Genomic DNA, 57,671 nt, shown 5'->3' on the forward strand with positions numbered 1-57,671 from the left:
CTCGACGCGGTGGATGAGCCCAACACCGCCGCTGGTGGCTGGAGCAGTGTGTTTCGGCTGGAGCTGGAAGGTCATGGCTACTACCTCAAACGCCAGAGCAACTACCTGACGCGTACATGGCATTCGCCCTTTGGCGAGCCGAGTTTTGCCCGCGAGTTTCGCAACATCAGTCTTTATCAGAAACTGGGTGTTCCGGCGCTGCAGGCGGCGTTCTTCGGTGAGCGCAAGGTCGAGGGCGAAGTCCGGGCGATTTTGCTGACCCGTGCACTGGACGGTTGGGATGATCTGGATTCACTGTTGCAGCGCTGGTCCGACCTGAGCGCGGCGCAGCATTCGGCGATTCTCAAAGCCTGTGGGCAACTGGCGCGACGCCTGCACGAGGTGCGTCAACTCCACGGTTGCTTCTATCCCAAGCACATTTTTCTCCAGGCCACCGGTGACGGCTATCAGGCTCAGTTGATCGATCTGGAAAAAACCCGCCCGCTGTTGTTCGGCCAACGAGATCGGGTCAAGGACCTGGAACCGTTGCTGCGTCGGGCGCCGGAATGGAGCGAAAGTCAGCTGCGCGAGTTGTTGGCGGTTTATCTGGATCAGCCATTGAACAGTTCGCTGGTGGACCGATGGGTATCGCGCCTGAGTGCGCGGCGCAGTCACAAGGAGACGCGCTGATGCGCTTGTCCGAGCTGAAAAACGCCGGCCGCAGCCCGAGCCTGCCGCTGAACATTCCACTGGCCGATGCCGCGGGACCTGCCGAGTTACAGCTGTTGAGCCTGCTGCGGGTGTTGCCGGGGCAGCGTTATGTTGGCGCCGGGGGCTGGCGCGGCCGGCCGGTGCTGGCCAAGTTGCTGGTCGGCGGCAAAGCGGCGCGGCATTTTCAGCGTGAACTGGACGGCGTGCGTTTGCTCGCAGCTCAAGGATTGACCACTCCGCTGCTATTGGCTGATGGTCTGAAGGACGGCGAGGGCGGCTGGCTGCTGTTCGATTTCCTTGAGGGCGCCCAGAGCCTGGGGGATGCCTGGAAACAGGTCGAACACTTGCCCGTGCTGGCGGATGAACAATCCGCGGTGCTGGCCGAGGCGTTGGGCGCGATTGGGCAATTGCACAGCAAAGGCCTGTGGCAGGAAGACCTGCATCTGGACAACCTGCTGCGCCATGGCGGTCAGCTTTATTTGATCGATGGCGCCGGGATCTGTGTCGAGACGGCTGGCAAGCCACTGTCGCAGCACAAAGTCCTGGAAAACCTCGGGGTGTTTTTTGCCCAGTTGCCCAAATCGCTGGAACCCTTCACCGAAGAGTTGCTGGTGTATTACCTGCTGGGCAACGGCGAGCATGCCTTGCCTATGGAAGCGCTGCAGAAGCAGATCGACAAGATCCGTCGCTGGCGTTTGAAGGACTTCCTGATCAAAGTTGGCCGCGAGTGCACGTTGTTCAGTGTCCAGCGCGGAGCGTTCGGCTTGCGAGCGATTCGCCGCGAGGAAGAGGCAGCGATGCTGCCGGTGCTGGAGCAGGCCGACGCCTTGCTCGATCAGGGCCATCTGTACAAGACCGGCGGCTCGGCGAGCGTCGGCAAGGTCGACGTGGCCGGGCGCACGCTGGTGGTCAAGCGCTACAACATCAAAGGCTTTGCCCACTGGCTCAAACGTTTCTGGCGCCCGAGCCGCGCCTGGCACTCATGGCGTGAAGGCAATCGCCTGGCGTTTCTGGGCATCGCCACGCCCAAGCCATTGGCCTTGCTGGAGAAGCGTTTTCTGTGGTTGCGCAGCCGGGCGTACCTGGTGACCGAGTATTTGCCGGGGCCAGACATCATCGAGCGCTTTGCGCCGTACGTGGAAAGCGGCGAAGCGCCGCAAGCCGAGTTGCAGGCCCTGGATCATCTGTTCGCCGAGCTGATTCGCGAGCGGATCAGTCATGGCGATTTCAAGGGCCACAACCTGTTCTGGCAGCAGGATCGCTGGGCGCTGATCGATCTGGATTCAATGCGTCAGCATGACTCCGTCAGTAGCTTTGCTCCCGCGTATGCGCGGGACCGGGCGCGATTCATGCGCAATTGGCCAGAGAGCAGTGCGTTGTATCAGGTGATTGATCAGCGTTTGCCCAAAGATATCTCTAGCGCTGCCTGAATCGGGTCTTCGACCCTTTCGCGAGCAAGCCCGCTCCCACAATTGATCTGCGCCGAGCACACTTTTTGTGTTCACAGAAGATTAATTGTGGGAGCGGGCTTACTCGCGAAGAGGCAGGAACTGTCAGCCAAGTGGCCCGGTGGCAGAGGCGGACAAGTTTTTATGAATCGTCCTACATGATCTACAGATGCCGTGAACTGTGCCCTGAATAGCCACGATGCTAGTTTGCCTGACGTTCTCGGAGGGCAGATTTTGACGATAAAAATGGCTGTGTTGCTGAGCACTTTCTCACTGGTGCTATCCGGCTGTGGAACCGCTGTCACGGTGTTGCAGAATGACGAAGATGCGGTTCGCAGCCTCAGAAAGCAAAAGACGTACTGTCAGTCCATCCCTCGCATTTACAGTGGTCTGGCTTACGACTTTTGCGTATTGAACGCGCCGCCCGATCCAACGGGCTTTCTTGTGCCGTTCGTACTGCTGGATCTGACCCTTTCAGGTGTCTTTGACACGGTTTTCTTGCCCTATACGGTTTACCGGCAGGCTACGGACGGCAATATCAGCATTTACTGGCGGCCGGGTCGCGGGTAACTCTTTTGTATTCCGGCGTGTGAGTACTACACCTAACGCACTTGGCTCGAAAACAAAGGGTGAATAGCTCGTGTCGACCCCGATTTTGCCCTCTCAACAGTTTTTTCTTTTTGAAATCGAAAACGAAAGCGAAAGCGAAGCTGAAACTAATGTTGAGGCGAAAAAGCTTTTACCTCCGTTCGGTAGGTACAGTGATTTCATAATATATGTGGATGAGAGCGGCGATCATGGGATGCAAACATTAGATCAAAACTATCCAATGTTTGTGCTGGCATTTTGTGTGTTTCATAAAAGGCATTATTGCGAAAAGGTTATTCCTGCCCTTCAGAAGTTTAAATTTAATCATATGGGGCACGACCTGATCGGTCTGCATGAATTGGAAATTCGAAAAGAAAAAGGAGCGTTCTCTAGTCTATTCACGTCGAGGCAACACAAACATGCCTTTCTCGATGAGTTGACGGGCATCATTGAAGCCAGCAATTTCGTCCTGATCAGCTGTGTTATCGACAAAGCTGCCCTTCGCGAAAAACAAGGTCCTGTCCACAACCCTTATCACGTCGCACTCGGCTTCTGTCTGGAAACGCTTTATGAGTATTTACAGGAAAAGAATCAACAGAGCGTTTTAACTCATGTGATTTTCGAGCGTCGAGGGAAACGGGAGGATAACGAGCTTGAACTGGAGTTTCGTCGCATGTGCGATGGCGCGAACCGATTGGGCATTCAGTTGCCGTTCGATATCGTCTTTGCAACCAAGCAAGTGAATTCTATGGGGTTACAGCTAGCGGATCTTGTTGCAAGACCCATTGGTATGAGCGTTTTACGGTCAGGGCAAGAAAATCGTGCCTTTGACGTACTCAAGCGCAAGTTCTACTGTAGTGGTGGGCGTAACAATGTGGGGGAGGGTTTCGAGAACTGGGGTTTAAAGATTTTCCATCTCTCAGAAAGCGAAAAACCCCGGTGAAACTCACCGAGGCCACAACGCCGACCGGGATCCCCCAGTCCATTTGCGCAGGAGTCTATGTCGAGGTCCTTCATCTGTCAACGCGCCAGCTTGCCACTTCACGCTAGAGGCTTGCCGCCGCTTTTAAGCTATAATCCCGCCCTTTAGCTGTCTCTCGCCCCTTGCGAGGGCACATTAATTTTTGAGGCGCGTTGCGCCTGCATGCAGACTAAAGAGGCTAGACCCCTGTGGCATTGACGATTCTTGGCCTGTCCGGCGCCCTTAGCCATGATCCTTCCGCAGCCTTGTATATCGACGGCAAGCTGGTCGCGGCGGCTGAAGAAGAGCGCTTTGTGCGCGATAAACATGCAAAGAACCGCATGCCCTACGAATCAGCGAAGTTCTGCCTCGAGCAGGCGGGCATCAAGCCGTCCGACGTTGATGTGGTGGCGATTCCGTTCGCGCCGATCAGCCTGTTCGGCAAGGCTCGCTGGCACTACGCCAAGCGTTACTGGTACGCCCCGGACCGCGCCCTCGACGCGATCCTGATGGGTAACCGTCGCTACAAGCGCTATCGCAACAAGATTGTCTGGTGCCTCGAGCAACTGGGCTTCGATCCGAAAAAAATCAAGATCGAGCCGGTCGAGCACCACCTGGCCCATGCCTCCAGTGCCTACCATTGCTCCGGTTTCAAAGAGAAAACCGCGATCCTGGGGATCGACGGCAAAGGTGAATACGCCACGACCTTCTTCGGTTACGGCGAAAACGGCAAGATCCACAAGATCAAGGAATTCTTCGATCCGGACTCCCTCGGTGGCCTGTACGGCGCGATTACCGAGTTCCTCGGTTTCGAGATGCTCGACGGTGAGTTCAAGGTCATGGGCATGGCGCCGTACGGCGACGCCAGCAAATACGATTTCTCACGTCTGGCCTCGTTCGAGAACGGCGAGCTGGTGATCAACACCGACTACGCCAACGTCATCGGCCTGCGTCGTTATAAAGAGAAGGGCAAGGGTTTCTACTTCTCGCCGAAGCTGATCGAGTGGCTGGGGCCCAAGCGCGAAGGCGACATCGCCGACGAACCGTACATCCACTACGCCGCGAGCATGCAAGCGCTGTTCGAGAAACTGGCGTTGCAGATGATCGACCATTACCTGGGCGATGTGCTCAAGGAAACCGGCAAGCTGGCCTTCGCCGGCGGCTGTGCGCTGAACGTCAAGTTGAACCAGAAAATCATTGCCCGCGACGACATCAAAGAGCTGTTCGTTCAGCCTGCGTCCGGCGATGCCGGTACCGCGGTCGGCGCTGCGGCTTACGTGTCCCACGCCCGTGGCGTACCGGTCGAGAAGATGGAACACGTCTACCTCGGCCCGTCCTACAGCAACGAAGACGTGCTCGCGGCCTGTGCCCGTCATCCGAGCAAGCCTGCGTGGCGCAAGCTTGAGAACATGCCGGAAAGCATCGCCAAGATCATGGTCGACGGCAACCCGGTGGCCTGGTTCCAGGGCCGCATGGAATTCGGTCCGCGCGCCTTGGGCGGTCGTTCGATCATCGGTTGCCCGAGCGCGACCGGTGTGGCTGACCGCATCAACCATCAGATCAAGTTCCGCGAGCGCTGGAGACCTTTCTGCCCGTCGATGCTCGACACCGTCGCGCCGCAGATGATCAAGATCGATCACCCGGCGCCGTTCATGACCTTCACCTTTGAAGTGGCTGAAGAGTGGAAAACCCGCGTGCCGGAAGTCGTCCATGAAGACGGCACGTCCCGGGCCCAGGTGCTCAAGCGCGAATACAACCCGCGCTACTACGACATGATGAAGGCGCTGGAAGTATTGACCGGTAACGGCGTGTCGCTGAACACCTCGCTCAACCGTCGTGGCGAGCCGATGATCTGCTCGCCGACCGACGCCTTGAACATGTTCTTCGGTTCCGACCTGCAGTACCTGATCATGGAAGACATTCTGGTGGTCAAAGAAGGCGCGGACGCTTATGACACGCTCGGCTGAACGCCATGTGCTGCAGTTTTGTCACGGCTATGACGGGCCGTTTCTGGACTGCGCCCGGCAGTATGCCAGCCTGTTCGTGGGGACCGGTTATCGAGTGACCACGGTGTTTCTGACCGGGGCCGCGGATAGTCAGGTCGCCGCGAGCTGCGCGTCCGATGAAGTGCTGTTCATGGAGTACAGCTCCAAGGCCATTCGTGGCCTGAAGCTGGGCGCCATCGGCGATCTGCGCAAGATCGCCGCGTCGCGCAATTTCAGTTTCTGCATTGCTCACCGTTTCAAACCGATCTACATCGCCTTGCTCGGCACTTCGTTGCCGGTCATTGGCGTGCATCACGCGTTTGGCGATTACCAGCGCGGCAGCCGCAAACTGTTCGCACATATTTTTCGCAAGCGCTTGAGCCTGCTCGGGGTCTCCGATGCGGTGCGTGATGACATGCGCCGTTGCTTGCCGAAATGGCCGGTCGGGCGAATTCAGACGCTCTATAACCGTATCGATGTACCGGCGTTGCAGACCAGTCAGGTATCGGTCCGCGAGGCCCGGGAAACCCTCGGTCTGTCGATGGATGCCTGGATTGTCGGCAACGTCGGGCGCCTGCATCCGGATAAGGATCAGGCCACATTGCTGCACGGTTTTGCCACGGCACTGCCGGGGTTACCGGCCAATAGTCAGTTGGTGATCCTTGGCAGCGGTCGGCTGGAGCAGGACCTCAAGGCTCTGGCCCGCGAACTGGGGATCGGCGATCGCGTGCTGTTCCTCGGCCAGGTGCCCGAGGCGCGTCGCTACTTCCGCGCTTTCGATGTGTTTGCCCTGAGTTCCGATCACGAACCGTTCGGCATGGTGTTGCTGGAGGCCATGGCTGCCGGTGTGCCGTTGCTCGCCACCGCGTGCGGTGGGGCCAGGGAAGTGGTCGAAGGCGTGGGCATTCTGTTTCCACTGGGCGATGCCGAGCACCTGGCTCAAGGGCTGCACCATCTGGCCGCGATGGATGAGCAACAACGTCGCCAGTGTGCCGAACTGATGTTCGACCGCTTGCGTGAGCGCTTCTCCGATCGCGCGGTGCGCGACGCTTTCTGGCATTTGCCGTACGTCACCGAACTGGCACCGAGGGGCTGATGCTCAACCGATTCCAAAGCTGGCGCGAGCGTGGCTGGGCGCAGGTCGACGCCTCGACTTATGCACAGGCCTGGCAACGTTTTGGCGGCAGCGTCGCGACTCATCCTCTGGTGGTCGAGCGTCTGGCGCAGTTGGCCGACATCCCGGTGCGCTATCTGGCCTGGGAGCAGAATGGCGAAGTGAAAGCTGCCATCCCGACCTGGGGGCGCGACTTGGCGCTGTCCAAGGATGTGCTCAAGCGCAGTGGTAAAAAGGGCCTGTTCGACCTCGGCAATGCCGAATTGATCTTGCCGGCCGCCGCTGATGCCCAGGCACCGTTGCGCCATCGCGGCCGTTACTTGTCGGCGCTGAACGAAGGCCGTTTTACCGGTATGAAGTTGCAGGCCGAACAACTGGCGCTGGCCCGGACGCCTGAAGAATTGTCGAAGAAGTTTCGCTACAACCAGCGCCGCGAATTGCGACTGCTGGAAGAAGCGGGCGGTGTGGCGCGGCCGGTTGACGAATTTTCCAGCAGCGAACTGGCGGCTATCTATTGCGACCTGTTCCAGCGCCGCTGGGGTTTCCCGGCCACCGGTGCCGAGCGCATGGGCGAGGTGATCGAGCTGTTGCGCGAGTTGCTGATCGGCTCGGTGATTTTCCTCAACGACGCACCGATCGCGACTCAACTGGTATACCGCGTCGAGGCACCGGAGTGGATCAGCGTCGAGTACGTCAACGGTGGTGTCGATCCCGAGACCCGCGATTTCAGCCCCGGCAGTGTGCTGAGTTTCCTCAATACCCAAAGCGCCTGGGAACACGCACGCGCATTGGATAAGCCCCTGCGGTTTTCCTTTGGTCGGACTGACCGTGAGTACAAGGATCGCTGGTGCAATTCTGTGCCGGTCTTCACCGTATGAGCCAGCCCATGAGCCGCAAACAGCAACTGCTCAAGCGCCATCGGCGCAACAAACGCATCGGCCTGTTGATTGCGCTGGTGCTATTGATCGTCATCGGCGTGCTGGTGGCCTGGTGGCTGCCGCTAGTGTTGGCGGTGCTGGGCTGGATCGCCCATGAGGCGTGGTTCGCCGACCATCTGTTTTATTCGCCCAAAGACGATTACCAATACAGCTTCCCACCGTACACACCGCAGCCCAAAATTCACTTGGACGGTGAGCGGCTACGGCTGGACGAGGGCGTCATGCTGGTCGATGACGCTACATTGGTGCTGGCGTTGCGGGTGAAAAGCACGTGGCTGGGGCGCTTTATCGATCCGGTGGTCGAATTGTCGGGTGGCGATAATCCTGACCGACAAACCTTTGAGCGCGGTGTAAACGGCCTGCGTTACCTCAATCTCAGCGGTCAGGCGCAGGTGCTGTCGCAGGGCGAGTTGCGTTTGCGCGGGCGTTATTGCCGATTATTTGGCGAGCCTGTGCTCTGGGCGTTCGAACAGCCCGATTACCGCCGTCAGCGAGTGATGGTGATTGCACCCCACGCCGACGACGCCGAGTTGGCCGCCTACGGTTTGTACTGCCAGGCCGACGAAGCCTGGATCGTCACCCTGACCGCGGGTGAGATCGAAGCCGAACACTATCGGCATATGGGGCTGAACAAGGCCGAGGCGGCTCGTCTCAAGGGCCGTTTGCGAGCGTGGGACAGCATCGCTGTGCCGCGCTGGGCCGGTGTGCCAGAAGCTCATTGCGTACAACTGGGGTATTTCTGTTTGCAACTGGCGGCGATGCAGGCCGCGCCAGCTCAGTCGGTGGGGTCGCGGGAAGCGGATTTGAGCGACACCCGGTTGTTTCGTCAACTGAATCCATTTGTCCTGCCGGGCGACGTCGACGGTGCGCCGACCTGGAATAATTTGCTGGCCGATCTGCGTGAACTGCTGCTGCGAGCCCGTCCGGAAGTGATCGTGCTGCCGCACCCGACCCTCGACCCGCACCCCGATCACATTTGTGCCCAGGAAGCAGTGCTCGAAGCATTGAGAGGTTTGGAATGGCAGCCGACCACGGTGCTTGGCTATGCCAATCATCTGCACGACAATGATCGTTGGCCAATGGGCGACGCGGGACATGGCATCGCTCTGCCGCCGGCCTTCGATTCGGCAAGGCCGATGCAACCCTGCTGCCTGCCAATTTCTTTGGGGCATCAGCGCGACAAAGCGATGGCGTTGGGCATGATGCACGACCTGCAGCCACCGCTTGCGTTCAAGCGGCGCCTGCGGCGGTTGCTGCAGTGGCTCTTGGCCAGTAGAGTGCCGTCCATCTATGGAGAGAACGATTTCTTTCGCAAGGCGGTCAGACGCCATGAATTGTTCTGGGTTCTGAAGCATGATGAAACATCTATGAAGCAGAAGTGAAGCACCACGCGGCCTAGCATGGCCACGTATTTAAGCAGCAGTGAGAATTTCTGTGATCAATCCATGCCCGCGTATTCTATTCTTGATCCCGTATTTCGGTCATTGGCCGTTCTGGATGCCGTTTTTCCTCGAGAGTTGCCGACGCAACGCCGATATCAACTGGTTGCTGTTCAGTGACTGCGGTACGCCGGAGAATCTGCCGCCCAACGTAACTGTCGAGGCCATGAGCTTCAGTGAGTACTGCGCGTTGGTGTCGCGGCGGCTGAATATCGACTTTGCGCCTGAGGCCGCATACAAGCTTTGCGACATCAAGCCGGCTCTGGGGCATATTCATGTTGACCGCCTGCAAGGCTATGATTTCTGGGCGTTCGGCGATATTGATCTGGTGTATGGTGACCTGCGAAGTTATTTCACTGCTGATCGGCTGGCCAGTTATGACCTGTTCTCCACCCATGAGAGGCGGGTGGCGGGGCACCTCTGCCTGATGCGCAACACCGCGCGCAAGCGTGAGTTGTTCATGCAGATGAAAGACTGGCAAACGCGGTTTGCCGATCAGGCGCATCACGCGCTGGATGAGGGAGCCTTCAGTCGAATCTTCCTCTGGCGCAAGAATTTCCCCGAGCCTTTATTCACCCTGGTGGGCAAGTTCAACCCGTGGCGCCGACGCAGCGAATTCACCGAGGCGTTCAGCACCCCGGGTGGCTGCATCAAGTGGCATGACGGCACGGATGACTTTCCGCATCACTGGTATTGGCGCAATGGCTGTTTGAGTAACGATCGCGATGGCGATCGCCGGTTTCCGTATTTTCACTTCGTCTGCTGGAAACGCAACGAATGGTCACGGTTGCCCCCACCCGATCCGGCCGAAATCAGGCGCATCGCCGCCGAACCGGCCTGGGTCATCGATGCGACTGGTTTTCACCGGGGAGAGTTATGAGTCAACGGTCAAAGGTTCTGCAATTGCAGCCTGACTACAACGTCAAAGCCCATGATTTTGCTGACCTTGCAGAGCAGATCGTCAAGGCCCTGCCGAGCGATCGCTATGAAGTGACCGCGGCGTTCCTGCGTGGCAAGCCCGGGCCTGGCGAGGCGGTGAGCCGCGCCGACCGTTCGGTGTATTTCGAGTTTTCCGACAAGTCCCTGAAGGGCATGCGCCTGCGGGTGATGTGGCAGTTGTACAAGTTCTGCCGCGCGGAAAAGTTCGACGTGGTGATTTGTAACCGCTTCAAGCCAGTAAACATGATGCTGACGCTCAACCGCTGGTTGAAAGTGCCGCTGTGCATCGGTATCTCCCATGGTTTTGGCGAGTACGACCGGTTTTACCGGCGCCGCCAGACCCAACGCCTGATCGATCGCCATTGGCGCTTCGTCGGTGTGTCGCCGGCGGTCAAACAGTACTTGCTCGAGTGTGACTGCGGCTTTACCGACCAGAACACCTACGCGATCACCAACGCCATCGACATCGAACAGGCTGAAGGTTTGCAACACAGTCGTGAGCGGGCCCGCGAGTTGTTGGGCATCGACCCGTCGGTGCGCTTGATCGGTGCATTGGGCCGGTTGGTGCCGGTCAAGGGGCATACCTATCTGTTGCAGGCCTTTGCCGCCCTCAAGGACAAATACCCGAACACCCAACTGGCAATCATCGGGGCGGGGCGTGAAGAGTCGCGTCTGGCCGGCGAAATCGAACGCTTGGGGCTGACCGGCCGCGCGCATTTGCTGGGTTTCAAGGAAAACGCCTTGCAGTATGTGCGTGCGTTCGACATCTGGACCATGCCATCCCTGGCCGAAGGCCTGGGTTTGGCATTGCTCGAAGGCATGAGCGGGCACTTGCCGGTGATCGCCTCGAATGTACCGGCCATGTTGCCGCTGATTCAGGGCGCGGGCGGTCTGGCGATTACCCCGGCGGACGTGCCGACGCTGGTCGCGGCGCTGGATAACTACCTTGGGCTGTCGGACGACGAGCTCAAGGCCAAGGGCGAACAGGCCTTCCGTTATCTCCAGGAGCAACACGACATCGAGGTGTTCCGTCAGGAATACCTGAACCTGATCGACTCCGGCTTGAGTCAAGCCCGCAAGGAACAACCATGAGCGACGCGCAACCCCTCGTTACGGTCATCATCGCGTCGTACAACCACGGCCGCTATATCGAGGAAAGCATTCTCAGCGTCCTCAACCAAACCTATAAAAATATCGAGCTGCTGGTCGTCGATGACGGTTCCAGCGATGACAGCGTCGAACGGATCAATGCCTTGCAGGCACAGCACGGCTTCGATTTCCGGGTCCAGCAGAACCAGGGGCTGACCAACACCCTCAACGGTGCCATCGCGCGCTCAAAGGGCAGCCTGATCGTGCCGTTCGGTTCCGACGACATCATGCTGGCAGAGCGTATCGCCACCCAGGTGGCGTACATGGATGGCAAGCCCGAGGTCGGGATCTGCGCCGGCAACATTGAACTGATCGACGCCGACGGCAACCTCTACCCGGAGAAGCGTCAGCGTCGCGATGTGCCGTTCCGTCGTCTGGATTTCGATGACATGTTCCTGGAGCGCAAGCCCTATCCGCCGGCACCGACCCTGATGATCCGTCGCGAAGCACTGGACAAGGTGGGCGGCTTCGATCCGAACATTCGGCTGGAGGACTTGCTGATCGAGTTGAAGGTGACCCGCGCCGGTTACTTCATCGATGGCCTGAATGTGCTGATGGCGCGCTATCGCAAGCACGCCACCAACTCCTACAAGAATCACCGCTTCATGGTCGACAACATCCTGCGCTCCTACGCGCTGTTCAGCGATCATCCGCTGTACGACGAGGTGCGTTACAGGTTCCTCAGTTCGATGTTTCTGAAAACCGCCAATCGCGACCGCAAGCTGGCGCGGGAGCTGCTGGCGCAGATACCGTTAAAGGCCTGGAACAAGAAGACCTGGCGTGGTCTGGGGCGGCTGTATTTTTCGCCGCTGGAAAAAGACTGATTCAGCCTTGACGCGATCTTTGTAGCAGCTGGCGCAGCCTGCGCCCGGCTGCGTAGCAGTCGTAAATTCAGACGATGCGGTGGTTCAGGAAGGTCCGCATATTCAGGTTTTACGACTGCTTCGCAGCCGGACGCAGGCTGCGCCAGCTGCTACATAGAGTGCACTATCAAGCTTTAGCTCGGCCATTAATGAGTCCGTGCCGGGTGCCCCCCGGCCAGCACTTGCCTGTGCAGATTATCGACGGCGGATTTCGACGCCGTCACGGCGTAGCCCTGAAGTAGCGCGTCAAAGTGGTCTTCGAACAGCCAGCGTCGATCCTCGGTGTAACGCTGCATATGGCGCAGATTGCGCTGACGCAGGGACAGGCTCAGGGATGAAGGATAGATGCGCATATCCGCCAGATCGATCAGGCCGAACTCACCATCATCCAGTACCAATACGTTGCCCAGGTGCAGGGAGCGGAAATAGACGCCTTGCTCATGCAGCTGCGCCATGAACTTGCCGAAACGTTCTACCAGCGCCTGTCGCACCGCAGGGGCGGTGATGGCTTGAAGAACCTGACGCAAGGTGCTGCCCGGTAGCGGCGAATAGTGCACGGCACTGCTGCCGTCTTCGAGTCGGTACAGATCCAGGGTTTGCGGGGTGGGAATACCCATGTTGCGCAATTGCTCGCTGTTGGCGGCAAAGCGTTCGGAGTAGGGGTTGAAACTGCCCGAGGTATACCAGCGGCGACGACGGAACAGCTTGAGGAAGCTACCATCGACCAGGCGTAGGACTTTAGGCCCCAGCCCGTCTTCTTCTATCACTTGAGCATTGGCGGTCAGCTGTTGCTGGGCCGTTGGCGTCAACGTCTTGATCGGCATCGCCAACAGGCGTCTGGCACGCTGGTTGATGCTCAGCGCGGCGATCAGCGCCAGCGGTATCCACAGTAGGAACCAGTGCTCCTTGGGCCGGGAGATGATCCCGCCGCCTTCGGTCAGGCCTGCGCCGATACCGAATACCAACCAGGTCGAGGCGATGATGAACAGCGGTTGCAGGCGACAATGCCAGCTGTTCAGCAAGCCCCGTGCCTGGAAGAACAGCCACGGCAGCAAACCGAAAATACCGACGTAATAGAGCACGCCCAAGGCGAAGTTGTGGGGCTCTTGCAAGGTGTAACCGATACCGGGATCGAGGGTCAGGCTGGCGTTGTAGCCATGGCCGATCCACGGGTGCTCGGCAATTCTGTTCAGGACCAACTGCCAGATTTCGAAGCGGTAGGAGTCGCCGCGCAGGATGATCATCTGCGATAACAACACGGAAATTGCTGCGCCGCTGAACATCAGAGCGCCCAACAATACGAAAGAGCGGCGGTTCCAGCAGATGAAACTCAGCCAGAAAGCAGCCAGTGTCAATGCAACCAACGGGGTTCTGGAGCCGGTGGCAATCACCGCGGCGAACATGATCGCCATCGCCGGAATGCTCAGCCAGAGCACCTGGCGACGCTTGCAGGTCATGCTCAGGCTCAGCCAGTAGGCACAAAAGAACCCGAACACATGGGAGCTGAGGAGCGGATTGTCGAATGCGCCGCCACCGATCAACCGCATGCCCGGCTCGTAGAGGCGGGCAAACATGAACAGGTTGTAGACCGAAGCGATCAATCCGACCATCGCGGCACTGAATAACAAAGGCTGGACGATGTCGCTACGGTAGCGCACCAGCAGGTAGCAGCCAGTGAATAACATCAACGTGTGCAAGGCGGGTTTGAACTGGCCAGCGACGTTGTGCCCCATCGGCGGCCCCCAGCTCAGGCTGAGCAAGGCCCAGGCGGCGAACAGCAGCACCGCGACGAAGATCGGCTCGCGCAGCAACTCTTTGAATTCACGGGGACGCAGGCAAAGGACGATAAACGATGGAATGCTGAACAGGCCATAAAAAAGCTTGTGGTGCAGACTGCGGCCCGGCAGAAAGAACAGCGCACACAGAAGCAGAAAATAGCCGAGTGGAAGAATCCAGAGGCAAATGAAATCGAAGACTCGATTGGACGTGCTGTTGAAACCACTGAGTTGCATGCTGAGAGATTCAATCCTGAAGTTGATCGGCTATTCGTGGTGATGGCTATTTGATACTGAATATGACGCTTAACAATAACAGCCTTTATGCGATTGCCAGAACCCTGAAGAAGCTGTGCTAAAGTCAGCGTCCTTTTTATCGACATTCGCGTGATATGACCGACTCCAGTCTCTCCGCAAGCCCATCGAGCTTGAAAATCTACTTCCGCCTGCTCGGCTATGTCCGGCCGTACATCAGTCTGTTTCTGATCAGCATTGTCGGTTTTCTGATTTTCGCTTCGACTCAGCCAATGCTCGGCTACATCCTCAAATACTTCGTCGACGGCTTGTCCAACCCCGAAGCGGTGCTGTTTCCAAGCGTGCCGTACCTGCGTGACCTGCAACTGCTGCAGGCGGTGCCCTTGCTGATCATCCTGATTGCAGCGTGGCAGGGGTTGGGATCTTATCTGGGCAACTACTTTCTGGCCAAGGTTTCCCTCGGGCTGGTCCACGACTTGCGCGTGCAGTTGTTCAATAACTTGCTGGTCTTGCCCAACCGCTACTTCGACAAGCATAACTCGGGTCATCTGATTTCGCGCATCACCTTCAACGTGACCATGGTCACGGGGGCGGCCACAGATGCGATCAAGGTCGTAATCCGTGAAGGCATGACGGTGATCTTTCTGTTCGCTTCGCTGCTGTACATGAACTGGCGCCTGACGCTGGTCATGGTTGCGATCCTGCCGTTGATCGCCTTGATGGTGCGCACCGCCAGCAAGAAATTCCGCAAACAGAGCAAGAAGATCCAGGCCGCCATGGGCGACGTGACCCACGTGGCTTCGGAAACCATCCAGGGTTATCGCGTGGTGCGCAGCTTCGGCGGCGAAGTCTACGAGCAGAAGCGCTTCTTTAACGCCAGCCAGGGCAATACCGACAAGCAATTGCGCATGACCCGTACCGGCGCCATCTATACGCCGCTGCTGCAACTGGTGATCTACAGCGCCATGGCGGTGCTGATGTTCCTGGTGCTGTTTCTGCGCGGTGATGCGTCCGCCGGTGACATGGTGGCGTACATCACCCTGGCGGGCTTGCTGCCCAAGCCGATCCGCCAATTGTCCGAAGTCAGTTCGACCATCCAGAAAGGTGTGGCCGGCGCCGAGAGCATCTTCGAGCAACTGGACGTCGCCCCCGAACTCGATACTGGCACCATCGAGCGCGATGCCGTCAGCGGCAGGCTGGATGTGCGTCACTTGAGCTTCACCTACCCGGGCACCGAGCGTCAGGTACTCGATGACATCAGTTTCACGGTCGAACCGGGGCAAATGGTGGCGCTGGTGGGGCGTTCGGGCAGTGGCAAGTCGACCCTGGCCAACCTGATTCCGCGTTTTTATCACCACGACAAGGGCGAGATCCTGATCGATGGCGTTGAAGTGGAACAGTACAAACTGCTCAACCTGCGCAAGCACATTGCCCAGGTGACCCAGCATGTGACGCTGTTCAGCGACACCGTGGCCAACAACATTGCGTATGGCGATCTGGCTGGCGCACCTCGCGAAGACATCGAGAAAGCGGCAAGAGATGCCTACGCGATGGACTTCATTGTGCAGTTGCCCGAAGGCCTGGACACCCAGGTCGGTGAGAACGGCGTGTTGCTGTCCGGCGGTCAGCGCCAGCGTCTGGCGATTGCCCGGGCCCTGCTGAAGAACGCGCCGTTGCTGATTCTCGACGAAGCCACTTCGGCCCTCGATACCGAATCCGAGCGGCATATTCAAGCCGCGCTGGATCAGGTCATGAAAGGCCGGACCACCCTGGTGATTGCTCACCGGTTGTCGACGATCGAGAAGGCTGACCTGATTCTGGTCATGGATCAAGGCCGGATCGTCGAGCGTGGTACCCATGCCGAACTTCTGGCGCAGAATGGATATTACGCCCGTCTGAATGCCATGGGCCTCGATGCCCCGGCTGAAGACATAGCCTGACCCCTGAATGCGAGGGTGAGCCTGGCTCACCCTCGCGTTCACCGGCCTGCCGCAGGTTATCGCTATTTTTGCTCAATAAATGAACAAAAAGCCCCGCCAATTCATCTGGTTGCAGCCGTCACGCAAGCCAGCGCCAACCCTGTGTTAATATCGCGCCCCTGTTCATTTTGTATGTGGGTTGCTCCATGAAGTTGTCCATGCCGCGATTCGATCAAGCCCCTGTCTTGGTGGTCGGCGATGTCATGCTCGACCGTTACTGGCATGGTGGTACCTCACGGATCTCCCCTGAGGCGCCGGTACCGGTAGTCAAAGTCGAGCAAATCGAGGACCGCCCGGGCGGTGCCGCCAACGTTGCCCTGAACATTGCCGCCCTCGGCGCACCGGCCTCGCTGGTCGGCGTGACTGGCGACGACGAGGCTGCCGACAGCCTGGTCAATAGCCTCAAGGGCGCTGGCGTGCGGGCGTTGTTCCAGCGCATCGCGCACCAGCCGACCATCGTCAAGCTGCGGGTGATGAGCCGCCACCAGCAATTGCTGCGTATCGACTTCGAAGAACCTTTCTCCACCGACGCCCTGGCGCTGGGCGAGCAAGTCGACGAATTGCTCGAAGGCATCAAGGTGCTGGTGCTGTCCGACTACGGCAAAGGCGCGCTGAAAAACCATCAGGTGCTGATCCAGGCCGCCCGTGCCCGTGGCATTCCGGTGCTGGCCGATCCCAAGGGCAAGGATTTCTCGATCTACCGTGGCGCGAGCCTGATCACCCCGAATCTCAGCGAGTTCGAAACCATCGTCGGGGGTTGCGCCGATGAGCACGAGCTGGTGAGCAAGGGCGCGCAGCTGATGCACGACCTCGACCTCGGTGCGTTGCTGGTGACCCGTGGCGAGCACGGCATGACCTTGCTGCGCCCGGATCATCCGGCGCTGCACCTGCCAGCCCGTGCCCGTGAAGTGTTCGACGTGACCGGCGCCGGTGATACGGTGATTTCTACCCTGGCGGCAGCGATCGCTGCTGGCGAAGAACTGCCCCACGCGGTGGCCCTGGCCAATCTGGCGGCGGGCATCGTGGTCGGCAAGCTTGGTACCGCGGCCATCAGCGCCCCGGAATTACGTCGTGCGATTCAGCGTGAAGAAGGTTCCGAACGTGGTGTATTGGGGCTGGAGCAGCTGCTGCTGGCGGTCGACGACGCACGTGCACACAACGAGAAGATTGTGTTCACCAATGGCTGCTTCGACATCCTTCATGCTGGCCATGTGACCTACCTCGAACAGGCGCGCGCCCAGGGCGATCGTCTGATTGTGGCGGTCAACGACGATGCGTCGGTGAGCCGCTTGAAAGGGCCGGGTCGTCCGATCAACAGCGTCGATCGTCGCATGGCGGTACTGGCCGGTCTGGGTGCGGTGGATTGGGTAATCAGCTTCCCTGAAGGCACTCCGGAAAACCTGCTGCGCGAGGTCAAGCCGGACGTATTGGTCAAGGGTGGGGATTACGGGATCGACCAAGTCGTCGGTGCGGACATCGTCAGCGCTTACGGCGGGATCGTGAAAGTGCTGGGGCTGGTGGAAAACAGCTCGACCACGGCGATTGTCGAGAAGATCCGCAATCACTGATTGTGGTGAAGGGGGCTTGTTGTGGCGAGGGGGCTCGCCCCCGTTCGGCTGCGAAGCAGTCGTAAAACCTGCTGGCGCGGTATGTCAGTAAAAACGCGGTGGCCGGATTCGGGGCCGCTTCGCAGCCCAACGGGGGCAAGCCCCCTCGCCACAAGGTTCTATCGTGCGGCCTTGCGCGGCACGATTCTTTTCAGCAGTTGCTTTGCTTTTCCGTGCAAGCGGGCCAAACCGGAATCTTTCCCCGGCGGGCTCAAACCCTGTTGCCGCACCCAATCCTTCCAGCGAATCCGCTCATCCTTCACCAGCCAGCCTTCCTGCCGGGCAAAACTCTCCGCCAGATACAACCCGCGGGTACTCGCTGGATACAGCTGATCCTTTTTCAAGGTATACAGCTCGGCCATTGGCTGGCCGTCCTGCAGTGGCATCAGGTACAAATCGGGACGTTTACGGTCGAGTCGGGCCACCAGTTGATCGCCCTCCAGTCGCTCATCGACATGAAACAGACTCAGGGATTTGGCTTCCTTGGGCACGTCCAGGCGCAAGTCGTAGATCAGTTGCAGCGACGCCGTCGGCAAATGCACGTAGGCCCGCGGGCGTTCGATCAGCGGCATGTTGGCACAGCGCACCGGCCGCGCCGAGCCGGACAAAGGCGTCAGGCGAAACGGCAGGGCTTCGCGGTAATGCAGGGCGGACGAGTAGGGAGCCGGTAGCCAGGTATCGTTGAAGCGCCCGCTGAGCCAGCCTTCCGGGGTTTCCAACAGGCACTCTTCGGCAATTTCCTGGGTCGCCGTGTGCAGCGGCAGGTTCAGCTCATGGGCCGGTACGTAACCGGATATCAGCTTGAGCACCACATCGCCGCGGTCTTGCCGACGCTGACGCACCAACACCCAGTAATCGCGGTTCTGCCAATGCAGGGTCAGGCGCACCGAGACCCCAAGGTTCGCCAGCTCCAGGGCAAACCGCTCGCTGTCGGCCACCGTCACCGGGCGGCGACGTTGCAGGGTCTGGGAGAAGTTCAGCGGCATCCCGACGCTCTGATAACTCAGGCCTTCGGGCGTTGCTTCGACGAATAACGGCAGGGTCTTGAAGTTGCTCGGGTTCTTTCTTATGAGCGTGCGCGGCATGTCGGCTCCTGCTTAAGGCCGCGTGGGCGGCATCAGTTTCTACGAAGGACCTGGGCAACGGTCGCGACGTTGTGGGCGAGGTGCAGCGGATTGATGGTCCCGACAATAGCACTGGCCACACCCGGGTGTTCAAACAACAACTCGAAGCTGGCACGCACCGGGTCCACGCCCGGGCTCAAGCAAGCATGGCCGCTGGCCAGGGCTTTTTTGACCAGGATTGCTTTGCCGTGCGCAGCAGCATAGTCAATGACTGCCTTCTCGTTCTGTTCGTTCAGATTGTAGGTGACCATCGCGCAATCACCTTGTTCCAGAGCCTTCAAGCCGCCATCGACGGTTTTGCCGGAAAAGCCGAAGCCGAGAATCTTGCCTTCACGCTTGAGCTCGGCAAGGGTGGCGTAGACTTCGCTGTCGTTGAGGATTGCCAGGTCGTTGCCATCGGAATGCACCAACACCAGATCGATAACATCCGTTTCCAGGCGTCGCAGGCTGCGTTCCACTGACAGGCGAGTATGGGCGGCGCTGAAATCGTGGCGCGACTGGCCGTCGGCAAACTCTTCGCCGACCTTGCTGACGATCACCCAGTCCTGACGCTGACCACGCAGCAACGGGCCGAGACGCTCTTCGCTGCGGCCATAGGCCGGGGCGGTGTCTATCAGGTTGATGCCCAGGTCGCGAGCGAGCTTGAGCAGCCTGCGTGCGTCGTCATCGCCGGGGATCTGGAAGCCGTTGGGGTATTTCACCCCTTGATCGCGACCAAGCTTCACCGTGCCCAGGCCCAAGGGCGAAACCAACAGGCCGGTGCTGCCCAAAGGGCGATGCAGGTCGTGCAGGGTCGGTTGGCTCATGGCAGCAGTTGCTCCCAGGCAGGGACGCCCATCGGCGGCTTTGGCAATTCTGGCAATGGCACCGTATGGCTCGGCTGGACGCCGTCGCGTTGCAGTGCGGCGAGGACGCGGTCAGCGAAGTCCGGCGCCAGGGCCAGTTTGGTCGGCCAACCCACCAGCAGACGATCCTGTTCGGCGAGGAAGGCATTGTCCGGGCGGGTCAGGCCCGATTGCAGCGGCTCGGCGCGGTCGACCCGCAAGGTCGCCCAGTGCGCGGTACTCAGGTCGATCCACGGCAGCAAGTTGCCGAGTTCTTTCTGGGCGGTGGCGATCTGTGCCGCAGGATCACGGGCCACGCCTTCGGCTTCGGCGATGTCGCCCCCCAGGTACCAGACCCACTGGCCATCGGCGGCCGGGTGGGTGGTCACGGTGATGCGCGGCTTCGGCCCGCCGCCCAGGCAATGGGCGTACAGCGGTTTGAGGCCCGGGCCTTTGACGATGATCATGTGCAGGGGACGGCGCTGCATGGCCGGCTGGCTCAGGCCGAGCGCCGTGAGCAGGTCGGCAGTGCCGGCACCCGCGCTGAGGACGATGCGCTGGGCGCGGATCTCGCGCTCGTCGACTTTCAAACCGACCAGTTCGCCGTTTTCCAGCAGCGGTTCGATGTGCTGACCGGCGAGCAAGCCGTCGCCGGCCAGATCGGCCAGGCGCTGAATCAGGCTCGGCACGTCGACCACCAGTTCCGCCAGGCGATAGACCTTGCCCTTGAAACGCTTGTCTTGCAGGGCTGGGGGCAGTTGTTCGCCCTTGACCTGATCGACCCGCCCGCGCACGGCTTTGCTGGCAAAAAAACTGGTGAGGTTGCCGGCGAGGGTGCCGGGGGACCAGAGATAGTGAGCGTCAGACAGCAGGCGTACGCCGGACAGGTCCAGCTCGCCGTCGCCGGCCAGGGCTTCACGCCAGCGACGCGGCATGTCGGCAATGGCTTCCGAGGCGCCGGACAGGGCACCGTGCAGCGCGTACTTGGCGCCACCGTGGATGATGCCCTGGGACTTGACGCTCTGCCCGCCACCGAGGCTGGCGCTTTCCACCAGCACGGTCGAAAAACCCTGGCGACGCAGACGCGCATTCAGCCAGAGGCCGGCGACACCTGCGCCGACAATCAGAACGTCGGTGGAAATAACGGATGGCATGCAGCGACCTCAGTGTTCAAGACGAGGGCGCAGTATACAGATTCATGCCGGACGCAATCTTTGTAGCAGCTGCCGAAGGCTGCGTTCGAGGACGAAGTCCTCGCCTTCGATCTGTCTCAGGAACGGTGTTGTCAGGTTTTACGACTGCTTCGCAGCCGAACGCAGCCTTCGGCAGCTGCTACAGAGAACCGTGCAACACGATTTACTTGCGTAGGAGCTGCCGAAGGCTGCGATCTTTTCTTTCAATGCCCCGCGGTTTTCGAGAACAGCTGAATAACCACAACGCCCAGCACAATCAGCGCCATCCCCAGCATTGCCGGCACATCCAGCTTCTGCCCGTAGATAAACAACGCCGCGACGCTGACCATCACGATGCCCATCCCGGCCCACACCGCGTAGGCCACACCCACCGGCACGCTGCGCACCACCAGGGTCAGCATCCAGAAGGCGACGCCGTAACCGACGATGACCAGCAGCAGCGGCAGTGGCGTGCTAAAACCTTTGATCGCTTTCATCGAAACGGTAGCGATCACTTCGGCGCAGATGGCGATGGCCAGGTAGTAGTAAGCGGTCATGGGTCAATCCTCGTATGAAGCGTTGCTCTCTGAGGTCGGCATTCTAGAGATTCGCCAGATGCGGTAAAGTCATTACCTATCTGTTCTGAAGATGGGTTGAGCCATGAACATGCAATGGAATCTGGAACAGCTGCGCTTGTTTGTCAGCGTCGCGGAACAGCGTTCGTTTTCCGCGGTGGCGCGGGATCAGCGCAAGGCGCAGTCGGCGGTCAGCAGTTCGATTGCACTGCTGGAAGAGGACCTGGGCGTCAGCCTGTTCGATCGCAGCAGTGGTCGCCAGCCGAAACTCACCGAAGCCGGCACCGCCCTGCTTGAAGAAGCGCGGGAAGTGTTGCGCCAATGTGAACGCCTCAATGGACGGGCGCTGGCGATGATGCGCGGCCAGGAAGCGAGTCTGCGGGTGGCTCAGGACGAGGCGATGCCCTATCAGGCGGTGGTTGAAAGCTTCGAGGCCCTGGCGGAAAAGTTTCCCAGCCTCGAAGTGCAGCTGACCAGCGCCGCCCAGGGTGATGTGGCGCGCAAACTGGTAGAGCGCCGGGCCGACCTGGGCTTGCTGTTTTATCACGAGCAGATTCCCGAAGCCCTCGAGCGGCGGGTTCTGGGCAGCGTCGACATGGTCACGGTGTGCGGCGTGGGGCATCCCTTGGCGAAGCAGGCGCAGGTCGATTGCCAGCAATTGGCGCAACATCGACAGTTGCTGATGTCCACGCAGTCCAGCGTCTATCCCGGCAGTGAGCCGGCCAGCCCGCAGGTCTGGCGCGCCGACAGTTTCTACGTGATGGCCGAATGGGTAATGCGCGGCCTCGGCTGGGCCTGGTTGCCGCGACATGTGGTGCAGTACCCGGCGTATCAAAACCAGATGGTCGAACTGACCAGCGAATGGACCCCGCCGGCATTGATCGTGGAGCTGGTCTGGCGTCGCGACGAGCCCCTCGGCCCGGCGGCCCGTTGGCTGGCGGAACGTTTTGCCGTGCACTTGCAGGCGATCGGCTAAAAAACCGATAAACTCCGCCGCCATGAATAGAACTCTCTACACCGCGCTGTTTTACCTGGGGCTGCCATTGGTAGCGATTCGGCTTTGGCTGCGGGCGCGCAAGGCGCCGGCGTACGCCAAACGCATTGGCGAGCGTTTTTCCCTCGCGCTACCGGCAATGAAGCCGGACGGCCTCTGGGTGCACGCGGTGTCGGTGGGCGAAAGCATCGCCGCGGCACCGATGATCCGTGCCTTGCTGCAACGTTATCCGACGCTGCCGATCACCGTCACCTGCATGACCCCGACCGGCTCCGAGCGCATCCAGGCGTTGTTCGCCAACGAGCCGCGCATCCAGCACTGCTATCTGCCTTATGACCTGCCCTGTGCCGCGGCGCGATTCCTTGATCGGGCCCGGCCGAAACTGGCGGTGATCATGGAGACCGAGCTCTGGCCCAACCATATCCACCAATGCGCCAAACGCGGGATTCCCGTGGCGCTGGCCAATGCGCGGCTGTCCGAGCGTTCGGCCAAAGGCTATGGCCGCTTCCATAAACTGACCCGGCCGATGCTCGCGGAGATGAGCCTGTTCGCGGTGCAGACTGAAGCCGAGGCGCAGCGTTTCCGGGATTTGGGCGCGCGCCCGGAAACGGTCGAAGTGACCGGTTCGATAAAGTTCGACCTGACCATTGACCCGGCCCTGCTCCAGCGTGCCGCCGAGTTGCGTGCGCAGTGGCAGGCGCAGGAACGTCCCGTCTGGATTGCCGCCAGTACTCACGAAGGTGAAGACGAAGTGGTGCTGGCGGCCCATCGTCGGCTGCTGGCCAATCATCCCGATGCCTTGCTGATTCTGGTGCCGCGTCATCCGGAGCGCTTCAGCCCGGTGTTCGAGTTGTGCCGGCAGCAGGGTTTTGCCACGGTGCGGCGTTCGACGGGCGAACCGGTTACCGCAGGCACGTCGGTGCTGCTGGGCGATACCATGGGCGAGTTGCTGTTTCTCTATGCCTTGGCCGACAGCGCTTTCGTCGGTGGCAGTTTGGTGCCCAACGGCGGCCATAACCTGCTGGAGCCGGCGGCCCTGGCCAAACCGGTGCTCAGCGGGCCGCACCTGTTCAACTTCCTCGAGATCGCGGCGCAGTTGCGCAGCGCCGGGGCGTTGGCCGAGGTCGATGATGCCGAAGGTCTGGCGTTGGCGGTGCAGCGGCTGTTTGAACTGCCGCGCGATGCGCAGCGGATGGCAGAGGCAGGGCTGAAGGTGATGCGCACCAATCAGGGCGCGTTGCAGCGGTTGTTGGATGGTTTGGGGCGGTTGATCGAAAAGTCCTGAATTGGTCACTGATCAATTGTGGCGAGGGAGCTTGCTCCCGCTCGGCTGCGAAGCAGTCGTAAACCGTCTGTCCCGGTGTGTCAGGAGAAAGGCGGTTGCAGGTTTTGGGGCCGCTTCGCAGCCCAGCGGGAGCAAGCTCCCTCGCCACAGGCAAGCTCCCTCACCAGAAAGCCTCCTCAATACAGGGTTTACCTTTTATTGTGCAGGATTAGCCCGTAATTGCTCCGCCGCAGCCTTGGCCAGATCCGGTGGCAGGAAGTCCTTGTCCGGGTTGTAGTCGGCTTTGAGATAACGGGTCAGGTCCTGCAGGTCCCCCGGGTTCAAGGTGCCGGCGGCCTGTTTCAAGCGCAGGTTGTCGAGGATGTAGTCGTAGCGGGTGTTGTTGTAGTTGCGCACCGAGGTGTACAGCTGACGCTGGGCATCGAGCACGTCGACGATATTGCGCGTTCCCACCTGATAACCGATTTCGGTCGCTTCCACCGCGCTCTGGTTGGAGATGATCGACTGCCGGCGGGCCTGCACCTGCTCGACGTCGGTGTTGACGGCGCGGTGCAGGTTGCGGGTGTTTTCCACGACTTGACGACGCAGGGCTTCGCGTTGTTGCTCGGACTGAGTCAGCAGCGAGTAAGACTCGCGCACCTGGGAGCTGGTCAGCCCGCCGCTATAGAGCGGGATGCTCAGTTGCAGGCCGACGGTGCGTTGCTCGACATCGCCGCCGTAACGCACGCCGTTCGGGCTTGGGTTGGTAAAACCGAGGGCATCGTTATCGCCTTTCTTGTATTGCGCGACCGCATCCAGGGTGGGTGCATGTCCGGCCTTGCGCTGCTTGAGGGTTTCCTCGGCGGCGCTCACCGCGTAGTTGCTGGCCAGCAAATTCAGGTTTTGTTTGGCGGCGGTATCGACCCAGGCTTTGGCATCGTTCGGTGCCGGCGGCAGGATCGGCAAGGTATGGACGATGCCCTGGATCGAATTGTATTGACGGTTGGTCAGGGTGATCAGCGCTTCGAACGCGTCATCCACCTGACGCTGAGCGAGAATCCGGTTGGCCCGCGCCGTGTCGTAACTGGCTTGGGATTGCAACACGTCGGTCTTGTCCGACAGGCCAACGTCGAAGCGCTCGTTGGACTGGTCGAGTTGACGCTTGAACGCCGCTTCTTCGGCCTTGGTCGAGGCCAGGGTGTCCTGGCTGCGCAGTACGTTGAAGTAGCTTTCGGCACTTTGCAGAATCAGGTTCTGTTCGGTGGCCGAGAGTTGCAAGGCGGCCTGTTCGTTGACGTCTTTGGCGGCCTGCAACTGGAACCAGCGATCGGCGCGGAAAATCGGTTGCGCCAGGGTTGCCTGATACACCGTGCCACTGCGGGTCGACGTCAGTGATGGCTGATCGAGCGAGGTGCGGGTGTTGTTCAGGTCGGCACCGGCGGACAGGTTGGGCAACAGTCCGGCGCGAGCCTGGGGCACGACTTCCTTCTGGGCGCCGTATTGGGCGCGGGCAGCGGCGATATCGGCGTTGTTGTCCACCGCTTCCTGATAGACGCTGACCAGGTCGGTCTTGGTCGATAAGGGCGCTTCTGCTGCCCAGGCCATTCCATTGGACGCACAAGACACGGCAAGGGCCAGTGAGAGTTTGCGCAGCATGAGGCCATCCCTAAAAATTACGCTGATAATTTGAGCGCCAAGGCTACGGCGCGGCGCCCTGCAGCGTCAAGGCGCGGCACGGCGTAGCGAGTGTAGTTGCACGCAGGCACGGCAACAATCCTGCAATTGCGCCATTCATCATGGTGTTTGCTGCGGAGTTGGCGTTCTTTGCCGGTTGTGTCTAGACTGGCCGGGTTCTTGTCGGGGTGCCTTGCTATGAGGCTGAGATCGAATAATTTCGGATCCCGTTGAACCTGATCAGGTTAGCGCCTGCGTAGGGAACAAGATTTCTCGTCACCCGGCGAGTCCTCTTGTGCTTCGTCCGGGATGTTGTTCGACAATCGAACACCCCTCGAGCATCGAGCACAGCACCCGCTGGTTTTCCCAGCGCCCGTGCGTCCATTCGTTTACAGGTTCGCTCCGACAAAAATCCACTGCCTGGATGCTGTCTGGAGAGCCCGTGATGACTACAAAATCAAAAATCGCAACCAACCTGAGTGACTCGGCCAAGGTCGATCAGCAATCGGTTCAGCCGTTTACCCGCTCGCAAAAAATCTATGTCCAGGGCACTCGCCCGGACATCCTCGTGCCGATGCGCGAAATCAGCCTGGACGTGACCCCGACCGACTTCGGCGGTGAAATCAACGCGCCGGTGGTGGTGTATGACACCTCGGGCCCGTACACCGACCCCAACGTCATCATCGACGTGCGCAAAGGCCTGGCCGATGTGCGTTCACCGTGGATCGAATCCCGTGGCGACACCGAGCGTCTGCCCGGCTTGAGCTCCAACTTCGGTCAGGAACGCCTCGCCGATGCCGAGCTGACCAAGTTGCGTTTCGCCCACGTGAACAACCCGCGCCGCGCCAAGGCCGGTGCCAACGTCAGCCAGATGCACTACGCCCGCAAAGGCATCATCACCGCCGAGATGGAATACGTTGCCATCCGCGAAAACATGAAGCTTGAAGTGGCCCGCGCCGCTGGCTTGCTGGATCAGCAACACGCCGGCTACAGCTTCGGCGCCAGCGTGCCGAAAATCATTACGCCGGAATTTGTCCGTGAAGAGATCGCCCGCGGTCGCGCGATCATTCCGGCCAACATCAACCACACCGAACTGGAACCGATGATCATTGGCCGTAACTTCCTGGTGAAGATCAACGGCAACATCGGCAACAGTGCACTGGGTTCGTCCATCGAAGAAGAAGTGGCGAAACTGACCTGGGGCATTCGCTGGGGTTCGGACACGGTCATGGACTTGTCCACCGGCAAGCACATTCACGAAACCCGCGAATGGATCATCCGTAACTCGCCGGTGCCGATCGGTACCGTGCCGATCTACCAGGCCCTGGAAAAAGTCGGTGGCGCTGCCGAAGACCTGACCTGGGAGCTGTTCCGCGACACGCTGATCGAGCAGGCCGAGCAGGGCGTCGACTATTTCACCATCCACGCTGGCGTGTTGTTGCGCTACGTGCCGCTGACCGCCAAACGCGTGACCGGTATCGTTTCCCGTGGCGGTTCGATCATGGCCAAGTGGTGCCTGGCGCACCACAAAGAAAACTTCCTCTACACCCATTTCGAAGACATCTGCGAAATCATGAAGGCCTACGACGTCAGCTTCTCGCTGGGCGATGGCCTGCGTCCGGGCTCGATTGCCGACGCCAATGACGCCGCACAATTCGGTGAGCTGGAAACCCTCGGCGAGCTGACCAAGATCGCTTGGAAGCACGACGTGCAGTGCATGATCGAAGGCCCGGGCCACGTGCCGATGCAGTTGATCAAAGAGAACATGGACAAGCAGCTGGAATGCTGCGACGAGGCGCCGTTCTACACCCTCGGTCCGCTGACCACCGACATCGCCCCTGGTTACGACCACATCACCTCCGGTATCGGTGCGGCGATGATCGGCTGGTTCGGTTGCGCCATGCTTTGCTACGTGACGCCGAAGGAACACCTGGGCCTGCCGAACAAGGATGACGTGAAGACCGGGATCATCACCTACAAGATCGCCGCGCATGCTGCCGACCTTGCCAAGGGGCATCCGGGGGCACAGATTCGTGACAACGCCTTGAGCAAGGCGCGTTTCGAATTCCGTTGGGAAGACCAGTTCAACCTCGGCCTCGACCCGGACACCGCGCGTTCGTACCACGACGAAACCCTGCCGAAGGATTCGGCCAAGGTCGCGCACTTCTGCTCCATGTGCGGGCCGAAATTCTGCTCGATGAAGATCACCCAGGAAGTCCGTGAATACGCGGCTAACCAGCGGATCGAAACCGTCGATGCCGAAGTCGCCCAGGGATTGGCGGAACAGGCCGAGCGGTTCAAGCAGGAAGGCAGTCAGCTGTACAAGAAGGTTTGATCTGATCCGCAGCGCCAGCCCTCGAGACTGGCGCAGCTCTTGTAGGAGCGCGGCTTGCCCGCGAAGGCGGTATATCTGACACGCCGCTTTCGCGGGCAAGCCTCGCTCCTACAGGTGTGATCACAACCAAAACAACAAATGCCCCTCTGAGATAACACCCTTGAGCATCCAACCCAGCACTTACTCCCCGGATTGCGCGGTGCCGATCGACAAACGTGTCTTTGGCGGCCGTGATCTGTTTTCCCTGTGGTTCTCCCTCGGCATCGGCCTGATGGTGTTGCAGACCGGCGCGTTGCTCGCGCCGGGTCTGGGCCTGTCTGGTTCTTTGCTGGCGATTTTCCTGGGCACCTTGGTTGGTGTTCTGCTCCTGGCCGCCGTCGGCGTAATTGGCAGCGACACGGGTCTTTCGTCGATGGCGGCACTCAAACTCAGCCTCGGTAAAAAAGGCGCGAGCCTTCCCGCCGTCCTGAACCTGCTGCAACTGATCGGGTGGGGCTCGTTCGAGATTATCGTCATGCGTGACGCTGCCAGCCTGCTCGGCACCCGTGCATTCAGCGAAGGCAGCCTGTGGTCGAGTCCACTGCTGTGGACGCTGTTCTTCGGTGCACTGGCCACCTTGCTGGCGGTCAGCGGTCCGTTGACTTTCGTGCGCAAGATCCTGCGCAAGTGGGGCATCTGGCTGCTACTGGCCGCGTGCATCTGGCTGACCTGGAACCTGTTCGCCAAGGCCGATCTGGCCGCGTTGTGGGCACAGGCCGGTGATGGTTCGATGCCGTTTGCCGTGGGCTTCGACATTGCGATCGCCATGCCGCTGTCCTGGCTGCCGCTGATTGCCGACTACTCGCGTTTCGGTAAACGCGCGAAGAATGTCTTCGGCGGTACGGCGGTGGGCTTCTTTATCGGTAACTTCTGGTTGATGAGTCTGGGCGTGGCGTACACCCTGGCGTTCGCGCCGAGCGGTGAAGTGAATGCCTTGCTGCTGGCGCTGGCCGGTGCAGGTCTGGGGATTCCGTTGCTGCTGATTCTGTTGGACGAGTCGGAAAATGCCTTTGCCGATATTCACTCGGCGGCGGTGTCCAGCGGGATTCTGTTGCGCTTGAAAGTCGAGCATCTGGCCCTGGCCATCGGCGTGATCTGCACGTTGATTGCCTGCCTGGCACCATTGGCCCAGTACCAGAACTTCCTGCTGTTGATCGGTTCGGTGTTTGCGCCGCTGTTCGGCGTGGTGCTGGTGGATCATTTCATTCTGCGCAAACGCGGTGCTCACGTAACGTCGGCTGCATTGCGCTGGCCGGCGTTACTCGCCTGGTTAGGCGGGGTGAGCACCTATCATCTGCTGGCCAATCTCTATCCGGACATCGGCGCAACCCTGCCGTCGCTGGTACTGGCAGGGCTGCTGCAACTGCTGCTCGGTCGAGCCTTCAGTTACGGCCGGGAAACAGCTCAGGCTTGAGAATACCGTTCAGGCGCGGGTAGGGGATCTTCAGTTCGACGTGGCCCAATGCGTAAGGCGCAAGGGTGCTCACTTCGTACTTGAGGATCACCCCGCCATAGGTCAGCGCCACGTTCTGGGTTTTCACGAAGGGCCAACTCTTCACGAACTCCGGCTCCTGATCGAGCTTGGTGCTGATCAGCCAGCTGTTGTGCGCCACCTGGGCCGCTTTCCAGAACGCCTCTTCCTGGCCCGGAATCAACATATCCGACAGGGTCAGCACTTTATGCTGCTGGCGTGAATAGTTGATGAAACCGCGGCCCGGCGTGCCATGGGCACCGCCAGTGTCCAGGTAGCTGGACAATTCAACGATCACCAAGCCGTCATGCTGTTCACGTACCTTGGCTTGCAAATAGCTGCTGTAGCGCGGGCCGGCACTGTTCAAAAACTGCTCGCGATACGCCGCCAGCGTCGGCGCTACAGGGGCGTCGGGCGAGGTGCGGGTCATTTGCAGCAGGCGTTTTTCGATGATGCCGTCAAGCACAGGCTCGTCCGGGAAACGCAGCGTATCGATGTTCACCAGCGGGCAGTCAGGGGTCGTGCAGCCTGGTTTCAACTGTTCCGATGCGTCGCGGGTGGTTTCCAGCGGCGCCCGGTAGTTGGGCTGAAACAAACTCTGGCAGGCGCCCAGGGTCAGGGCGATTGCGGCCACGGAGGCGATTTTAAAAAGCGACATGGGCGTCCTTCATAAAACAGGAAAAGGCGAAAAGTTACCCGCTTCGACTCTCAACGAAGCAGTCAGTTCGCCACTAAGCTAATTAGAGTTGGTTTCGCCCTCACCGTCTATCCCGCTGACTGGAAAGGGGCTGCATCAAACGTCACGGGCGCGTTAGGATGGCGCGAAGTCGAGGTTGGAGCCTCGTACAGGATTTGAGTAAACGAGGATTGTCATGACTGATTTTGCCAACGCCATTCCGACTGCCGTTGATATCGTTCGGCGCGAAAAGTGCTACGAGGGCTTCTACAAGCTCGACCGCGTGCACTTGCGCCACGAATTGTTCGCCGGTGGCATGAGTCGCGAGATCAATCGTGAAGTGTTTGTTCGCCACGATGCGGTGTGCGTGCTGCCTTATGATCCGCAGCGCGACGAAGTGGTGCTGATCGAGCAGTTTCGCGTCGGCGCCATGGGCAAGACCGACAACCCGTGGCTGATCGAACTGGTTGCCGGTCTGATCGACAAGGATGAAGTACCGGAAGAAGTTGCTCACCGCGAAGCGCAGGAGGAAGCTGGGCTTGTATTCGGGGCGCTCTGGCCGATGACCAAATATTTTCCATCGCCGGGCGGCAGCAATGAATTCGTGCACTTGTACCTGGGGCGTTGCGAGACAACCGGGGTTGGCGGCCTGCATGGGCTGGAGGAAGAGGCAGAAGATATTCGCGTCACGGTCTGGGCGTTCGAAGATGCCCTGCAAGCCGTACGCGACGGACGTATTGCCAACGCGGCAAGCATCATCGCCTTGCAATGGCTGGCTTTGAACCGCGTGGAAGTGAGGGGGTTATGGTCGTAAACAAGCTGCGCGATCGCTACCGGATCGACCTCGTGGGGCTGCAAGCCTCCTGCGAGGCCAACTACGCGCGCCTGATGCGACTGCTACCGGACATGCGCAACGAGCCGCAGGCGCGGCGCATTGCCGTGACCCACGGCGACCAGATGCTAGGTGTGCTGGCACTCGAAGTGCTTCAGGTGTGTCCGTACACCACGACGCTGCAAGTACGCCAGGAACACAGTCTGCCGTGGCTGCCGGTTCCTCAACTTGAAGTTCAGGTGTATCACGACGCGTGCATGGCCGAAGTGGTCAGCGCTGAACATGCACGACGCTTTCGCGGCATCTATCCTTACCCGAACGCCGCGATGCATCAGCCGGATGAAAAGGCTCAGCTCAATCTGTTCCTGGGGGAATGGCTGAGTCATTGTCTGGCTTGCGGGCACGAGTACGCCGTTGTGCGCTAAGAGCCCTGTGTAGTTGTGAACTGCGTCCGGTTCACAGGTTTCCTCTTTTGATCGTCCCCCAGCATAATTGCGGCATTCATCAATCCCGTGATCACGCCCTGGGAGAACGCCTTGCCGAGCGTATCCACATTGACCACCGCCGATCCGGCGTTGCTGGTGCAGCTCTCCGACAGTCATCTGTTTGCCGAGGCAGACGGAACGTTGCTGGGCATGAACACCCGCAACAGCCTGCAACAGGTCATTGAACTGGTATTGAAGCAGCAGCCACGGATCGATCTGATGATTGCCAGTGGTGATTTGTCCCAGGACGGGACGCTGGAGTCGTACCAGCTGTTTCGTGACCTGACCCGGCAGATCGATGCGCCGGCACGCTGGATTCCCGGTAATCATGACGAGCCGCAGATCATGGCCAAGGCGGCAGTGCAGAGTGCGCTGCTGGAGCCGGTGGTGGACATAGGCAACTGGCGTGTCACCTTGCTCGACTCTGCCGTGCCAGGTTCGGTGCCAGGGTATTTGCACGATGAGCAGTTGCAGTTGCTGGCCCGCTCATTGAGTGAGGCGCCGCAGCGGCATCATTTGGTGTGTTTGCATCATCATCCGGTGTCGATCGAGTGTGCATGGATGGAGCCCATTGGATTGCGCAATCCAGAAGCGTTGTTCGCGGTGCTGGATCGGTTTCCTCAGGTGCGTGCGGTGTTGTGGGGGCATGTGCATCAGGAGATTGATCAGCTTCGCAACGGCGTTCGATTGATTGCCTCGCCTTCGACCTGCATTCAGTTCGAACCGGGCAGTGATGATTTCAAGGTGAGTGAGCAGGCGCCGGGGTATCGGTGGTTGCGGCTTTTGCCGGATGGTCAGATCGAAACAGGCGTTGAGCGCGTCACCGGGTTCGACTTCCAGGTTGATTACGGTTCCAACGGCTACTGAACACTCAGAAAGACCGCGGCGCGGCCATCGCGAGCAGGCTCGCTCCCACATTGGAATGCATACCCCTGTGGGAGCGAGCCTGCTCGCGATGGCGTCCGCCAAGACAACCTGATTTCCACGCATATCCCCGATTCCCCCGACACCCTGTAAACTGCGCCTCTTTGCCCTACGCACAGGGAGCTTAAATGTCTGGTTCGATCCTTTATATCCACGGCTTCAACAGCGCGCCTGCCTCAAAAAAGGCCACTCAGTTGATCGAAGTGATGGAGCGGCTGGGCTTGAGCGATCAGTTGCGTGTGCCGGCCTTGCATCACCATCCCCGCGAGGCCATCGGTCAGCTGGAGCAGGCGATTGCCGAGCTGGGGCGGCCACTGCTGGTCGGCAGCTCACTCGGCGGCTACTATGCGACTCACTTGGCCGAGCGCCATGGCTTGAAAGCTCTGTTGATCAACCCTGCCGTCAGCCCGCACCGGATGTTCGACGGGTTCCTGGGAACGCAGAAAAACCTGTATACCGATGAGACTTGGGAGTTGACCCACGACCACGTGACGGCCCTGGCCGAGCTGGAAGTGCCGGCGCCCAAGGATCCGCAGCGGTTTCAAGTATGGTTGCAGACCGGCGATGAAACGCTGGATTATCGCCTCGCCCAGCAGTATTACCGCGCCTGTGCCTTGCGCATCCAGGCCGGCGGCGACCATAGTTTCCAGGGTTTTGCCGAGCAATTGCCGGCAATGCTGAGTTTTGCCGGCATCGGCGCAGATTTGTATCAGGCGATTGATTTCACTGCACTGTGATTTGTCGCCTCTTTTTCACAGAACACTCTTTTTCACAGAACACTTTTTACAGGCGGACGACGAGACCCCATGGCCACTCCCAGCGCTAGCTCTTATAACGCAGACGCCATCGAAGTCCTCTCGGGCCTCGACCCGGTGCGCAAACGCCCCGGCATGTACACCGACACCAGTCGGCCGAACCACCTCGCCCAGGAAGTCATCGACAACAGCGTCGACGAAGCCTTGGCCGGGCATGCGACATCGGTGCAGGTCATCCTGCACGCCGATCACTCCCTGGAAGTCAGCGATGACGGCCGTGGCATGCCGGTGGACATTCACCCTGAAGAGGGTGTGTCGGGTGTCGAGCTGATCCTCACCAAGCTTCATGCGGGTGGCAAATTTTCCAACAAGAACTACCAGTTCTCCGGCGGTTTGCACGGGGTGGGTATTTCCGTGGTCAACGCTTTGTCGACCGAAGTCCGGGTACGTGTAAAACGTGACGGCAACGAATACCAGATGACTTTCGCCGATGGCTACAAAGCCACCGAGCTGGAAGTGGTCGGCACTGTTGGCAAGCGCAATACCGGCACCAGTGTGTTCTTCGCGCCGGATCCGAAGTATTTCGATTCGCCGAAATTCTCCATCAGCCGCCTCAAGCACGTGCTCAAGGCCAAGGCCGTTCTGTGCCCGGGGTTGCTGGTCAGTTTTGAAGACAAGGCCACCGGCGAGAAAGTCGAATGGCATTACGAAGACGGCCTGCGCTCCTACCTGGTAGACGCCGTCAGCGAATTCGAACGCCTGCCGGACGAGCCGTTCTGCGGCAGCCTGGCCGGTAATAAAGAAGCGGTCGATTGGGCGCTGCTGTGGTTGCCCGAAGGCGGCGACAGCGTTCAGGAAAGCTACGTCAACCTGATCCCGACAGCCCAGGGGGGGACGCACGTCAACGGTCTGCGTCAGGGCTTGCTCGACGCCATGCGCGAGTTCTGCGAGTTTCGCAGCCTGTTGCCGCGTGGCGTGAAGCTGGCGCCGGAAGACGTCTGGGAACGTATTGCTTTCGTCCTGTCGATGAAGATGCAGGAGCCGCAGTTCTCCGGTCAGACCAAGGAACGCCTGTCATCCCGTGAAGCGGCAGCCTTCGTTTCCGGTGTGGTCAAGGACGCATTCAGTCTGTGGCTCAACGCTCACCCGGAAACCGGCATGCTGCTGGCTGAACTGGCGATCAATAACGCCGGCCGTCGTTTGAAGGCCAGCAAGAAGGTCGAGCGTAAACGCATTACCCAAGGGCCAGCGTTGCCAGGCAAACTCGCCGACTGCGCCGGGCAGGACCCGATGCGTTCCGAGCTGTTCCTGGTGGAAGGTGATTCCGCTGGCGGCTCGGCCAAGCAAGCGCGGGACAAAGAATTTCAGGCGATCCTGCCGTTGCGCGGCAAGATTCTGAACACCTGGGAAGTCGACGGCAGCGAAGTGCTGGCCAGCCAGGAAGTGCACAACATCGCGGTGGCCATCGGTGTCGATCCGGGCTCGGCGGACATTGCCCAGCTGCGTTACGGCAAGATCTGCATCCTCGCCGACGCCGACTCCGACGGTCTGCACATCGCCACGTTGCTCTGCGCCTTGTTCGTCCAGCATTTCCGCCCGCTGGTGGATGCCGGTCATGTCTACGTCGCCATGCCGCCGCTGTACCGTATCGACCTGGGCAAAGAGATTTACTACGCCCTGGACGAGGCCGAGCGCGACGGCATTCTCGATCGCCTGGTGGCCGAGAAAAAACGCGGCAAGCCGCAGGTCACCCGATTCAAAGGTCTGGGTGAAATGAACCCGCCACAGTTGCGCGAAACCACCATGGACCCGAACACACGGCGTCTGGTGCAACTGACGCTGGAAGATTTCGACGCGACCTCGGAAATGATGGACATGCTGCTGGCGAAAAAACGCGCCGGCGACCGCAAGTCCTGGCTGGAGTCCAAGGGTAACCTGGCCGAGGTTCTGGGCTGATGCGATTTGGCTGGGCCCTGGCGTGTGCGTTGCTGCTGACCTCAGTAACGGTTTTGGCGGAGCCTGCACCCGAGCTGCGCCTGTTATCCGAGCATGCCGTCGATGGCATGCGCGGCGGCAATCTGTCGGGGCTGGCCCAGTGCGGCAAGGCGTTGTGGACTGTTTCGGATCGCGACGATGATCAAATCTATCGCCTCGACACCCGCAACAATACCTGGCTAGCCGAAACCGTACACATTGACGTCCCCCTGGTACCCGACAGCGGTTTGCCCTGGGGCTTGCGCTCGCGGACCTGGGTGGCATCGTTCGTGCGGGGAGGGGACCTGGATTTCGAAGGCATCACCTGCGACAGCGCTGGCAATCGTTACATTGTCAGCGAAGCCCACGCCGCGGTGCTGCAAGTACCACCAATCGGGCCTGCGTCCTGGCTGAAAGTCTCACCGATGCTGGTTCGCGAAGCGCGGGCCAGTGGCATGCTGTTGCACTTCAATGCGTTGTTCGAAGGGCTGGCGATCAATCCGGCCGGTGACACGCTGTGGCTAGCCGCCGAACGTGAGCGCCGCGGTTTGCTGCTGATCAAACGCAAACAGGTAGTTTGGGACTGCAACGGGGGCTGTGTGCTGCTAAGTGAAGCAGGGGTGGAAATGCAGCCATCGCAGTTTCCCAAGGCCAAAGCGGTTTCCCGGGATTTTGCCGATCTGTCATTGTTCGACGGCAAACTGTTTACCCTTGAGCGCAACGCCTTTGAGGTTTGCCGTCGTGATGCGGTGACGGCCAAGGTCGAGCGCTGCTGGTCGTTTGCCACCGAGGCTTTGCAGGGAAACCGTCGTTATTCACAGGCCTTTGGGCTGGCGGAAGCGTTGATCGTGGACGCCGACGGTGCCTGGATCGGTATCGACAATAATAATGGTGCGCGCGCCGACGGCGAGAAGCGTCCGATTGTCTGGCGCTTTGCCGCGCCTGAAGGTGGCTGGAGTGCCAAGTCATGAGTCAGCAGCCGCCGGGCAAACGCGCCGCTCGGGTGTTGATGGTGCTGGCCTGGTGCGCCGCGCTGTTTCTGGCGACGCGGTTTTTCGGTCAGTGGGAGGCGCGTCAGCAGAATCCCAACACCGTCGTCAGCTCCGAGCAGGGCGAAGGTTTTATCGAAGTGAAGCTGATCAGCAACAGCCAGGGGCATTTTGTCGCCACTGGACAGATCAACGGTCAGCCGGTGGATTTCATGCTCGATACCGGCGCGACCGATGTAGCGATCCCGGCCGAAATGGCCGAGCGGCTGAAAGTGGAAAAAGGCTTCGGGGTGACCCTGAGCACGGCCAATGGCTTGAGCGAGGGTTACCGAACTCGCCTCGACCGGCTGCAACTGGGCGACATCGTGCTGCGTGACGTTCGCGCGTTGGTGGCGCCCGGTTTGCACGGCAATCAGGTGCTGCTCGGCATGAGCGCACTGAACAAACTTGAATTTACCCAGCGCGGTGGCACCATGCTGCTGCGCCAGACAACGAACCCATGAGGCCCGCATGAGCGACTCCCTTGATCTCAGCCTGGACGGTGTAGAACGCCGGTCACTGGCTGACTTCACCGAAAATGCCTACCTCAACTACTCCATGTACGTGATCATGGACCGTGCCCTGCCGCATATCGGCGACGGCCTGAAACCGGTACAGCGGCGCATCGTCTACGCGATGAGCGAGTTGGGGCTGGACGCTGATTCCAAGCACAAGAAGTCGGCGCGTACCGTCGGTGACGTGCTCGGTAAATTCCACCCTCACGGCGACTCGGCGTGCTACGAAGCCATGGTGCTGATGGCCCAGCCGTTCAGCTACCGCTATACGCTGGTCGACGGCCAGGGTAACTGGGGTGCACCGGACGATCCGAAGTCCTTTGCCGCCATGCGTTATACCGAAGCGCGGTTGTCGCGTTATTCCGAAGTACTGCTCAGCGAACTGGGCCAGGGCACCGCGAACTGGGGCCCGAACTTCGACGGCACACTGGAAGAGCCTTTGGTGTTGCCGGCCCGTTTGCCGAACATCCTGCTCAACGGCACCACCGGTATCGCCGTGGGCATGGCCACCGACGTCCCGCCGCATAACCTGCGCGAAGTCGCGACCGCTTGCGTGCGCCTGCTGGATGAGCCCAAAGCCACGATCGAGCAGCTCTGCGAGCACATCCAGGGCCCGGATTACCCGACCGAAGCGGAAATCATCACGCCGCGCGCCGACCTGCTGAAAATCTACGAAACCGGTCGCGGTTCGGTGCGTATGCGCGCCGTGTACCACATTGAAGACGGCGACATCATCGTTACCGCGCTCCCGCATCAGGTCTCGGGTGCCAAGGTGCTGGAACAGATCGCGGCCATGATGCAGGCCAAACCGTCCAAAGCCCCGCAGATCGCTGATCTGCGAGACGAGTCCGACCACGAAAACCCGTGCCGGATCGTAATTATTCCGGGTGCACGCAAAAACTTTGACCACGATGCGCTGATGCAACACCTGTTCGCCAGCACAGAGCTGGAGTCGAGCTACCGGGTCAACATCAACATCATCGGTCTGGACGGCAAGCCGCAGTTAAAAAACCTGCGGGCATTGCTGGTCGAATGGCTGGAGTTCCGGGTTCAGACCGTGCGTCGTCGCCTGCAATTCCGCCTCGATAAGGTCGAGCGTCGTCTGCACCTGTTGGACGGCTTGTTGATTGCCTACCTCAACCTGGATGAAGTGATCCACATCATCCGTACCGAGGAGCATCCGAAAGCCAGTCTGATCGAGCGTTTCGCCCTGAGCGAAATCCAGGCCGACTACATTCTCGACACCCGTTTGCGTCAGTTGGCGCGACTGGAAGAAATGAAGCTGCGTGCCGAGCAGGATGAACTGCTCAAGGAACAAGCCAAGCTGCAAGCCCTGCTGGGCAGCGAAGCCAAGCTGAAGAAACTGGTACGCAGCGAGTTGATCAAGGACGCCGAAACCTACGGCGACGACCGTCGCTCGCCAATCGTCGAGCGCGCCGAGGCCAAGGCCCTGACCGAGCACGATCTGCTGCCGAACGAGAAAGTGACCGTGGTTCTGTCGGAAAAAGGCTGGGTTCGCTCCGCCAAAGGCCACGAGATCGACGCCACCGGGCTTTCCTACAAGGCCGGGGATGGTTTCAAGGCCTTGGCGGCCGGGCGTTCCAACCAGTTTGCGGTGTTTATCGACTCCACAGGTCGCAGTTATTCGGTCGCGGCCCACACCTTGCCCTCCGCCCGTGGCCAGGGCGAACCGCTGACCGGCCGTCTGACGCCGCCGCCAGGGGCGAGTTTCGAATGCGTGCTGATGCCTGAAGACGATTCGCTGTACGTGATTGCGTCCGACGCCGGTTACGGTTTCGTGGTCAAGGGTGAAGACCTGCAAGCCAAGAACAAGGCCGGCAAGGCCCTGTTGAGTCTGCCGAACAACGCCAAAGTGATTCTGCCGCGCCCTGTGGCCGATCGTGAGCACAACTGGCTGGCCTCGGTGACCACCGAGGGTCGCCTGCTGATCTTCAAAATCAGCGATCTGCCACAATTAGGTAAAGGTAAAGGTAATAAGATCATCGGGATTTCCGGTGAACGTGTTGCCAGTCGCGAAGAATATGTCACGGACATCGCCGTTTTGCCGGAGGGCGCCACCTTGGTGCTGCAGGCCGGAAAACGTACCTTGTCACTGAAGGCGGATGACCTCGAACACTACAAAGGTGAGCGTGGACGTCGCGGTAACAAACTGCCACGTGGCTTTCAGAGGGTAGATGCGCTGTTCGTCGAAAACCTCAATTAAGCGTCCTAGAGCGCTCGATCTACGATTTAACGCGTAGATCGACGCTTTGCCGCTGGAGTCGGAACGCATATTCACGGATGATATGGCCTTTAAAGCGCCGGCGTGGTCGAGCGTTCTTCATATTTTTTGAGTATTTTCACTGTGGTGAGCCTTGTGGCAACCACCTGGATGGGACGATGACTGCTCTGCGCCTTCCTTTTATTTTGATGCTCGCTGGCGTTCTTGGCCTGGCGGGTTGCAGCGTTCGCCAACCGGTGTCGCTGTATCAGCTGGACAGCGGTAGCCCGGCTCAGCCTGCGCAAAGCGCGGGCATGGCGGTATTGCTGGGGCCGGTAACGGTTGCCGATTACCTGCAACGCGAAACCTTGTTGCAGCGTCAGCCGGATGGCAGCCTGCAAGCTTCGGTTGATGGTCGTTGGGCAGGAAGCCTGTCTTCCGACATCGATCAGCTGTTGCTGCGTCAGGTCGCCGGTCATCTGGACAGCCAGCGCGTTGTCCTGGCGCCTGCGACAGTGGGCTTCACGCCGGATGTTCAGGTTCTGCTGACGATCACGCGTCTGGACTCGGGTGAGTCGCAACCGGCAGTCCTTGATGCGCAATGGCGCCTGATCGACCGTCGTGGTCAGGTGCGTGATAACCGCATCATTCATTTGCAGGAGCAGCACGCCGGCGGGACTGCCGCTCAGGTTCAGGCTCAGGGTGTGTTGCTGCAGCGTCTGGCCGAGCAACTGTCGACAGCACTTAAGCCGCTGGCTAACCAACCGCCAATTGCCGAAGCGCCACGCAAGCCGGCTGCCAAGCCTGTGGCACCGACAACAGCAGAGCCGGAGAAGCAACCGAAAATCCCGATGGCTTCGCCGATTCGGACCGATATGGAAGTGTTCAGGTTCTGAGCCTGGATGGATTCGAAACGAGGCCCGCGTAGATGCGGGCCTTGTTGTTTCTGCAGGTCGGTCGTAGCAGCTGCCGAGACTGCGAGGGTGCGTTCGAGGACGAAGTCCTCGCAAGTCCTGTTAGCGCGTTTTGCCTGACCGTACCCATCGTCTGATTTTGCGACTACTACGCAGCCTCGCAGGCTCGGCAGCTGCTACAAGAGTTAAGGTGCCAACAAAAAGCCCGCAGACAATCACGTGTCTGCGGGCTTCTTTACAGCGGGGGCCAGGGTTTAAGCCCGGCGTTCATGCATCCGCGCCAGTTGCCGCTCCAGCATCGACGGATAAGGCTCCATCAGCCGCTCCACGCAGCACGCACCCTCAGGGCTTGCAATCGGACGGATCCGCGCACGCTGACGAATCAGCGCATCGTCACTGATCTTGCGCTCCACCAGCAGCAGATTGCGGCTGTGTTGTGACAGGGCCAGGGCGTCTTGAGCGGTTTCAGTCAGCAGCAGATCGATCTGGCTCAAACCGAACAGTTCGTCACCCAGCGTCAGGCCCAGCTGCAATTGCAGGGTGATGCCGCTGTCGGCGACTTCGATCTGCAACTGATGGCCCAGGGCGCGCAGCAATTCACCGCAGCAGATGGCGTTGGTCAGGTAGTCGTCGCCGCTGTCTTCGGTGTGGAACAGCATCAGCGTGCTGCCATCGTTCAGGGTGTGCAGTTCGCTCTGGTAAAGCGACGCGGCCTGATCGAGGCAATCGCGGTAGCGTTTGAGCAGCTCTTCCAGGCGTGCGCGGGGCAGGCGGCGCAGTTGATCCTGTGCGCCCAGTTGCACAGCCAGTACCGCACTGTGCTGAGGCACGTTCGATACCTGCGGCTTTGCGACGGGTTTCGGCGCGTTGTCTGCCGAGTCTTCACGCAGATCGGCAAACGGATCTTCGTCATCATCGTCTTCGACTGTGCTGACAATACGCCGCGGCGCGGGCTTGAGACCTGCCACCGGGCGACTTTCATCGAAGCTCGGATCACGCAGGTTGCGCACTTCGAAGGCCGGCTCGTTATCGTCGGCGTCTTCGTAATCACTGTCGTCGTATTCAGGCTCCGGCGCAGGTTCCGGCTCGGCGGGCTCCGGGGCGAAATTGGCATGCAATTGGCGAGCGAGGTCGCCGATCTCATCCTGACGCTCGGTGGCCGGGGTGTATTCGTCGATATTGCGCAGCCATACCCGCAATTGCAGCAGCGGCGTCGAGATATGTCGGCCCAGGCGCAGGCTCAACGCCAAGGATAGCGCCAGCAGAATCGCACTCAGAATGCCCATGCTTTGCAGGCTGATGGTCATCGGCTGCTGGAACTGATCCATGTCCAGGCTGATGCGCAGTTGCCCGGCGGTCACGTCCTGGAAGGTGATCTTGCTCTGGTACATGCCTTCGGCTTCGCCCAACAGGCTATGCTTGGGGCGCTGACCGGCTTCGGCGAGGATGCGGTTATCCACGCTATAGATGGCGGCGTGGGCCACCAGTTTGTTCTTGGTCAGGTTGTTGAGCAGCACGTTGAGACTGAGGATGTCATTGGACACCAACAGCTCTGTGGCCGACGTAGCGGTCTGGGTGGTCAGGCTTTCGCCCAGGGCATCCGCCTGCTCGTGCATGGCCTGCTTGAACTGCAAACCCATTACGCAGGCATAGATCACCAGAGCCAGAGCGACCAGGATCACGTTATGGCTGGCAATGCGTAATGCGATCGGTACACGGCGATGACGCAGTGCCCGGAAGATCAGCAGAAAGAAGTTATCGGTTTTTACTGGCGTGGGCCGGTTCACTTGAGCTCGGCTCTTTAGTCCGTGAAGTTGACGCGCAGTATAGCGACAGGCCCTAGACCGTCAAAGCGCTCACGGTGCCCGATGGTCACTGAAAATGGGTAGAATGCGGTTTTTTTCCACCTGCGGGGGTGCGCCTTGCGCGAAATTGTCCTGATAAACATCACGGGAGTCGACCGTCCGGGTCTGACTGCGGCCATTACCGGTGTTCTGGCCCAGGGTGGTGTGAATATTCTCGACATCGGTCAGGCGGTGATCCACGACACCCTGTCGTTCGGCATCCTGGTTGAAATTCCCGATACGGAACAAGGTAAGTCGGTGCTCAAGGACATTCTGTTCACGGCCTACAAGCTGGAACAGCAGGTGCGTTTCACGCCGGTGTCCGAAGAGGATTACCAGCAGTGGGTCGGCAATCAGGGCAAAAAACGCCACATCGTCACCCTGCTGACCCGCAAAGTGACCGCCGAGCAATTGCAGCGCGTGAGCTCGATCACCGCCAAATATGGGTTGAACATCGACCATATCGATCGCCTGTCCGGGCGCATGCCGCTGGACACCCCGGCTGACAAGGGTAAGGGCTGCATCGAGTTTTCCGTGCGCGGCGAGGCGGCTGATCCGCAAGCGCTGCGGGCCGAATTCCTCAGCGTCGCTCAAGAGCTGAACGTCGACATCGCCTTCCAGGAAGATTCGCTGTTCCGCCGTAACCGTCGTCTGGCGGTGTTCGACATGGACTCGACCCTGATCGAAGCTGAAGTCATCGACGAACTGGCCAAGGCTGCCGGCGTGGGCGATCAGGTTTCTGCGATTACCGAGCGGGCGATGTCCGGCGAGCTGGACTTCCGCGCCAGCTTCAAAGAGCGCCTGGCCTTGCTGCAAGGGCTGGATGTCAGCGTGCTGGACTCCATCGGCGCTTCCCTGCGCCTGACCGAAGGCGCCGAAACCCTGTTCGCCGAACTCAAGCGTCTGGGCTACAAGACGGCGATTCTGTCGGGTGGTTTCACCTACTTCGCCAAGCAATTGCAGGCCAAACTGGGCATCGACTACGTGTTCGCCAACGAACTGGAAGTGGTGAACGGCAAGGTCACTGGCGTGGCGGTCGAGCCGATTGTCGATGCGCAACGCAAGGCAGATCTGCTGCGTGAGCTGGCGCATAAGGAAGGTTTGCGTCTGGAGCAGACGATTGCCGTCGGTGACGGTGCCAACGACCTGCCGATGCTGGCGATTGCCGGGCTGGGTGTGGCGTTCCGCGCCAAGCCGCTGGTCAAGCAATCGGCGAAGCAGGCGATTTCCACCCTTGGGCTGGATGGCGTGCTGTATCTGCTGGGTTTCCGGGATCGCGACGGGCAGCTCTGAGTTTCAAGTTGTCTGGGCGGGCCTCTTCGCGGGCAAGCCTCGCTCCTACAGGAATGCGTCAGTCTCCATTTGCGCGGACCCGTAGGAGCGAGGCTTGCCCGCGAACGCATCACCACCGATCAAATGCCTGACGCTCAAAGCGACTTCCACAACGAATCAAACTCTTCTGCTACCCCGACCACGCCGCTTTGTGCGGCGTTTTCGTTTCTGGTCGCTTCCAGCGAGCGATAGGCAAACTGATTAAAGCTATTGGTGCTCGCCACTCGTCGCTCCAGACCGGCCGGGCGTTCCTGGCCGTTGGTGTTGATCAGCACCTTATTGCCTTCCTGGAATGGCAGGCGCGGCGTGAGCAGGGTGGCCGGCAGGTCGATGGCGCTGATGGCGGGCAGCAACAGTCCGCGCAAGTACTGGCTGTGCTCGTCGCTGGAGCGCGTCAGTTGCAGGCCGCAGGGCTCAGCGCAAGGCGCGACCTGCTCGATACCCATCTGCGTGCCGCCGCCCCGCACCTGACGGATCCAGCGCACCACTGCAATGCTCCAGCCTTGACCGGCCGCATCCTCGATTCCGACCATTTCTCCGGCCTGTAGCTCGGGGGGCACTGCGCCAGGCCAGGCCAGGCAATAGCCGCCAGGGCTGTGATTGATCACCGGCAGCACATAGGTCGGGAAGTGCTGCTGGCGATCGGCCGCCTCATGGCTGTCATCGTTTTGAAGGTGCGGGTATTCGATCTCTTCGTAGGGCAGCAGAGTGTCTGCGGTGCCCTGGGGGGCGGCGTCGAAGGCCTGGTTCCATTGGTCTTTGGCGCGACCTGCCGGGTCGGTGGCCGAGAATTGCGCGGGACGGGTACCGGGTTTTTTCAGGATGCCGCTGAACGAGCGTTTGCCGCCGAGATAAAAGTGCAGAGCGCTCATGCCTATGCACAGGGTTAATGTGCCGTGGCCGACGGTGCGCTGGAAACTGCGCTCGGCGGCCTGGCCCCAAGCGGCATGCAGGTGTTGCAGCGTATCCAGATTCAGCCCCGCCGGAACGGGCAGCGTCGATACCTTGTCGGCTGACTGTTGCAGATGGGCTTCGATGGCCGCGACCAGGGGCTGTGGGTCGACCCCCAGTAAGCTCTCCTGTTGCTCGGCCCGAAACTTGGAGCGATAACGCGGGCCGGTATCGAGCTCCGGGGCGATCGCAAACAGCCCGCTGTCCGGTTTGTCCGGTTGCAGTTTGATCCATTGGCTCCAGGGTTCCATAACCTCGGCGAGCCGGACGATCTGGTTCTGGCGCAGTTGATTGCAGCGTGAAGCACCCAGCAGGAGGGCGACGACGTAGGTGTGCTCGATGCTCAGCATTTGCGACTGGCTGGCCAGTTCATCGCGCACGCTCAAATGTTGCAGTTGGAACTGACAGCCGATCCGATACAGCTGATGCAGTTCCAGCCACAGACCTTCGGGCACCGGACAATAGAGCTGAGTGGCGCGGATCAACGCGCCGTTCAGGCAATGAATTGCCCGTTGCAAAGCCTGGGTCAGCAGCGGCGTACAGTCCTTGCTGAAGCGTGGAGCGATGCGGATGACGATCTGCTTGTAGCCGATCGCCAAGTGGCTCTGCAGCGCCTGGCAAAGGTTGGCGATCTTGCGCGAGCGTTCGTCGAGCACAATCGCCTGATGCAGAAAATGCCGCTCCAGATGCTTGCAGACGTAATACACCTCGGGCCGCAGCAGTTCGAGCAATTGCAGGCGATTGTCGCTGGGTGTGAGCAGTTGGTTGAGTTCGCTCAAGCCTTGATACAACTGGCGAGCGGTTTCGCCGATGTTGGCTTTGGGCAGGTTGGCGATCCAGCGCTTGAGATCGCGAGGCGTGGCGTCGCAGAAAGACAGACGCGACTGCGTCGGGATCGGTGCGCGTAGCAGCAGGACAGGATTGGTCTCATTCATGCCGTAGACAAACTCCGACCGGGGAAATGGGCAGTGAATGACTTGACTGTAGCAGCTATGAACGCGGGAGGGGGGCACGCGATATTTGCGTCACGCTTGCCCGGGGGAATCCGCCGCCTGGAAGTCTTCGAGTCGGCGGATCAGGGGTCAGGCTGTTGGCAAGCCTATGCCTTGGCCCATCTGCACTGGCGAAAGGGCGCCCAGCCCTTCAGCCCATTTCACCTGGTCCGGCCCGAACAGCACGACAGCCGTAGAGCCGAGTTTAAAGCGACCCAGTTCCGCACCTTTCTCCAGATGAATCGGCGCACGGGCCGCTTCGTCGTAACGGAAGGTTTTCAGCTCGCGTTTTGGCGGCGTGACCAGCCCGGCCCAAACGGTTTCGATCGACGCCACAATCATCGCGCCCACCAGCACCACGGCCATCGGCCCGCGCTCGGTGTCGAAAATGCACGCCACACGCTCATTGCGGGCGAACAGTTCCGGAACGTTTTCAGCGGTGGTCTGGTTGACCGAGAAAATGCGGCCGGGGATGTAGACCATCTCCCGCAGGGTGCCGGCCAGCGGCATGTGCACGCGGTGGTAATCTTTGGGCGACAGGTAAATGGTGGCGAAATCGCCGCCCATGAATGGCGCGGCGTTGGCCGCGTCACCGCCCAGCAGTTCCAGCACGCTGAAGCTGTGGCCCTTGGCCTGGAACACGCGACCGTGTTCGATCGGGCCGAGTTGGCTGACAGCGCCGTCGGCCGGGCTGAGGATCGTGCCCGGGGTTTGGTCCAGCGGGCGAGCGCCGTCTTTCAAGGCGCGAGTGAAGAACGCATTGAAGTGCTCGTAAGCCGTCAGGTCTTCGACCAGGGCTTGGGACATGTCCACCTGATAACGCTTGGCGAACCAGGCGGTCAAGGCGTTCTTGAACCAGCGCACGCGGCATTCGGCAATGCAGCCGGCCAGCCGCGAGAGCAAGTGGTGGGGCAGCAGGTATTGGCTGAGGATAAACAAACGTTTTTTCATTAACTGTCCTTAAAAAACCTTAAATCTCTACGGGCGTGTCGGGATGGTTGCCCCATTCGCCCCAGGAGCCGGCGTAGCCTTTGACTCGCGGATAACCGAGCGACTTGGCCACCAGGTAGGTGAAGCCAGAACGATGGTGAGTCTGGCAGTGGGTAATGACTTCTTTGTCTTTGGTGATACCGAGTTGTTCCAGGATTTTCGGCATGTCGGTGCGGATACGCAGGTTGCGCGTCTGATCCATGGCGGCGGTCCATTCGAAATTGACCGCGCCGGGAATGTGCCCGCCCTTGGCCGCCAGCACTTTCTCGCCGGAGTATTCCAGCGGCCCGCGCGCGTCCCAGATCGCCAGGTCGGCGGCACCGAGACGGCTTTGCAGGTATTCGCGGGTGGCGGTGGGTTCGTCGTGCAGCGTCAGGGCGACCGGTCCACCGACCGCTGCCGGGATCTGGATCGACATGGGCAGGCCTTCTGCCAGCCAGGCCGGCAGGCCGCCGTCGATATAGTGGTAGTTGCTGTGGCCGATGACATCCAACAGCCAGATAAAGCGCCCGGCCCAACCGCCGCCTTCATCGTCATAGACGACGTAGACCGCATCGGGGTTGTGTCCCAGTTCGCCGAACAATGCTTCAAGAGCGGCTTGGGTTGGCAGCAGGCCTGGCGCAGGCGCCTGACCCAGCTGAGTGCGTTTTGGATCGACAAAGCGTGCACCGGGAATATGCCCTGCGGCATAGCGGGCGCTGCTGGTCAGGTCCACCAGAATCAGTTCGCGGGAGTCGAGACGCGGGAGCAGGTCGCTCGGTTCGATCACCAGCGCCAAGCCAGAGAAGTCAGACATGTGAGGTCTCCAGAGCACAAAGGGGAGGATTGTAGCGCAGCGTCATGAGGGCCTGTTATCAGTTATTGCGGCGCAGGAAATAACTGAAAACAGGCCCTGTTGGTTAATGCCGGGCCGTAGCAGCTGTCGAGCTTGCGAGGCTGCGTTCGGCTGCGCAGCAGTCGTAAAACCATAACGTGCGGTACGTCAGGCAAACCATGTAGGCCGGATTCACGACTGCTGCGCAGCCGAGCGCAGCCTCGACAGCTGCTACACCAGCATCAGGCCCTAGCGGTGGCTAAAGCTGTGCAGGGCTTTCTCGATGCACTGCGCGGTTTTGCCGAACGCTTGCACGGTGATTTCCGAGAACGGCCCGCCGCCCTGATCCGCCACCACGATCATGATCACCCGGCCGTTGTTGACCAAGGAGCGCAGCAGCAGGTGTTCACCGCCAAACTGCGAACGCAGGCTGGCCGGCAACAGGGCCGAGAATTGTGCGTTGTTGGCCGGTGTCAGGCGCACTTGGGCCTGTTGCGTGAGCAGGCGCTGCAGCACGGTGCTCTGGCTGACTACCAGGTTCAGGCCGGCCGTTTCTTTGGGCAGCCCGGCGGTCTGGTTCACACGCAGATTGGCATGTGTGCGGTCGGCCATCAGAATCATCACCCGCCGCATGCCACACGCCACCAGGGCGTCTCGGGCCGATGTGGTCAAGTGCATGGCATTGGTGAAACGGCTCGGCTCCACCAGCAATTCGGCGCATTGCTTGCGCCACTTCGCCAGGTCTTCGGCAGTGGGCGCCGGGGCCGGCAGCAAACCGGCGTGAACGCGGTTGATGCCCGACGGCCAGATCAGCGATTCGGCCGGGTGCCAGAGGTCCGGCATGGCGTGTTGGCGGGCGCTATTGGCGGCCTGTTGGTGCAATTGTTGCTGCACCTCATCCATCGGCATTTGCAGGTAAAGGCTGGTGAGGTATTGCCAGCGTTCACAGTGAGGGCTGTCCCAGGCCTGTTGTGCCGACAACGCCAGACCATTGGCCAGCAGCACGGTATTGGCTGGCTGATTGAGCCAGCGGCGCAGCGTCGGGTCGTCATCGAGGCGGTTCTGTTGTCGCAGCGGGTGATCGCTGTCACGCGCGATGCGCAGGACTTTCACCAGTTCACGTTGCTCGCTGCGCAGCAGTCGATACCCCTGCTGCACCCAGATCGGCAAGTGCCAGGTGTCCACCAGTGCCAGACAGACTTCCAGCAGGCGTACGCCAAATAATTGCTTTTCGACTTTGCGCGCCGACTCGCCTTTATGGATGACCCGCAGCTCCCACTCTTCAAGCAGCTGCGGATGGGTCAATGCCATGGGCCAGAGCGGCGAAAGAAACAGCAGGCTGCCCCAGTGGATGTCCTGCCACAACCGCGCCAGGCGACCGGCAAAAAAACCATTGGCCTGTTGGGTGGCGTGCTGGCTGATCAGTTGAAGCTGGCGCAGGGCGACAGGGATCTGCGATTGGGGTTCGGCGGGCAGGCGCTCGAGCAATTCTTCGGTGCGTTTCAAACCGAGGCGATTGATCGCCACCTCAAGGTTTTCAGCCGGCGTGGTCATGCTGCCATGGGTGTGACGGTTGGCTTCGCGAATCACGCTCAAGGCCAGGGCCGGGCTGTCCTGCATCAGTTCGGCAATGTCGCGCAGAGAGCTGCGGCTATCGCGGATCGCTTTGCAGACTTGGTCGTGACTGGTTTGCGGAACTGGCAGATGCACGCCATCGAGAAGCTTGACCCAGCCTTCGAGAGTGGTCGGTTTTTGGGTTGGGACGTTCGTTTCGTTAGCCATGTCTGGACGCGATCATCGTCTGCATTACCTATGCCCGGTGCGGGTCAAATTGGCTTTTCGCCTGAACTGGCTATAGTCTGGCGCAGTTTTGCCGATAAGTAGAAGAAGAGATTGTTTAACTTCCGAATATGACCTTGAACCCGACTCAGTAAGTGCTCTCCTACCTATGGCTAAAATTATCGGCATCATCGTCGTATTCGCGAGCGTGCTCGGCGGATACGTGCTTTCCCACGGCAAGATTGCCGCCCTCATTCAGCCTTTCGAGGTGATGATTATCGGTGGCGCAGCCCTTGGTGCATTCCTGCAGGCCAACCCCGGTCATATGACGATGCATGTGCTCAAGAAGTCCTTGGGCATGTTCAGTTCGCGTTTCAACCACACCTTCTACCTTGAAGTGCTGGGACTGATTTACGAGATCCTCAACAAGAGCCGTCGCGAAGGCATGATGGCGATCGAAGGCGACATCGAAGATGCCGCCGCGAGCCCGATCTTCGCCAAGTACCCGGCGGTCCTGAAAGATGACCGCATGACCGCGTACATCTGCGATTACCTGCGCATCATGTCGTCCGGCAACATGGCTCCCCATGAGCTTGAAGGCTTGTTCGACATGGAACTCACCAGCCTCAAGGAAGACCTGGACCACCCCTCCCACGCAGTCAACGGCATCGCCGATGCCATGCCGGGTTTCGGTATCGTCGCGGCGGTATTGGGTATTGTGGTGACCATGGCTTCCCTGGGTGAAAGCGACCAGAAAATGATCGGCCTGCACGTAGGTGCGGCTCTGGTGGGTACCTTCTTCGGTATTCTCGCTGCCTACGGTTTCTTTGGCCCGCTGGCCCACGCCCTGGGGCACGATGCCAAGGAAGAACTGAACGTCTACGAAGCCATCAAGGCTTCGCTGGTGGCTTCGGCTTCCGGCATGCCGCCATCGCTGGCGGTGGAATTCGGTCGCAAGGTTCTGTACCCGGCGCACCGTCCTAGCTTCGCTGAGCTGGAACAAGCGGTTCGCGGTCGCTAAGTCATGGAAAATAACCAGCCGATAATCATCAAGCGCGTCAAGAAGTACGCGGGCGGGCATCACGGGGGCTCCTGGAAAATCGCTTTCGCGGACTTCGCGACGGCGATGATGGCGTTCTTCCTGGTGCTGTGGTTGTTGTCCACGGCAACACCGGAACAGAAGATCGCCATTGCCGGTTACTTCAAGGACCCAGTCGGTTTTGCCGAAAGCGGTACGCCGTACATCATCGATCTGGGCGGCTCGCCGACCCTGGCACCGGAGAACACCCTCAACCCCGAGGTGAAATCCCAGCCCCAGCCAGACAAGGTGACTATCGATTCCGAACAGGTCGAAGGCATGGCCGAGCAGGTCGAGAAGGAACGCCTGGAGCTGTTGCTGCAAGAGTTGCAGAACAAGGTCGAAGAAAACCCGCAACTGCAGAAGTTCAAGGACCAGATTCTCTTCGAGATCACCCGGGACGGTTTGCGCATCCAGATCGTGGACGCCGAGAACCGCCCGATGTTCGACTCCGGCAGTGCGCGTCTGAAGCCGTATTTCGAAGACATTCTGCTGGCCATGGCCGACACCATCAAAGCGGTGCCGAACAAGATCAGCATCAGCGGCCACACCGATGCCAAGCCATACTCGGGCACCGGCGACTTCGGCAACTGGGAACTCTCGGCCAACCGCGCCAACGCGGCTCGCCGTGCATTGATCGCCGGTAGCTATCCGGACGCTCAGGTGGCACGAGTCGTGGGTTATGCCTCGTCGGCGCTGTTCGATCGGGAGAACCCGTTCAACCCGGTCAACCGGCGGATCGACATCGTCGTGCTGACCAAGAAAGCCCAGCGTGCCATCGAAGGTTCACAAGGTGCGGAACCTGCGGCAGTGCCGACGCAAGGGCAGGGTGGTCCGGGCGAAGTGCCCGCGCCGCCAGCCGATCCGAACGCATTGCCGGCGGATAAAGAACCACTGCCGGCCCATGAGCTTCGCGAGCGTTTGAACCTGTTTGATGATCCGGCGCCGAAACCGGCAGCGCCAGCCAAGTAGTGACCACAAAAAGGCCGCGATAGTCGCCAATGCCCGTCAGCTAAGGCGCGGAATCTGTGGGAGCGGGCTTGCTCGCGAAGGCGGTGTGTCAGGCGACATCGATATTGACTGTGTCGCCGTCTTCGCGAGCAAGCCCGCTCCCACATGGATTGCGCTTAATCGACTGGCATTAGCGATCATCGCGGCTTTTTTGTCTCTGCAGGCTGCTGATCATTTTCGTAGCGTCACGAAAATGATCAAGGCTGCTTAATAGCTGCTTTCCGGCAAACTGGCGATGATCGAGCGATAGCTGTTCATCCGTTGCTGCTGCACACGGCCCTCTTCCAGCGCCTTGAGCAGGGCGCAACCCGGTTCGCGATCATGCTTGCAATCGCGGAAACGGCAGGTGCCGATCAGGTCGTTGAACTCGATGAAACCGGCTTCGACGTCGGCGCGGCTGACGTGACCCAGGCCGAATTCACGGATACCCGGGGAGTCGATCAGTTCACCGCCACCGGGGAAGTGGAACAGCCGCGCGGTGGTGGTGGTGTGGGTGCCCTGGCCCGACAGCTCGGACAACGGGCCGACGCGGGTTTCGACTTCCGGCAGCAGGCTGTTGACCAACGACGATTTGCCGACACCGGACTGGCCGACGAACACGCTGATGCGCCCGTCCAGTTGCTCCTGCAATTTCTCCATGCCGTTGCCGTGGTGGGCCGACACTTCCAGCACCGGGTAGCCCAGCGTGCGGTAAACCGCGAGCAGTGCATTCAGCGCCGGAGCGTTCTGCTCATCGATCAGGTCGAATTTGTTCAGCAACAGCAGCGGCTTGATGCCCGCATGCTCGGCGGCGACCAGATAACGGTCGATCAGGTTGGCATGGGGCTCGGGCAGTGGCGCAAAGACGATGACGATCATGTCGACGTTGGCCGCCACTGGCTTGAGCTGGCCACGGCTGTCCGGGCGGCAAAGCTCGGTGTTGCGCGGCAATTGCGCCACGATCACGCCGATGCCCTGGTTGCCGGCACGCCAGACGACTTGATCGCCAGTCACCAGCGCCGGCAGGTTGGCGCGCAAGTGACAGCGGAACACTTGGCCGGCCAACTCGCCATCGCGGGCCTCGACTTCGACTTGCACACCGAAGTGCGCGATCACCAGGCCCGTCTGTTCCGGGCCCAGGTCGCCACCTTCGAGTGCCTCGACAGCCGAGGACTCACGTTTGGCGGCGCGGGCAGCGCGCTCGCCCTGAATCTTTTCGATGCGCCAGTTTTGACGACGATTGAGTTGGCGTTTGGCCATGGGTGTTCCGTATCGAGAATGCAGCGATTAGGTAAAACGGCCGCGAGTTTAGCACGCCCGGCCACCAGCCTAGGCTAAACTGCGCACCTACGCCGAGGAGCCGACACATGCAAAATCCGCAGAATCTGATCTGGATCGACCTGGAAATGACCGGTCTGAACCCTGATACCGACGTCATCATCGAGATGGCCACCATCGTCACCGACAGTGATTTGAACACCTTGGCCGAAGGTCCGGTGATCGCCATCCATCACAGCGACGAGATCCTCGCCGGCATGGACGAGTGGAATACCCGTCAGCACGGCGGCTCCGGGCTGACCCAGCGGGTGCGCGACAGCCGCATCAGCATGGCCGAAGCCGAAGCCGAGACCATCGCCTTCCTGGAGAAATGGGTGCCGAAGGGCAAGTCGCCGATCTGTGGCAACAGCATCTGCCAGGACCGTCGCTTCCTTTATACCCACATGAAATCCCTGGAAAGTTATTTCCACTACCGCAACCTCGACGTCTCGACGCTCAAAGAATTGGCCGCGCGCTGGGCGCCGGATGTACGCGACAGCTTCAAAAAGGGCAGCACGCACCTGGCCCTGGACGACATCCGCGAATCGATCGCTGAGCTGCAGCACTACCGCAAGAATTTCATCAAGTTCTGATTAGAGGGTAGATAGGAGAGAAGTTTTGTGGCGAGGGAGCTTGCTCCCGCTCGGCTGCGCAGCAGCCGCAACCTGGTCGGTGCGGTATATCTGAAAGAGCAAGGTGTCTGGTTTTGGGGCCGCTACGCGACCCGACGGGGGCAAGCCCCCTCGCCACAGGTATGCGTGAATGCTTCGGCGCCCTCTTTTGGTGCCTTGGTGAAGTGAGTAGACTGCGCGCCTTCCTGCAAGGACCGCCACCATGTTGCTGATGCTCTACCTGATCGCCATTACTGCCGAAGCCATGACTGGCGCCCTGTCTGCGGGTCGTCGCGGAATGGACTGGTTTGGCGTGGTGCTGATCGCATGCGTCACGGCGTTGGGCGGCGGTTCGGTGCGTGACGTGTTGCTCGGCCACTACCCACTGACCTGGGTCAAACACCCTGAATACCTGGTGCTGACCTCTGTCGCGGCGATGCTGACGATCTTTATCGCCCGTTGGATGCGTCACCTGCGCTCGCTGTTTCTGGTGCTCGATGCCGTGGGCCTGGTGGCGTTCACCGTGATCGGTTGCATGACCGCCCTGGAAATGGGCCACGGCATGCTGGTGGCCTCGGTCAGCGGCGTGATCACCGGGGTATTCGGTGGCATCCTGCGCGATATCTTCTGCAACGACATCCCACTGATCTTCCGTCGCGAACTCTACGCCAGCGTCTCGTTTGCCGCGGCGTGGTGCTATCTGCTCTGTGTCTACCTGCAATTACCCGGTGAACAGGCGATCCTGATCACCCTGTTCGGCGGCTTTCTGCTGCGCTTGCTGGCGATCCGTTTCCACTGGGAAATGCCCAAGTTCGTTTATAACGACGAGGCCTGATCACGTACTCATACCTGTAGCTGCCGAAGGCAGCTCCGCGAGGCCGTGTTGTTTCAGGGCCCATTCCACGTGTTCACGCACCAGTTCCGACGGATAGTCCCGCCGTGCCTTCAAGGCTTCCAGCACCGGAATGCTCGACGGCGCATTACCCAGGCCGACCGCCAGATTGCGCAGCCAGCGTTCGTAACCCGCGCGCCTGAGCGGTGAGCCTTCGGTGCTGCTGAGAAATTTCTCTTCGTCCCACATGAACAGCTCGGCCAGTTCGGCGTTGTCCAGGTTGTGCCGCGGCTTGAAGTCGCTTTCCCCGGAAGGCCGGGCGAAGCGGTTCCACGGGCAAACGATCTGGCAGTCATCACAGCCAAATACCCGATTGCCAATCAATGGCCGCAATTCTTCAGGGATGGCGCTTTTCAGCTCGATGGTCAGATAGGAAATGCAGCGTCGGGCGTCCAGCACATACGGACCGACGAAAGCGTTGGTCGGGCAGATATCCAGGCACGCAGTGCAGCGGCCGCAATGTTCAGTGCTGTGCGGTTCATCCATCGGCAGCGGCAAATCGACGAACAGTTCGCTCAGGAAGAAGTAACTGCCGGCCTTGCGGTTCAACACCAACGTATTTTTGCCGATCCAGCCCAGCCCGGCCTGCTCGGCGATGGCTTTTTCCAGCACCGGGGCGCTGTCGACGAAGGCACGGAAACCGAAAGGGCCGATCTCGGCTTGAATCTTGTCGGCCAGTTGTTGCACACGTTTACGGATCAATTTGTGGTAATCGCGGCCCAAGGCATAACGCGACACGTAAGCTTTTTCCGGTTGCCCCAGGCGTTTGGCCATTTCGGTGTCGCCCGGCAGGTAGTCCATGCGCAGGGAAACGACCCGCAAAGTACCCGGCACCAGTTCTTCCGGATGCGAGCGTTTGCTGCCGTGGGCACCCATGTAGTCCATTTCGCCGTGGTAGCCGGCCGCGAGCCAGCGCTCCAGGTGCTGCTCATGCTCGGCCAGGTCGAGGCCGCTGATGCCGACTTGCTGAAAACCCAGCTCGCGGCCCCAGTCCTTGATGGATTGGGCGAGAGCGGGCAGGTCTGTAGTAATAGCGGGCATGAGGCGAGAGAAACCGGAGCTGAGGTGCGTATAATTCTGCCAGACATCGGAGCCTGAAGACGCATGCCGCACACTAAAGATGAATTACCCGACGCGCTGTATAGCGCCGCGCAAGTCCGAGGGCTCGATGCGAGCCTGATTGCGGCCGGCACACCGGGCTTCGAATTGATGCAGCGTGCGGCGCGGGCGACCTGGCGCGCGCTGGTCCGCCATTGGCCGACGGCGCACGAATTGACCGTGGTGGCTGGCCACGGCAATAACGCGGGCGATGGTTACCTGGTGGCCGTGCTGGCCCGACGTGCCGGCTGGCACGTGCGGGTGCTGGCCGCCGGCGACCCTGGGCGTTTGCAGGGCGATGCCGCGTCGGCCCATGCCGAGGCGGTAGCCGAAGGCGTCGCGATTCAAGGCTGGAACATGCACTGCGAATTACGCGGCATTGTGCTGGATGCCTTGCTCGGCACCGGCCTGAGCGGTGAAGTACGTGAGCCATACGCCAGCGTCATCGCCGCGATCAACGCCAGTGGGCTACCGGTTGCGGCGGTGGATATTCCCTCGGGGCTGTGCGCCGATACGGGGCGCCAGCTCGGCATTGCGGTTCGAGCGGACCTGACGGTGACGTTCATCGGTTTGAAACTGGGTCTGTACACCGGTGACGCTGCGGATGTGATTGGCGATTTGGTCTTTAACGATCTGCAAGCCGCTCCCGAGACGTTTATCGGGGCCACGGTCAGTGCGCGTCGTCTGACGGCCGATAATGTGCCGCGTCTGACCGGTCGCGCTCCAACCGCCCACAAAGGCACATTTGGCCACGTATTGCTCATTGGCGGTGATCGGGGTTTTGGCGGTGCCATCCTGCTCAGTGCACAAAGTGCCCTGCGCAGCGGTGCTGGCATGGTTTGCGTGGCCACTCGCAGCGAGCATGTTCCGGCCGCTCTGGCGCGTTTGCCGGAAGCCATGGTGCTGGGCACCTCGTCGGCCAATCAATTAATGGGTCTGCTTGAGAAGGCCACGGTGCTGGTCGTCGGGCCGGGGCTGGGGCAGGCTGCCTGGGGGCGCAGTCTGTTGTCGTCCGCGGCCAATGTATCGCTGCCGCAAGTCTGGGATGCCGATGCGTTGAACCTGTTGGCCGAAGGTGGCGTGAGTTTGCCCGCAGGTTGTGTTATCACGCCGCACCCGGGCGAAGCGGCGCGCTTGCTGGGGATTTCGACGGCCGAGGTTCAGGCCGACCGTCCGGCCGCGGTCCATGCATTGAGTAAAAAATATACAGCGGTGGTGGTTCTCAAGGGCGCCGGCAGTTTGATCGCCAGCCCCGACGGGCGCCTTGCGCTGTGTCATCAGGGCCACCCGGCCATGGCCAGCGCCGGTTTGGGCGATGTGCTGGCCGGTCTGGTTGGTGCTTTGCTCGCTCAGGGCATGGACGCGTATGACGCGGCGTGCCTGGCGGTCTGGCTGCACGCCAATGCCGGTGAGCAACAAGGTAAGTTCGGCCGCGGGCTGGCGGCCAGTGATCTGATTCCAGCCATTCGTCAGTTGTTGGAGGAGCAAACACCGTGTCTGAAGTAACCCTGTACCTGGCCGATGAACAGGCCATGAGCAACTTTGGCGCACGTATCGCCCGAACCACCGAAGGGCACGGTCTGATTTTTCTCGAGGGGGATTTGGGCGCGGGGAAAACGACGCTGTCCCGGGGCATCATCCGTGGCCTGGGGCATACAGGTGCGGTCAAAAGTCCGACCTTTACCCTGGTCGAGCCTTACGAGATTGGCGACATTCGGGCCTTCCATTTTGACCTGTACCGGCTGGTCGATCCGGAAGAGCTGGAATACCTCGGTATCCGCGACTACTTCGAAGACGATGCTTTGTGCCTGATCGAGTGGCCCGATAAGGGTGCAGGCTTTTTGCCAAAGCCCGACCTGACCATTACCATTAGCCCGCAAGACAGCGGGCGTTCGCTGAAAATTTTGCCCCGGGGCTCGCGTGGCGAGTCGTGGTGTGCCGCTTTGGCATTGGAATCCAAATAAATGATGGGGTTAGGTATGCGCTTTCGCGCGTTGGTTGCTGCCGTAGGGATGTTGTTTCTGGCGGTGACCGTCGACGCTGTGGCCGAGACGAAGGTCAACAGTGTTCGCCTGTGGCGGGCGCCGGACAACACACGGTTGGTGTTCGACCTGACCGGGCCGGTGCAACACAGCGTTTTCACCCTGACCGCCCCGGATCGGCTAGTGATCGACATCAATGGTGCGTCTCTGAATGCGCCGTTGAACGTCAACACCTCGAACACCCCGATCACCGCCATGCGCTCGGCTCAACGCACGCCGACCGATTTACGGGTGGTCATCGACCTGAAAAAAGCCGTCACGCCGAAAAGCTTTACCCTGGCGCCGAACGCCCAGTACGGCAATCGTCTGGTCGTCGACCTGTTCGACAACCCGGCCGATGCCGCGCCCCCACCTGCGCCAACGCCATCCGTGGCCACGGTACCCGCTGTGCCCGTCACGCCATCCGAGCCTTCGATCAAACTGCCGCCCGCTCCGGCCGGCAAGCGCGACATCATTGTGGTAATCGATGCCGGCCACGGTGGCGAAGACCCGGGCGCCTCAGGCTCTCGCGGTCAGCGTGAAAAAGACGTGGTACTGGCCATCGCCCGTGAACTGCAGCGTCAGGTCAATGGCATGAAAGGTTTCCGCGCCGAACTGACCCGTACCGGCGACTACTTCATTCCGTTGCGCGGCCGTACCGAAATCGCCCGCAAGAAGGGCGCCGACCTGTTTGTCTCGATCCACGCCGATGCCGCACCTTCGGCCGCTGCGTTCGGTGCGTCGGTGTTCGCCCTGTCCGACCGCGGCGCTACGTCGGAGACTGCCCGTTGGCTGGCCGACAGCGAAAACCGTTCCGACTTGATTGGCGGTGCCGGTAACGTCAGCCTCGACGACAAGGACCGCATGCTGGCCGGTGTGCTGCTCGATCTGTCGATGACCGCTTCCCTGACGTCCAGCCTGAACGTTGGCCAGAAAGTCTTGAGCAACATCGGTCGCGTCACGCCGCTGCACAAACAGCGCGTGGAGCAAGCCGGGTTCATGGTGCTGAAGTCGCCGGACATTCCATCGATCCTGGTGGAAACCGGGTTTATCTCCAACGCCAACGAAGCCTCGAAACTCGCGGCATCGAGCCACCAGCAAGCGTTGGCACGCTCCATCAGCAGTGGCGTGCGGCAGTTCTTCCAGCAGAATCCACCGCCGGGCACCTACATTGCCTGGCTGCGCGACTCCGGCAAAATCGCCCAGGGCCCGCGTGACCATCGCGTGAGTCCCGGCGAAACCCTGGCGATGATCGCCGTGCGCTATCAGGTGTCTGCGACCACCTTGCGCAGCGCCAACAACCTCAAGAGCGACGAGCTGAAGATTGGTCAGACATTGACCATTCCCGGCACTGAACTGGCGGCCAAAGAATGAACCAGGTGCTGACCAATACTGCGCGCATCGAGCTGCTCAGCCCGCGGCTGGCGAACCAGATT

General features: G+C 60.3%; 49 protein-coding genes and 1 riboswitch (2 of these 50 only partly in view). Of the genes, 35 read left to right on the forward strand and 14 right to left on the reverse strand.

Annotated elements, in window-relative coordinates:
- The 11 genes from ACA044_RS02565 to ACA044_RS02615 form a co-directional block, all read left to right on the forward strand.
- Positions 1-669, forward strand: partial view of a lipopolysaccharide kinase InaA family protein gene (locus ACA044_RS02565; RefSeq protein ID WP_497445026.1) — the 3' portion only. The gene continues 84 nt to the left of window position 1, outside the view; the window shows 669 of its 753 coding nt (coding positions 85-753); the start codon falls outside the window, past its left edge; it ends in the stop codon at positions 667-669.
- Complete coding sequence (locus tag ACA044_RS02570) at positions 669-2,120, forward strand: lipopolysaccharide kinase InaA family protein (RefSeq protein WP_497445027.1); 1,452 nt, start codon at positions 669-671, stop codon at positions 2,118-2,120. The genes ACA044_RS02565 and ACA044_RS02570 overlap by 1 nt, the downstream gene beginning before the upstream one ends.
- Before the next feature lie 252 nt (positions 2,121-2,372).
- Complete coding sequence (locus tag ACA044_RS02575) at positions 2,373-2,708, forward strand: YceK/YidQ family lipoprotein (RefSeq protein WP_497447154.1); 336 nt, start codon at positions 2,373-2,375, stop codon at positions 2,706-2,708.
- Positions 2,709-2,778: 70 nt separating this feature from the next.
- Positions 2,779-3,669 carry a DUF3800 domain-containing protein gene (locus tag ACA044_RS02580; RefSeq protein ID WP_497445028.1) on the forward strand — a complete coding sequence of 297 codons (891 nt, stop codon included), beginning with the start codon at positions 2,779-2,781 and terminating at the stop codon, positions 3,667-3,669.
- Between the two features lie 227 nt (positions 3,670-3,896).
- Entirely contained in the window at positions 3,897-5,654 is a 1,758-nt protein-coding gene (locus ACA044_RS02585) for a carbamoyltransferase family protein (RefSeq protein WP_007902547.1), read from the forward strand.
- Positions 5,638-6,768 (forward strand): glycosyltransferase, encoded by a 1,131-nt coding sequence (locus ACA044_RS02590; RefSeq protein WP_497445029.1) that lies wholly within the window; start codon positions 5,638-5,640, stop codon positions 6,766-6,768. Before ACA044_RS02585 ends, ACA044_RS02590 begins: the two co-directional genes overlap by 17 nt.
- Positions 6,768-7,664 carry an antimicrobial resistance protein Mig-14 gene (locus tag ACA044_RS02595; protein ID WP_497445030.1) on the forward strand — a complete coding sequence of 299 codons (897 nt, stop codon included), beginning with the start codon at positions 6,768-6,770 and terminating at the stop codon, positions 7,662-7,664. The genes ACA044_RS02590 and ACA044_RS02595 overlap by 1 nt, the downstream gene beginning before the upstream one ends.
- Positions 7,665-7,672: 8 nt before the next feature.
- Positions 7,673-9,106 carry a PIG-L deacetylase family protein gene (locus ACA044_RS02600; protein ID WP_497445031.1) on the forward strand — a complete coding sequence of 478 codons (1,434 nt, stop codon included), beginning with the start codon at positions 7,673-7,675 and terminating at the stop codon, positions 9,104-9,106.
- A 52-nt stretch (positions 9,107-9,158) separates the two neighbouring features.
- On the forward strand, positions 9,159-10,043 hold the full coding sequence (locus ACA044_RS02605; RefSeq protein ID WP_497445032.1) for a DUF6625 family protein: 885 nt from the start codon (positions 9,159-9,161) through the stop codon (positions 10,041-10,043).
- The gene (locus ACA044_RS02610; RefSeq protein WP_497445033.1) at positions 10,040-11,194 is read left to right on the forward strand and encodes a glycosyltransferase family 4 protein; all 1,155 of its coding nucleotides are present in this window, start codon (positions 10,040-10,042) and stop codon (positions 11,192-11,194) included. Before ACA044_RS02605 ends, ACA044_RS02610 begins: the two co-directional genes overlap by 4 nt.
- Positions 11,191-12,075: a glycosyltransferase gene (locus ACA044_RS02615; protein ID WP_497445034.1), complete on the forward strand. Its 885-nt coding sequence runs from the start codon at positions 11,191-11,193 to the stop codon at positions 12,073-12,075. The genes ACA044_RS02610 and ACA044_RS02615 overlap by 4 nt, the downstream gene beginning before the upstream one ends.
- Before the next feature lie 185 nt (positions 12,076-12,260).
- On the opposite strand, the gene ACA044_RS02620 is transcribed toward ACA044_RS02615, so the two are convergent.
- Positions 12,261-14,126, reverse strand: coding sequence for an O-antigen ligase family protein (locus tag ACA044_RS02620; protein WP_497445035.1), 1,866 nt, complete (start codon positions 14,124-14,126; stop codon positions 12,261-12,263).
- A gap of 155 nt (positions 14,127-14,281) precedes the next feature.
- On the opposite strand from ACA044_RS02620, the gene msbA reads away from it, so the two are divergent.
- On the forward strand, positions 14,282-16,084 hold the full coding sequence (gene msbA, locus ACA044_RS02625; protein WP_497445036.1) for a lipid A export permease/ATP-binding protein MsbA: 1,803 nt from the start codon (positions 14,282-14,284) through the stop codon (positions 16,082-16,084).
- 185 nt (positions 16,085-16,269) lie between these two features.
- The gene (gene hldE / locus ACA044_RS02630; RefSeq protein ID WP_497445037.1) at positions 16,270-17,691 is read left to right on the forward strand and encodes a bifunctional D-glycero-beta-D-manno-heptose-7-phosphate kinase/D-glycero-beta-D-manno-heptose 1-phosphate adenylyltransferase HldE; all 1,422 of its coding nucleotides are present in this window, start codon (positions 16,270-16,272) and stop codon (positions 17,689-17,691) included.
- Positions 17,692-17,849: 158 nt separating this feature from the next.
- On the opposite strand, the gene ACA044_RS02635 is transcribed toward hldE, so the two are convergent.
- The 4 genes from ACA044_RS02635 to ACA044_RS02650 all read right to left on the reverse strand — a co-directional run bounded on the left by ACA044_RS02635 (position 17,850) and on the right by ACA044_RS02650 (position 21,407).
- The gene (locus ACA044_RS02635) at positions 17,850-18,815 is read right to left on the reverse strand and encodes a metal ABC transporter ATPase (RefSeq protein WP_497445038.1); all 966 of its coding nucleotides are present in this window, start codon (positions 18,813-18,815) and stop codon (positions 17,850-17,852) included.
- A gap of 32 nt (positions 18,816-18,847) precedes the next feature.
- Complete coding sequence (locus ACA044_RS02640) at positions 18,848-19,660, reverse strand: aldo/keto reductase (protein ID WP_497445039.1); 813 nt, start codon at positions 19,658-19,660, stop codon at positions 18,848-18,850.
- Entirely contained in the window at positions 19,657-20,832 is a 1,176-nt protein-coding gene (locus ACA044_RS02645; RefSeq protein WP_497445040.1) for an NAD(P)/FAD-dependent oxidoreductase, read from the reverse strand. The genes ACA044_RS02640 and ACA044_RS02645 overlap by 4 nt, the downstream gene beginning before the upstream one ends.
- Positions 20,833-21,074: 242 nt before the next feature.
- Entirely contained in the window at positions 21,075-21,407 is a 333-nt protein-coding gene (locus ACA044_RS02650) for a DMT family transporter (RefSeq protein WP_497445041.1), read from the reverse strand.
- Between the two features lie 103 nt (positions 21,408-21,510).
- On the opposite strand from ACA044_RS02650, the gene ACA044_RS02655 reads away from it, so the two are divergent.
- On the forward strand, positions 21,511-22,401 hold the full coding sequence (locus ACA044_RS02655; RefSeq protein WP_497445042.1) for a LysR family transcriptional regulator: 891 nt from the start codon (positions 21,511-21,513) through the stop codon (positions 22,399-22,401).
- A 22-nt stretch (positions 22,402-22,423) separates the two neighbouring features.
- The gene (gene waaA, locus ACA044_RS02660) at positions 22,424-23,704 is read left to right on the forward strand and encodes a lipid IV(A) 3-deoxy-D-manno-octulosonic acid transferase (RefSeq protein ID WP_497445043.1); all 1,281 of its coding nucleotides are present in this window, start codon (positions 22,424-22,426) and stop codon (positions 23,702-23,704) included.
- Positions 23,705-23,899: 195 nt separating this feature from the next.
- On the opposite strand, the gene ACA044_RS02665 is transcribed toward waaA, so the two are convergent.
- Positions 23,900-25,339 (reverse strand): TolC family outer membrane protein, encoded by a 1,440-nt coding sequence (locus ACA044_RS02665; protein WP_497445044.1) that lies wholly within the window; start codon positions 25,337-25,339, stop codon positions 23,900-23,902.
- Positions 25,340-25,531: 192 nt separating this feature from the next.
- Positions 25,532-25,637: riboswitch (TPP riboswitch) on the forward strand.
- 165 nt (positions 25,638-25,802) lie between these two features.
- Here ACA044_RS02665 and thiC point away from each other — a divergent pair.
- Together thiC and cytX are read left to right on the forward strand one after the other, a co-directional pair.
- Positions 25,803-27,692 carry a phosphomethylpyrimidine synthase ThiC gene (gene thiC / locus ACA044_RS02670; RefSeq protein ID WP_447788085.1) on the forward strand — a complete coding sequence of 630 codons (1,890 nt, stop codon included), beginning with the start codon at positions 25,803-25,805 and terminating at the stop codon, positions 27,690-27,692.
- A gap of 160 nt (positions 27,693-27,852) precedes the next feature.
- Positions 27,853-29,145, forward strand: coding sequence for a putative hydroxymethylpyrimidine transporter CytX (cytX, locus tag ACA044_RS02675; RefSeq protein ID WP_497445045.1), 1,293 nt, complete (start codon positions 27,853-27,855; stop codon positions 29,143-29,145).
- Here the strand turns inward: cytX and ACA044_RS02680 are convergent.
- Positions 29,114-29,860, reverse strand: a complete 747-nt coding sequence (locus tag ACA044_RS02680; protein ID WP_497445046.1) for an RsiV family protein — start codon at positions 29,858-29,860, stop codon at positions 29,114-29,116. The genes cytX and ACA044_RS02680 overlap by 32 nt on opposite strands.
- Positions 29,861-30,074: 214 nt before the next feature.
- Between ACA044_RS02680 and ACA044_RS02685 the strand changes: the two genes are divergently transcribed.
- The 9 genes from ACA044_RS02685 (at position 30,075) to ACA044_RS02725 (ending at position 39,508) form a co-directional block, all read left to right on the forward strand.
- Positions 30,075-30,692, forward strand: coding sequence for an NUDIX domain-containing protein (locus ACA044_RS02685; RefSeq protein WP_007902590.1), 618 nt, complete (start codon positions 30,075-30,077; stop codon positions 30,690-30,692).
- Positions 30,683-31,135 carry a DUF1249 domain-containing protein gene (locus tag ACA044_RS02690; RefSeq protein ID WP_008004854.1) on the forward strand — a complete coding sequence of 151 codons (453 nt, stop codon included), beginning with the start codon at positions 30,683-30,685 and terminating at the stop codon, positions 31,133-31,135. Before ACA044_RS02685 ends, ACA044_RS02690 begins: the two co-directional genes overlap by 10 nt.
- A 111-nt stretch (positions 31,136-31,246) precedes the next feature.
- Positions 31,247-32,062 carry a 3',5'-cyclic-AMP phosphodiesterase gene (gene cpdA / locus ACA044_RS02695; RefSeq protein ID WP_497445047.1) on the forward strand — a complete coding sequence of 272 codons (816 nt, stop codon included), beginning with the start codon at positions 31,247-31,249 and terminating at the stop codon, positions 32,060-32,062.
- Between the two features lie 185 nt (positions 32,063-32,247).
- Positions 32,248-32,856, forward strand: coding sequence for a YqiA/YcfP family alpha/beta fold hydrolase (locus ACA044_RS02700; RefSeq protein WP_497445048.1), 609 nt, complete (start codon positions 32,248-32,250; stop codon positions 32,854-32,856).
- A 69-nt stretch (positions 32,857-32,925) separates the two neighbouring features.
- Positions 32,926-34,830 carry a DNA topoisomerase IV subunit B gene (parE, locus tag ACA044_RS02705; RefSeq protein ID WP_497445049.1) on the forward strand — a complete coding sequence of 635 codons (1,905 nt, stop codon included), beginning with the start codon at positions 32,926-32,928 and terminating at the stop codon, positions 34,828-34,830.
- Positions 34,830-35,819: an esterase-like activity of phytase family protein gene (locus tag ACA044_RS02710; RefSeq protein ID WP_497445050.1), complete on the forward strand. Its 990-nt coding sequence runs from the start codon at positions 34,830-34,832 to the stop codon at positions 35,817-35,819. Before parE ends, ACA044_RS02710 begins: the two co-directional genes overlap by 1 nt.
- Positions 35,816-36,340 carry a retropepsin-like aspartic protease family protein gene (locus ACA044_RS02715; RefSeq protein WP_497445051.1) on the forward strand — a complete coding sequence of 175 codons (525 nt, stop codon included), beginning with the start codon at positions 35,816-35,818 and terminating at the stop codon, positions 36,338-36,340. Before ACA044_RS02710 ends, ACA044_RS02715 begins: the two co-directional genes overlap by 4 nt.
- A 7-nt stretch (positions 36,341-36,347) precedes the next feature.
- The gene (gene parC, locus ACA044_RS02720) at positions 36,348-38,615 is read left to right on the forward strand and encodes a DNA topoisomerase IV subunit A (protein ID WP_497445052.1); all 2,268 of its coding nucleotides are present in this window, start codon (positions 36,348-36,350) and stop codon (positions 38,613-38,615) included.
- Between the two features lie 176 nt (positions 38,616-38,791).
- The gene (locus ACA044_RS02725; RefSeq protein ID WP_497445053.1) at positions 38,792-39,508 is read left to right on the forward strand and encodes a PqiC family protein; all 717 of its coding nucleotides are present in this window, start codon (positions 38,792-38,794) and stop codon (positions 39,506-39,508) included.
- A 272-nt stretch (positions 39,509-39,780) separates the two neighbouring features.
- Here the strand turns inward: ACA044_RS02725 and ACA044_RS02730 are convergent, their stop codons facing one another.
- Positions 39,781-41,313, reverse strand: coding sequence for an AhpA/YtjB family protein (locus tag ACA044_RS02730; RefSeq protein WP_497445054.1), 1,533 nt, complete (start codon positions 41,311-41,313; stop codon positions 39,781-39,783).
- Positions 41,314-41,448: 135 nt separating this feature from the next.
- Here ACA044_RS02730 and serB point away from each other — a divergent pair, with 135 nt between their 5' ends.
- Complete coding sequence (gene serB, locus ACA044_RS02735) at positions 41,449-42,663, forward strand: phosphoserine phosphatase SerB (protein WP_497445055.1); 1,215 nt, start codon at positions 41,449-41,451, stop codon at positions 42,661-42,663.
- Between the two features lie 134 nt (positions 42,664-42,797).
- Here serB and ACA044_RS02740 read toward each other — a convergent pair whose 3' ends face one another.
- The 4 genes from ACA044_RS02740 to ACA044_RS02755 form a co-directional block, all read right to left on the reverse strand.
- On the reverse strand, positions 42,798-44,588 hold the full coding sequence (locus tag ACA044_RS02740) for a cyclic-di-GMP receptor FimW-related protein (RefSeq protein ID WP_497445056.1): 1,791 nt from the start codon (positions 44,586-44,588) through the stop codon (positions 42,798-42,800).
- Between the two features lie 147 nt (positions 44,589-44,735).
- Positions 44,736-45,596: an archaetidylserine decarboxylase gene (asd, locus tag ACA044_RS02745; protein WP_497445057.1), complete on the reverse strand. Its 861-nt coding sequence runs from the start codon at positions 45,594-45,596 to the stop codon at positions 44,736-44,738.
- A gap of 19 nt (positions 45,597-45,615) precedes the next feature.
- Entirely contained in the window at positions 45,616-46,431 is an 816-nt protein-coding gene (locus ACA044_RS02750) for a rhodanese-like domain-containing protein (RefSeq protein ID WP_497445058.1), read from the reverse strand.
- 267 nt (positions 46,432-46,698) lie between these two features.
- The gene (locus tag ACA044_RS02755) at positions 46,699-48,231 is read right to left on the reverse strand and encodes an HDOD domain-containing protein (RefSeq protein WP_497445059.1); all 1,533 of its coding nucleotides are present in this window, start codon (positions 48,229-48,231) and stop codon (positions 46,699-46,701) included.
- Between the two features lie 166 nt (positions 48,232-48,397).
- On the opposite strand from ACA044_RS02755, the gene motA reads away from it, so the two are divergent.
- On the forward strand, positions 48,398-49,249 hold the full coding sequence (motA, locus tag ACA044_RS02760) for a flagellar motor stator protein MotA (protein ID WP_008009851.1): 852 nt from the start codon (positions 48,398-48,400) through the stop codon (positions 49,247-49,249).
- A gap of 3 nt (positions 49,250-49,252) precedes the next feature.
- Positions 49,253-50,278 (forward strand): flagellar motor protein MotB, encoded by a 1,026-nt coding sequence (motB, locus tag ACA044_RS02765; RefSeq protein ID WP_497445060.1) that lies wholly within the window; start codon positions 49,253-49,255, stop codon positions 50,276-50,278.
- A gap of 246 nt (positions 50,279-50,524) precedes the next feature.
- Here motB and rsgA read toward each other — a convergent pair whose 3' ends face one another.
- Positions 50,525-51,556 (reverse strand): small ribosomal subunit biogenesis GTPase RsgA, encoded by a 1,032-nt coding sequence (gene rsgA / locus ACA044_RS02770; protein WP_497445061.1) that lies wholly within the window; start codon positions 51,554-51,556, stop codon positions 50,525-50,527.
- A 107-nt stretch (positions 51,557-51,663) separates the two neighbouring features.
- Here rsgA and orn point away from each other — a divergent pair, with 107 nt between their 5' ends.
- Positions 51,664-52,206, forward strand: a complete 543-nt coding sequence (gene orn / locus ACA044_RS02775) for an oligoribonuclease (protein WP_007939601.1) — start codon at positions 51,664-51,666, stop codon at positions 52,204-52,206.
- A gap of 241 nt (positions 52,207-52,447) precedes the next feature.
- Complete coding sequence (locus tag ACA044_RS02780) at positions 52,448-53,059, forward strand: trimeric intracellular cation channel family protein (protein WP_497445062.1); 612 nt, start codon at positions 52,448-52,450, stop codon at positions 53,057-53,059.
- Here ACA044_RS02780 and queG read toward each other — a convergent pair whose 3' ends face one another.
- On the reverse strand, positions 53,060-54,157 hold the full coding sequence (gene queG / locus ACA044_RS02785; protein WP_497445063.1) for a tRNA epoxyqueuosine(34) reductase QueG: 1,098 nt from the start codon (positions 54,155-54,157) through the stop codon (positions 53,060-53,062). It lies immediately after the preceding gene.
- A 63-nt stretch (positions 54,158-54,220) separates the two neighbouring features.
- Here queG and ACA044_RS02790 point away from each other — a divergent pair, with 63 nt between their 5' ends.
- The 4 genes in view from ACA044_RS02790 to mutL are tightly spaced (at most 48 nt apart) and all read left to right on the forward strand, a layout consistent with a single transcriptional unit that may run on beyond the window.
- Entirely contained in the window at positions 54,221-55,720 is a 1,500-nt protein-coding gene (locus ACA044_RS02790) for an NAD(P)H-hydrate dehydratase (RefSeq protein ID WP_497445064.1), read from the forward strand.
- Positions 55,708-56,178, forward strand: coding sequence for a tRNA (adenosine(37)-N6)-threonylcarbamoyltransferase complex ATPase subunit type 1 TsaE (gene tsaE / locus ACA044_RS02795; protein ID WP_497445065.1), 471 nt, complete (start codon positions 55,708-55,710; stop codon positions 56,176-56,178). Before ACA044_RS02790 ends, tsaE begins: the two co-directional genes overlap by 13 nt.
- A 48-nt stretch (positions 56,179-56,226) precedes the next feature.
- The gene (locus ACA044_RS02800; protein ID WP_497447155.1) at positions 56,227-57,609 is read left to right on the forward strand and encodes an N-acetylmuramoyl-L-alanine amidase; all 1,383 of its coding nucleotides are present in this window, start codon (positions 56,227-56,229) and stop codon (positions 57,607-57,609) included.
- A protein-coding gene (gene mutL, locus ACA044_RS02805; protein WP_429431857.1) for a DNA mismatch repair endonuclease MutL crosses the window boundary here: on the forward strand, positions 57,606-57,671 show its 5' portion. 1,845 nt of this gene lie beyond the right edge of the window; only the first 66 of its 1,911 coding nucleotides appear in the window; the start codon lies at positions 57,606-57,608; its stop codon lies off the right edge, out of view. The genes ACA044_RS02800 and mutL overlap by 4 nt, the downstream gene beginning before the upstream one ends.

The organism is Pseudomonas sp. LBUM1673 (assembly GCF_059695645.1).

Bases quoted from the DNA above. Each gene is read 5' to 3' on its own strand.
- ACA044_RS02790 (WP_497445064.1), top strand. From the start codon at position 54,221: ATGCCGCACACTAAAGATGAATTACCCGACGCGCTGTATAGCGCCGCG.
- rsgA (WP_497445061.1), bottom strand. From the start codon at position 51,556: ATGGCCAAACGCCAACTCAATCGTCGTCAAAACTGGCGCATCGAAAAG.
- ACA044_RS02620 (WP_497445035.1), bottom strand. From the start codon at position 14,126: ATGCAACTCAGTGGTTTCAACAGCACGTCCAATCGAGTCTTCGATTTC.
- ACA044_RS02680 (WP_497445046.1), bottom strand. From the start codon at position 29,860: ATGTCGCTTTTTAAAATCGCCTCCGTGGCCGCAATCGCCCTGACCCTG.
- ACA044_RS02710 (WP_497445050.1), top strand. From the start codon at position 34,830: ATGCGATTTGGCTGGGCCCTGGCGTGTGCGTTGCTGCTGACCTCAGTA.
- ACA044_RS02725 (WP_497445053.1), top strand. From the start codon at position 38,792: ATGACTGCTCTGCGCCTTCCTTTTATTTTGATGCTCGCTGGCGTTCTT.
- parE (WP_497445049.1), top strand. From the start codon at position 32,926: ATGGCCACTCCCAGCGCTAGCTCTTATAACGCAGACGCCATCGAAGTC.
- ACA044_RS02665 (WP_497445044.1), bottom strand. From the start codon at position 25,339: ATGCTGCGCAAACTCTCACTGGCCCTTGCCGTGTCTTGTGCGTCCAAT.
- ACA044_RS02740 (WP_497445056.1), bottom strand. From the start codon at position 44,588: ATGAATGAGACCAATCCTGTCCTGCTGCTACGCGCACCGATCCCGACG.
- ACA044_RS02685 (WP_007902590.1), top strand. From the start codon at position 30,075: ATGACTGATTTTGCCAACGCCATTCCGACTGCCGTTGATATCGTTCGG.
- ACA044_RS02615 (WP_497445034.1), top strand. From the start codon at position 11,191: ATGAGCGACGCGCAACCCCTCGTTACGGTCATCATCGCGTCGTACAAC.
- ACA044_RS02610 (WP_497445033.1), top strand. From the start codon at position 10,040: ATGAGTCAACGGTCAAAGGTTCTGCAATTGCAGCCTGACTACAACGTC.
- motB (WP_497445060.1), top strand. From the start codon at position 49,253: ATGGAAAATAACCAGCCGATAATCATCAAGCGCGTCAAGAAGTACGCG.
- ACA044_RS02590 (WP_497445029.1), top strand. From the start codon at position 5,638: ATGACACGCTCGGCTGAACGCCATGTGCTGCAGTTTTGTCACGGCTAT.
- ACA044_RS02635 (WP_497445038.1), bottom strand. From the start codon at position 18,815: ATGCCGCGCACGCTCATAAGAAAGAACCCGAGCAACTTCAAGACCCTG.
- motA (WP_008009851.1), top strand. From the start codon at position 48,398: ATGGCTAAAATTATCGGCATCATCGTCGTATTCGCGAGCGTGCTCGGC.
- thiC (WP_447788085.1), top strand. From the start codon at position 25,803: ATGACTACAAAATCAAAAATCGCAACCAACCTGAGTGACTCGGCCAAG.
- asd (WP_497445057.1), bottom strand. From the start codon at position 45,596: ATGAAAAAACGTTTGTTTATCCTCAGCCAATACCTGCTGCCCCACCAC.
- queG (WP_497445063.1), bottom strand. From the start codon at position 54,157: ATGCCCGCTATTACTACAGACCTGCCCGCTCTCGCCCAATCCATCAAG.
- msbA (WP_497445036.1), top strand. From the start codon at position 14,282: ATGACCGACTCCAGTCTCTCCGCAAGCCCATCGAGCTTGAAAATCTAC.
- parC (WP_497445052.1), top strand. From the start codon at position 36,348: ATGAGCGACTCCCTTGATCTCAGCCTGGACGGTGTAGAACGCCGGTCA.
- ACA044_RS02750 (WP_497445058.1), bottom strand. From the start codon at position 46,431: ATGTCTGACTTCTCTGGCTTGGCGCTGGTGATCGAACCGAGCGACCTG.
- ACA044_RS02570 (WP_497445027.1), top strand. From the start codon at position 669: ATGCGCTTGTCCGAGCTGAAAAACGCCGGCCGCAGCCCGAGCCTGCCG.
- ACA044_RS02655 (WP_497445042.1), top strand. From the start codon at position 21,511: ATGAACATGCAATGGAATCTGGAACAGCTGCGCTTGTTTGTCAGCGTC.
- waaA (WP_497445043.1), top strand. From the start codon at position 22,424: ATGAATAGAACTCTCTACACCGCGCTGTTTTACCTGGGGCTGCCATTG.
- ACA044_RS02600 (WP_497445031.1), top strand. From the start codon at position 7,673: ATGAGCCGCAAACAGCAACTGCTCAAGCGCCATCGGCGCAACAAACGC.
- ACA044_RS02700 (WP_497445048.1), top strand. From the start codon at position 32,248: ATGTCTGGTTCGATCCTTTATATCCACGGCTTCAACAGCGCGCCTGCC.
- hldE (WP_497445037.1), top strand. From the start codon at position 16,270: ATGAAGTTGTCCATGCCGCGATTCGATCAAGCCCCTGTCTTGGTGGTC.
- ACA044_RS02690 (WP_008004854.1), top strand. From the start codon at position 30,683: ATGGTCGTAAACAAGCTGCGCGATCGCTACCGGATCGACCTCGTGGGG.
- ACA044_RS02645 (WP_497445040.1), bottom strand. From the start codon at position 20,832: ATGCCATCCGTTATTTCCACCGACGTTCTGATTGTCGGCGCAGGTGTC.
- ACA044_RS02650 (WP_497445041.1), bottom strand. From the start codon at position 21,407: ATGACCGCTTACTACTACCTGGCCATCGCCATCTGCGCCGAAGTGATC.
- ACA044_RS02715 (WP_497445051.1), top strand. From the start codon at position 35,816: ATGAGTCAGCAGCCGCCGGGCAAACGCGCCGCTCGGGTGTTGATGGTG.
- ACA044_RS02755 (WP_497445059.1), bottom strand. From the start codon at position 48,231: ATGGCTAACGAAACGAACGTCCCAACCCAAAAACCGACCACTCTCGAA.
- ACA044_RS02780 (WP_497445062.1), top strand. From the start codon at position 52,448: ATGTTGCTGATGCTCTACCTGATCGCCATTACTGCCGAAGCCATGACT.
- orn (WP_007939601.1), top strand. From the start codon at position 51,664: ATGCAAAATCCGCAGAATCTGATCTGGATCGACCTGGAAATGACCGGT.
- ACA044_RS02800 (WP_497447155.1), top strand. From the start codon at position 56,227: ATGTTGTTTCTGGCGGTGACCGTCGACGCTGTGGCCGAGACGAAGGTC.
- ACA044_RS02595 (WP_497445030.1), top strand. From the start codon at position 6,768: ATGCTCAACCGATTCCAAAGCTGGCGCGAGCGTGGCTGGGCGCAGGTC.
- ACA044_RS02640 (WP_497445039.1), bottom strand. From the start codon at position 19,660: ATGAGCCAACCGACCCTGCACGACCTGCATCGCCCTTTGGGCAGCACC.